Origin of the sequence: Clostridium hydrogenum, from assembly GCF_021432385.1 — a bacterium.
GTDB lineage: Bacteria > Bacillota > Clostridia > Clostridiales > Clostridiaceae > Clostridium_S > Clostridium_S hydrogenum.
The window spans coordinates 57,672-115,342 of sequence record NZ_JAEACT010000002.1 but is presented as its reverse complement, the minus strand read 5'-3'; the positions used below and the strand labels follow the sequence as shown (position 1 = coordinate 115,342).

Annotated in this window: 50 protein-coding genes and 1 pseudogene (1 of these 51 only partly in view); 36 read left to right on the top strand and 15 right to left on the bottom strand. The window is 30.9% G+C overall.

Annotated features, from left to right (window positions below; all coding sequences use genetic code 11):
- The 4 genes in view from CUEA01_RS00605 to CUEA01_RS00590 are tightly spaced (at most 30 nt apart) and all read left to right on the top strand, a layout consistent with a single transcriptional unit that may run on beyond the window.
- A protein-coding gene (locus CUEA01_RS00605; RefSeq protein WP_234117201.1) for an HlyD family secretion protein crosses the window boundary here: on the top strand, window positions 1-53 show its 3' end. It extends 700 nt beyond the left edge of the window; the window shows 53 of its 753 coding nt (coding positions 701-753); its start codon lies off the left edge, out of view; its stop codon occupies window positions 51-53.
- A 15-nt stretch (window positions 54-68) separates the two neighbouring features.
- Window positions 69-851, top strand: a complete 783-nt coding sequence (locus CUEA01_RS00600) for an ABC transporter ATP-binding protein (RefSeq protein ID WP_234117200.1) — start codon at window positions 69-71, stop codon at window positions 849-851.
- Window positions 852-853: 2 nt separating this feature from the next.
- Window positions 854-1,990 (top strand): ABC transporter permease, encoded by a 1,137-nt coding sequence (locus CUEA01_RS00595; protein ID WP_234117199.1) that lies wholly within the window; start codon window positions 854-856, stop codon window positions 1,988-1,990.
- Between the two features lie 30 nt (window positions 1,991-2,020).
- Complete coding sequence (locus tag CUEA01_RS00590) at window positions 2,021-2,248, top strand: DUF2164 domain-containing protein (RefSeq protein WP_329603920.1); 228 nt, start codon at window positions 2,021-2,023, stop codon at window positions 2,246-2,248.
- Between the two features lie 347 nt (window positions 2,249-2,595).
- Here CUEA01_RS00590 and CUEA01_RS00585 read toward each other — a convergent pair whose 3' ends face one another.
- Together CUEA01_RS00585 and CUEA01_RS00580 are read right to left on the bottom strand one after the other, a co-directional pair.
- Window positions 2,596-3,870 carry a M56 family metallopeptidase gene (locus CUEA01_RS00585; RefSeq protein WP_234117198.1) on the bottom strand — a complete coding sequence of 425 codons (1,275 nt, stop codon included), beginning with the start codon at window positions 3,868-3,870 and terminating at the stop codon, window positions 2,596-2,598.
- A 19-nt stretch (window positions 3,871-3,889) separates the two neighbouring features.
- Entirely contained in the window at window positions 3,890-4,258 is a 369-nt protein-coding gene (locus CUEA01_RS00580) for a BlaI/MecI/CopY family transcriptional regulator (RefSeq protein WP_234122092.1), read from the bottom strand.
- Between the two features lie 194 nt (window positions 4,259-4,452).
- Between CUEA01_RS00580 and CUEA01_RS00575 the strand changes: the two genes are divergently transcribed.
- Window positions 4,453-4,794: a GerW family sporulation protein gene (locus tag CUEA01_RS00575; protein WP_234117197.1), complete on the top strand. Its 342-nt coding sequence runs from the start codon at window positions 4,453-4,455 to the stop codon at window positions 4,792-4,794.
- A 132-nt stretch (window positions 4,795-4,926) separates the two neighbouring features.
- Here CUEA01_RS00575 and CUEA01_RS00570 read toward each other — a convergent pair whose 3' ends face one another.
- The gene (locus CUEA01_RS00570) at window positions 4,927-5,967 is read right to left on the bottom strand and encodes an aminopeptidase (RefSeq protein ID WP_234117196.1); all 1,041 of its coding nucleotides are present in this window, start codon (window positions 5,965-5,967) and stop codon (window positions 4,927-4,929) included.
- 160 nt (window positions 5,968-6,127) lie between these two features.
- Between CUEA01_RS00570 and CUEA01_RS00565 the strand changes: the two genes are divergently transcribed.
- Both CUEA01_RS00565 and CUEA01_RS25075 read left to right on the top strand, forming a co-directional pair.
- On the top strand, window positions 6,128-6,529 hold the full coding sequence (locus CUEA01_RS00565; protein WP_234117195.1) for a hypothetical protein: 402 nt from the start codon (window positions 6,128-6,130) through the stop codon (window positions 6,527-6,529).
- 16 nt (window positions 6,530-6,545) lie between these two features.
- On the top strand, window positions 6,546-7,094 hold the full coding sequence (locus tag CUEA01_RS25075; RefSeq protein ID WP_234117194.1) for a metalloregulator ArsR/SmtB family transcription factor: 549 nt from the start codon (window positions 6,546-6,548) through the stop codon (window positions 7,092-7,094).
- A 72-nt stretch (window positions 7,095-7,166) separates the two neighbouring features.
- Here the strand turns inward: CUEA01_RS25075 and CUEA01_RS00555 are convergent, their stop codons facing one another.
- Window positions 7,167-8,438, bottom strand: coding sequence for an ATP-binding protein (locus CUEA01_RS00555; protein ID WP_234117193.1), 1,272 nt, complete (start codon window positions 8,436-8,438; stop codon window positions 7,167-7,169).
- 156 nt (window positions 8,439-8,594) lie between these two features.
- Here CUEA01_RS00555 and CUEA01_RS00550 point away from each other — a divergent pair, with 156 nt between their 5' ends.
- Window positions 8,595-9,173: a serine/threonine-protein kinase gene (locus tag CUEA01_RS00550; protein ID WP_234117192.1), complete on the top strand. Its 579-nt coding sequence runs from the start codon at window positions 8,595-8,597 to the stop codon at window positions 9,171-9,173.
- Window positions 9,174-9,806: 633 nt separating this feature from the next.
- On the opposite strand, the gene CUEA01_RS00545 is transcribed toward CUEA01_RS00550, so the two are convergent.
- Entirely contained in the window at window positions 9,807-11,930 is a 2,124-nt protein-coding gene (locus CUEA01_RS00545; protein ID WP_234117191.1) for a sodium-translocating pyrophosphatase, read from the bottom strand.
- 404 nt (window positions 11,931-12,334) lie between these two features.
- Here CUEA01_RS00545 and asnS point away from each other — a divergent pair, with 404 nt between their 5' ends.
- From asnS to CUEA01_RS00530, 3 genes are all read left to right on the top strand, one after another.
- On the top strand, window positions 12,335-13,726 hold the full coding sequence (gene asnS / locus CUEA01_RS00540) for an asparagine--tRNA ligase (RefSeq protein WP_234117190.1): 1,392 nt from the start codon (window positions 12,335-12,337) through the stop codon (window positions 13,724-13,726).
- A gap of 280 nt (window positions 13,727-14,006) precedes the next feature.
- The gene (locus CUEA01_RS00535) at window positions 14,007-14,699 is read left to right on the top strand and encodes a lysoplasmalogenase (protein ID WP_234117188.1); all 693 of its coding nucleotides are present in this window, start codon (window positions 14,007-14,009) and stop codon (window positions 14,697-14,699) included.
- A gap of 68 nt (window positions 14,700-14,767) precedes the next feature.
- A complete protein-coding gene (locus CUEA01_RS00530; protein WP_234117186.1) occupies window positions 14,768-15,532 on the top strand; it encodes a nucleoside phosphorylase in 765 nt (254 codons plus the stop codon).
- 506 nt (window positions 15,533-16,038) lie between these two features.
- Here CUEA01_RS00530 and CUEA01_RS00525 read toward each other — a convergent pair.
- The 4 genes from CUEA01_RS00525 to proB all read right to left on the bottom strand — a co-directional run bounded on the left by CUEA01_RS00525 (window position 16,039) and on the right by proB (window position 19,132).
- The gene (locus tag CUEA01_RS00525) at window positions 16,039-16,629 is read right to left on the bottom strand and encodes a Uma2 family endonuclease (protein WP_234117184.1); all 591 of its coding nucleotides are present in this window, start codon (window positions 16,627-16,629) and stop codon (window positions 16,039-16,041) included.
- Window positions 16,630-16,777: 148 nt separating this feature from the next.
- On the bottom strand, window positions 16,778-17,029 hold the full coding sequence (locus CUEA01_RS00520) for a hypothetical protein (protein ID WP_234117183.1): 252 nt from the start codon (window positions 17,027-17,029) through the stop codon (window positions 16,778-16,780).
- A gap of 29 nt (window positions 17,030-17,058) precedes the next feature.
- Window positions 17,059-18,321 carry a glutamate-5-semialdehyde dehydrogenase gene (locus tag CUEA01_RS00515; RefSeq protein WP_234117181.1) on the bottom strand — a complete coding sequence of 421 codons (1,263 nt, stop codon included), beginning with the start codon at window positions 18,319-18,321 and terminating at the stop codon, window positions 17,059-17,061.
- Window position 18,322: 1 nt separating this feature from the next.
- On the bottom strand, window positions 18,323-19,132 hold the full coding sequence (gene proB / locus CUEA01_RS00510; RefSeq protein ID WP_234117178.1) for a glutamate 5-kinase: 810 nt from the start codon (window positions 19,130-19,132) through the stop codon (window positions 18,323-18,325).
- Between the two features lie 260 nt (window positions 19,133-19,392).
- Here proB and proC point away from each other — a divergent pair, with 260 nt between their 5' ends.
- Complete coding sequence (proC, locus tag CUEA01_RS00505) at window positions 19,393-20,205, top strand: pyrroline-5-carboxylate reductase (RefSeq protein WP_234117176.1); 813 nt, start codon at window positions 19,393-19,395, stop codon at window positions 20,203-20,205.
- Window positions 20,206-20,246: 41 nt separating this feature from the next.
- Here proC and CUEA01_RS00500 read toward each other — a convergent pair whose 3' ends face one another.
- Entirely contained in the window at window positions 20,247-21,749 is a 1,503-nt protein-coding gene (locus CUEA01_RS00500; RefSeq protein WP_234117173.1) for a DUF3369 domain-containing protein, read from the bottom strand.
- Window positions 21,750-21,974: 225 nt separating this feature from the next.
- Between CUEA01_RS00500 and murI the strand changes: the two genes are divergently transcribed.
- The 7 genes from murI (at window position 21,975) to CUEA01_RS00455 (ending at window position 33,867) form a co-directional block, all read left to right on the top strand.
- The gene (gene murI, locus CUEA01_RS00495; RefSeq protein WP_234117171.1) at window positions 21,975-22,751 is read left to right on the top strand and encodes a glutamate racemase; all 777 of its coding nucleotides are present in this window, start codon (window positions 21,975-21,977) and stop codon (window positions 22,749-22,751) included.
- Window positions 22,752-24,139: 1,388 nt separating this feature from the next.
- Window positions 24,140-24,580, top strand: a complete 441-nt coding sequence (locus CUEA01_RS00490; RefSeq protein ID WP_234117170.1) for a hypothetical protein — start codon at window positions 24,140-24,142, stop codon at window positions 24,578-24,580.
- Between the two features lie 74 nt (window positions 24,581-24,654).
- Window positions 24,655-25,032: a DUF3783 domain-containing protein gene (locus tag CUEA01_RS00485; protein WP_234117168.1), complete on the top strand. Its 378-nt coding sequence runs from the start codon at window positions 24,655-24,657 to the stop codon at window positions 25,030-25,032.
- Window positions 25,033-25,043: 11 nt separating this feature from the next.
- Window positions 25,044-25,709, top strand: coding sequence for a helix-turn-helix domain-containing protein (locus CUEA01_RS00480; RefSeq protein ID WP_234117167.1), 666 nt, complete (start codon window positions 25,044-25,046; stop codon window positions 25,707-25,709).
- 377 nt (window positions 25,710-26,086) lie between these two features.
- Window positions 26,087-29,557: a S8 family peptidase gene (locus tag CUEA01_RS25070; protein ID WP_329603919.1), complete on the top strand. Its 3,471-nt coding sequence runs from the start codon at window positions 26,087-26,089 to the stop codon at window positions 29,555-29,557.
- Between the two features lie 106 nt (window positions 29,558-29,663).
- Window positions 29,664-30,989: a peptidoglycan-binding domain-containing protein gene (locus CUEA01_RS00460; RefSeq protein ID WP_234117165.1), complete on the top strand. Its 1,326-nt coding sequence runs from the start codon at window positions 29,664-29,666 to the stop codon at window positions 30,987-30,989.
- Window positions 30,990-32,067: 1,078 nt separating this feature from the next.
- Window positions 32,068-33,867 carry a heme NO-binding domain-containing protein gene (locus CUEA01_RS00455; RefSeq protein ID WP_234117164.1) on the top strand — a complete coding sequence of 600 codons (1,800 nt, stop codon included), beginning with the start codon at window positions 32,068-32,070 and terminating at the stop codon, window positions 33,865-33,867.
- Between the two features lie 179 nt (window positions 33,868-34,046).
- On the opposite strand, the gene CUEA01_RS00450 is transcribed toward CUEA01_RS00455, so the two are convergent.
- Both CUEA01_RS00450 and CUEA01_RS00445 read right to left on the bottom strand, forming a co-directional pair.
- Window positions 34,047-34,994 (bottom strand): radical SAM protein, encoded by a 948-nt coding sequence (locus tag CUEA01_RS00450; RefSeq protein WP_234117162.1) that lies wholly within the window; start codon window positions 34,992-34,994, stop codon window positions 34,047-34,049.
- 15 nt (window positions 34,995-35,009) lie between these two features.
- The gene (locus tag CUEA01_RS00445; protein ID WP_234117158.1) at window positions 35,010-36,074 is read right to left on the bottom strand and encodes a YkvI family membrane protein; all 1,065 of its coding nucleotides are present in this window, start codon (window positions 36,072-36,074) and stop codon (window positions 35,010-35,012) included.
- Window positions 36,075-36,220: 146 nt separating this feature from the next.
- Between CUEA01_RS00445 and CUEA01_RS00440 the strand changes: the two genes are divergently transcribed.
- The 4 genes from CUEA01_RS00440 to CUEA01_RS00425 all read left to right on the top strand — a co-directional run bounded on the left by CUEA01_RS00440 (window position 36,221) and on the right by CUEA01_RS00425 (window position 41,231).
- The gene (locus tag CUEA01_RS00440; RefSeq protein WP_234117156.1) at window positions 36,221-37,312 is read left to right on the top strand and encodes a hypothetical protein; all 1,092 of its coding nucleotides are present in this window, start codon (window positions 36,221-36,223) and stop codon (window positions 37,310-37,312) included.
- A gap of 654 nt (window positions 37,313-37,966) precedes the next feature.
- The gene (locus tag CUEA01_RS00435) at window positions 37,967-38,899 is read left to right on the top strand and encodes a TIGR01212 family radical SAM protein (RefSeq protein ID WP_234122090.1); all 933 of its coding nucleotides are present in this window, start codon (window positions 37,967-37,969) and stop codon (window positions 38,897-38,899) included.
- Between the two features lie 84 nt (window positions 38,900-38,983).
- Window positions 38,984-40,093: an ABC transporter ATP-binding protein gene (locus CUEA01_RS00430; protein ID WP_234117153.1), complete on the top strand. Its 1,110-nt coding sequence runs from the start codon at window positions 38,984-38,986 to the stop codon at window positions 40,091-40,093.
- Between the two features lie 199 nt (window positions 40,094-40,292).
- Complete coding sequence (locus CUEA01_RS00425; protein ID WP_234117151.1) at window positions 40,293-41,231, top strand: PucR family transcriptional regulator; 939 nt, start codon at window positions 40,293-40,295, stop codon at window positions 41,229-41,231.
- Between the two features lie 226 nt (window positions 41,232-41,457).
- Here CUEA01_RS00425 and CUEA01_RS25330 read toward each other — a convergent pair.
- A pseudogene (locus tag CUEA01_RS25330) lies at window positions 41,458-42,665 on the bottom strand (IS110 family RNA-guided transposase).
- A gap of 556 nt (window positions 42,666-43,221) precedes the next feature.
- On the opposite strand from CUEA01_RS25330, the gene CUEA01_RS00415 reads away from it, so the two are divergent.
- A complete protein-coding gene (locus CUEA01_RS00415; RefSeq protein WP_234117149.1) occupies window positions 43,222-43,932 on the top strand; it encodes a 2-phosphosulfolactate phosphatase family protein in 711 nt (236 codons plus the stop codon).
- 701 nt (window positions 43,933-44,633) lie between these two features.
- On the opposite strand, the gene CUEA01_RS00410 is transcribed toward CUEA01_RS00415, so the two are convergent.
- Window positions 44,634-45,809: a class I SAM-dependent rRNA methyltransferase gene (locus CUEA01_RS00410; protein ID WP_234117148.1), complete on the bottom strand. Its 1,176-nt coding sequence runs from the start codon at window positions 45,807-45,809 to the stop codon at window positions 44,634-44,636.
- A 651-nt stretch (window positions 45,810-46,460) separates the two neighbouring features.
- Here CUEA01_RS00410 and CUEA01_RS00405 point away from each other — a divergent pair.
- From CUEA01_RS00405 to CUEA01_RS00375, 7 genes are all read left to right on the top strand, one after another.
- Window positions 46,461-48,017, top strand: a complete 1,557-nt coding sequence (locus CUEA01_RS00405) for an ABC-F family ATP-binding cassette domain-containing protein (RefSeq protein WP_234117146.1) — start codon at window positions 46,461-46,463, stop codon at window positions 48,015-48,017.
- Between the two features lie 199 nt (window positions 48,018-48,216).
- On the top strand, window positions 48,217-48,627 hold the full coding sequence (locus tag CUEA01_RS00400) for a MerR family transcriptional regulator (RefSeq protein WP_234117145.1): 411 nt from the start codon (window positions 48,217-48,219) through the stop codon (window positions 48,625-48,627).
- Window positions 48,628-48,689: 62 nt separating this feature from the next.
- On the top strand, window positions 48,690-49,079 hold the full coding sequence (locus tag CUEA01_RS00395) for a hypothetical protein (protein ID WP_234117144.1): 390 nt from the start codon (window positions 48,690-48,692) through the stop codon (window positions 49,077-49,079).
- Window positions 49,080-49,162: 83 nt separating this feature from the next.
- Window positions 49,163-49,567 (top strand): VOC family protein, encoded by a 405-nt coding sequence (locus tag CUEA01_RS00390; protein WP_234117141.1) that lies wholly within the window; start codon window positions 49,163-49,165, stop codon window positions 49,565-49,567.
- A gap of 336 nt (window positions 49,568-49,903) precedes the next feature.
- Window positions 49,904-50,155, top strand: coding sequence for a hypothetical protein (locus CUEA01_RS00385; protein ID WP_234117140.1), 252 nt, complete (start codon window positions 49,904-49,906; stop codon window positions 50,153-50,155).
- A gap of 107 nt (window positions 50,156-50,262) precedes the next feature.
- On the top strand, window positions 50,263-50,532 hold the full coding sequence (locus CUEA01_RS00380) for a pepsin/retropepsin-like aspartic protease family protein (protein ID WP_329603980.1): 270 nt from the start codon (window positions 50,263-50,265) through the stop codon (window positions 50,530-50,532).
- Between the two features lie 151 nt (window positions 50,533-50,683).
- Entirely contained in the window at window positions 50,684-50,944 is a 261-nt protein-coding gene (locus tag CUEA01_RS00375; RefSeq protein ID WP_234117136.1) for a hypothetical protein, read from the top strand.
- 170 nt (window positions 50,945-51,114) lie between these two features.
- On the opposite strand, the gene CUEA01_RS00370 is transcribed toward CUEA01_RS00375, so the two are convergent.
- Window positions 51,115-52,059: an AraC family transcriptional regulator gene (locus CUEA01_RS00370; protein ID WP_234117135.1), complete on the bottom strand. Its 945-nt coding sequence runs from the start codon at window positions 52,057-52,059 to the stop codon at window positions 51,115-51,117.
- A 231-nt stretch (window positions 52,060-52,290) separates the two neighbouring features.
- On the opposite strand from CUEA01_RS00370, the gene CUEA01_RS00365 reads away from it, so the two are divergent.
- The 5 genes from CUEA01_RS00365 to helD all read left to right on the top strand — a co-directional run bounded on the left by CUEA01_RS00365 (window position 52,291) and on the right by helD (window position 57,519).
- Window positions 52,291-52,863 carry a flavin reductase family protein gene (locus tag CUEA01_RS00365; RefSeq protein WP_234117134.1) on the top strand — a complete coding sequence of 191 codons (573 nt, stop codon included), beginning with the start codon at window positions 52,291-52,293 and terminating at the stop codon, window positions 52,861-52,863.
- Between the two features lie 16 nt (window positions 52,864-52,879).
- Window positions 52,880-53,452, top strand: coding sequence for a flavin reductase family protein (locus tag CUEA01_RS00360; protein ID WP_234117132.1), 573 nt, complete (start codon window positions 52,880-52,882; stop codon window positions 53,450-53,452).
- Window positions 53,453-53,550: 98 nt separating this feature from the next.
- Window positions 53,551-53,703 (top strand): hypothetical protein, encoded by a 153-nt coding sequence (locus CUEA01_RS00355; RefSeq protein WP_234117131.1) that lies wholly within the window; start codon window positions 53,551-53,553, stop codon window positions 53,701-53,703.
- Window positions 53,704-53,767: 64 nt separating this feature from the next.
- On the top strand, window positions 53,768-54,583 hold the full coding sequence (locus tag CUEA01_RS00350) for a hypothetical protein (protein WP_234117130.1): 816 nt from the start codon (window positions 53,768-53,770) through the stop codon (window positions 54,581-54,583).
- A gap of 686 nt (window positions 54,584-55,269) precedes the next feature.
- Window positions 55,270-57,519, top strand: coding sequence for an RNA polymerase recycling motor HelD (helD, locus tag CUEA01_RS00345; protein ID WP_234117128.1), 2,250 nt, complete (start codon window positions 55,270-55,272; stop codon window positions 57,517-57,519).
- Window positions 57,520-57,671 lie beyond the last annotated feature (152 nt).

Below are 57,671 nucleotides of genomic sequence, written 5' to 3'. Positions count from 1 at the left end.
CAAACAATTTAGCATATACTCCAGGAACACTTATGGATGTTGAAATCAAATAGACAGGGGGGATATAGATGGATGCCATACAAATAAAAGGGTTAACTAAAAAGTTTGGAAATTTCACTGCTGTAGATAATATAAGCTTCAATGTCCCTAAAGGTAAGGTATATGGGTTTATCGGACCCAATGGCTCTGGAAAATCTACAGTTATAAAAATGTTATGCGGGGTTATGACACCTACTGATGGAACTGCATATGTGCTTGGACACGATGTTAGAAAAGCTAAAGCTGAAGTAAAGGCGAAAATAGGCTACATGTCTCAGAAGTTTAGCTTGTATGAAGATTTGACAGTAGATGAAAATTTAAATTTTTATGCTGGAATCTATGGTCTTAACAAAAAGGAAAGGGATGAAAGAAAAAAATATATTGTCAGTATGGCGGGGTTAAATGGAAGGGAACACAATATTACAGGCAATTTATCAGGAGGATGGAAACAGAGGCTTGCTCTTGGATGTGCACTTATTCACAGACCAGAGATATTAATTCTAGATGAGCCAACTTCGGCAGTTGATCCAGTATCTAGAAGGATATTTTGGGAAATGATATTTACCCTTGCAAAGGAAGGCATAACAGTTCTTGTCACAACTCATTATATGGATGAAGCAGCCAGTTGTGATATGCTTGCCTTTATATTTAATAGTAAGCTTATGGCTACAGGTACTCCACAGGAGCTAATAGAAAAAGAAGGCGTTAAAAATGTTGAGGATGTATTTATAAGGTATGTAGAGAGAACTACTAATGAAAAAGTAGAGAACTCCTTTGAAGAACTTAAAAAGATGATAGGAAAGGGGGAATAAAAATGAATATGCAAAGGTTTCTTTCAATAGTAAAAAAAGAAATAATTCAACTTAAACGTGATAAAGCAAGCTTTGGAATTGCTATTATGATGCCAATAGTAATGATACTTTTATTTGGATACGCAGTTAATACGGAGCTTAGTAATATTTCAATGACAGTAATTGATCAAAGCAATACAACGGAAAGTAGAGAACTTATACAAAGCTTTCAAAACACAGGATATTTTAATATAGTGTCAAGGGAACACAGCATTGATAAGGTTACTAAAAGCATTGATGAAGGTAAGATTCATTCAGCATTAATCATTCCTGCTGATTTTAGTACAAAACTTTTAAATAAAGAAAAGGCAGAAGTTCAGCTTTTAGTTGATGGTTCAGATCCAACCACGGCTAGAACAGTTTTTAGCAGTGGTGTTTTATCTGGTCAGCAGTATGGAGCAGCAAAACTTCAACAATTAAATGAAAAAGTAAATGTTAAAGTATCAAATGCAGGTGTTAATGTTAATACAAAGGTACTGTACAATCCTGATTTAAAAAATCAAAATTTCACTATTCCAGGTTTAATTGGTCTTATAATGCAAAATATAACTATACTTTTAACGGCTTTTGCTTTGGTAAGAGAACGTGAAAGAGGCACAATAGAGCAGCTTACAGTATCACCGCTTAAATCACCAGAGATAATCTTTGGTAAACTAATTCCATATATTTTTATAGGTTTTCTTGATTTCTTATTTTCGCTTGTATTGGGGCTTGTTTGGTTTAAGGTGCCGATAAATGGAAGTTTACCGCTGTTACTGATTTTAGGTGTTGGCTTTGTAATATGTGCTCTTGCTATAGGAATTTTAATATCCACAATTTCAAAAACGCAGCTTCAAGCCATGCAGCTCACAATATTAGTGTTGCTTCCAAGTGTTCTTCTTTCTGGTTTTGTTTTCCCAATAGAAGCTATGCCTAAATTTGTTCAAATTATAAGCAGCATACTTCCTTTAACCTACTTCATCGATATATTGAGAGGAATTATAACAAAGGGAGTGGGATTAGAGTATCTTATTAAAGATGTAGTTTGCCTATTTTCTATAGGAGGAATATTGCTTATAATAAGTATAGTTAGATTTGCAGTTAAACCGTACAATAGTTAAAGTAATTCAAATTAAGGAGGATCATAAAGAGTGTACGATAAATTTGAACTCAACAAAGAAAAAAGAAATAGTATGATTAACTCAATAAGAGAGTATTTTCAAAATGAAAGAGACGAGGAAATGGGTGAACTTGCGGCAGGGCTAATATTAGATTTTTTCATGGAAGAGCTTGCGTCGGAATTTTACAATCAAGGGGTGCAGGATGCTTATAAATATATGAGTGATAGACTTGAAGATGTTTTTGAAATAGAAAAATAGCGAAATAACAATGCTTCGTCACATTAAAAAAAATCCTATAAATCTAAGACTAAAAAATTGTAAAATCCTAAGATATTTCAATAACTCGCTGGGAAAAATGCTCAGACAATTGAAATATCTAAGGATTTTACGATTTTTTAGTCAAGATTTATTAGGATTTTTTTAAATCGTTCCTTCAGCATTGTTATTTCGCTATCGCGGTATTATAAGGAAAAAATTCCTCCGTGCCTACGGAATTTTATGTTTGAAATTTTTGTAGAACATTATCTGCAAATAAAATATTTATAGCAAATTTGGTTATTTTGTAATGTTTATAAAATTAATAAATAAATAATTCTTTAAATTATTTAATTATCAACTTCTATACGAATGATGTCAGATGGATCAGGGGTTTTATTTGTTTTTTTGCAATCAAATTCATACATTTCTTTTATAGCTTTTGGAGCAGTAGAGTAGGTGTAGCTTGTAAAAGGTCCTTTAGGCGGTGTTAAATTTATTGCTGAAGTAGCAGCTACATAATGAAATTTCATGTTGCTTGATTCTTTTAATTCATTGTAAGCAACTTTTGAAAAACAATAAGTGTATACATGCGATTTTGTATTTGGCAAATTTGTTTTAGCAGTAAGTGTTTTTTGTGTAGCTATGCTGGTATCAGCAGCAAAGGATTTAAAGCCCATAAAAGAACTTCCAACTATTAAAGCGGCTAAAGTTCCTATTAATATTCCCTTCTTTTTTATCTTTAAATTAAACATATTTTCTATTCTCCTTTTTAATATATTTTTATTGCTATTGAAGCCTGTCATGATGTTATTTTCTATAGTGAAATTTTTGCTTAACTTTATTGAATTAACTAATGTATTTGCGTAAAGCTTTCTATTTTCTAAATTTGAATTTTTAAGCATAGCTTCATCACAAGCAAGTTCACAATCAGAATTTATAATTTTGCACATCACATAAACTAAGGGATTAAACCAATGAATAATTGATGTTATTGTTAACAAAAATTTATATACCAAATCATGCTTTTTAAAATGCATAAGTTCATGCTTTAAAATCCAAGTTAATTGATCATCGGTATAATTTATTTTAGGAAGTAGTATTTTAGGATTAAATAATCCCATGCCAAAGGGAGTGCTAATATTGGGACAATATTTTAAAGAAATTTTATTTTTTATTTTTAATTCACAGACTAATTTTGAATATATGTTTTTTACATTATTATCAGTAACTACATATGAAAACTTACTTATTTTTTTAGTGAATTTAAAATAAGAATAAATATAATAAAGTGTAAAAATCATTATGCCAGTTAACCATAAACAAGCAGCTATTTTACTTACATTGTAGGTAGAAACTGTAGAAGCATTAGTTTTATAAGTAATGGGCATGTTGTATGAGATATTAGTAGTTTTAATTTTAAAGGAGGAATTACCCATTGGTGAATAAAGTTTTTTAGGTAAATCTAATGTGATTTTAAAAGGAATAATTAGTTTTATAACTATAGGCAGCCAGATATAGTAGGCAAAATTTTGTGTGTACCTTTTTAATATGAGTTTTCTCAGAATTACAATTAATATAATTCCGATACTGCCTATTAGTGATGCCTGTAAAATCTTATTCATTAAAATACATATCATAGTATCACCTGTTTTTAATCCAGTTTTCTAATTCATCTAAATCTTCATCTGTAATGTCATTAGTATCATGCAAGGTTGTGATGAAACTTTTAAGTGAGCTGCCGTGAATTTTTTCGAAGAAAGTACTTGTTTCCATTTCAAGGTAACTTTTTTCACTAACAATAGCTGTGTAATAGGTAACTCTTTTAATTTTTTCAGCAGTTATAAAGTTTTTTTCTGTAAGTCTTTTTAATAGTGTTAAAGTTGTTGTATTTTTCCAAGCTTTTTTGTCTTCCATAATTTCAATAATTTCTTTAGATGATATTTTTGATTTACTGTTCCAAATAATTTTCATAACCTCTAGTTCTGATTCCGGAATCTTTTTTAACATAATGTATAACCTCCTTTAATATTATTCTACTATTGTAGAATAATAAAGTCAAGGTTCATTTTACAATTGTAGAATAATATTATAAGGTTAGATTTAGATAAATAAATTATGATATTAGGTTAAATATATATTTTATGGATATAATTAATAGATAAAAAGGTTAGGGGATATAGACGGAATTCATGGAGGAATTTGAGATGAGAGCAAAGAGAGATTTAGATGATTTATTTACAGGACTTGAAGAATCCTTAAAAACTGAAATAATTGTGGGAAAACCCATAGTTATAGGGGAAGTTATATTAGTTCCAATAAGTAAAGTTATTTTAGGCTGTAGCATGCCAAATGGCGGAAGCAGGATTATTCACAATAATAAAGTGAATAGTGAATTTAGTGCTGGTGCTATGATTAGTCCAAATGCCATTGTAGTAATAAGAAACAATGGGGTAAATACTCTACCTGTAAATGATAAAATCAATTTAGATAAAGTTCTTAAAATGGTTCCTGAGATAGTATCTAAGGTAAAAGCTAACAAAAAATAGATGTTAGCTTTTACTTTTTTGATCTAGTTTCACTAAAGATAAACCACTGTGAAACTTGAAATTTATTTGTACCAAAATGCCGTCTTCTGGGCATTTTGGTACACATGAATTTTAATAGTTGAACTGGTTTATCTATATTACTAAAATTCCGTTTTCGATAACAACAATCTCGTCAATTTTCAATTCATCAGGTTTAAATACAAAATCAGCATGAAAAGGACAATTATTTTTTCCACCAAACATAATATTCATGCCTAAAGCTATATGAGCAGTACCAATACATTTTTCATCGGTTAAATCAAGCCCAATTAATTTTTTAACATGTTTATTAAGACCTATGCCAAGTTCACCTATAGTGTCTGCATTTTCAGGAACATTTTTAAAAAATTCCAATACAGCCTTCTCAGAAGAAGCTGAAACTTTCCCATTTTTAAATCCTAATGTTACATTTTCATAAGAATTATCTTCTAATTCTATTCTTGGTAATAGAATTTTTCCGTTAGCACTTTCTTCTATAGGTGCTATATAAATTTCACCACAAGGCATATCACCAGTGCCATCATCCTTGAACCATTGTCTATTGCCAAGATCAAAGCTTAGTGTATTAATTTCATCCGTTGTAATGGTTACAACTTTTTTATTATTTAGTTTGTTTAATAGATTGCTAGAAGTTAGCTTTAATTCTGAGTAATTTATATTATAAGCAGCCAATAAAGTTTCATTATAAACTGCAACTTCAAGGCCAGCTTCAACTGCGTTTTGTTCAGTAGGCACCCGTAATTGAATTAATTTTTTTTCAGATGAGCTAACAGTACTAAATAAGTTTCTCATGTGATTTTTATAAGCTGCAGTTTTGTCTTTAGGAAAATCTTTATGAGCTATTACAGGCGTATACATGCAAATATCAATTATTGTGTCAGCTAATCCAAAAACTTTAAAATAATTTTCGGGAAACTCTAAATTTTCGTTTGTTACTTGTGAAAAATAATCTTTTAGATATTCTCTTGAAAATTGATGCTTAATTGGTATTCCGCCTATTTTTGCAATTTCTATAGCAAATTTATCAAGAAAATCAATATCCTTATTATCTCCCCAAAATTGAAGCAGAACAATAGAACCTTTTTTTATTTCAAAAGCACTAACTAGGTTAGGCAAAATATTTAGAAACTCCATTAAAAAAACTCCTTTATAATTTTATTTCGATAATTATCAAGTTAAATTATAGATATGGAATTTCAAAAAGTCAATATGATTTGATATATATAGAATTAAATTGACATTAAATGTTTTTATGAATATAATGATAGCTATAGGATTGATTTGGAGTGATATTATGAAAAAACATGAAATGCTAAAAAAAGAGTATTTAGAAATACTAGATGATAAAATGAAATCAACAAATAAAAAGGAACTGGAACTTAGGCAGGAAAATTTTATTGATGAAGGTAATATGAAGAAAATAAAATATAATATTATTGATATTTTTGTAAAGATGTTTAATGTAAGTTATAATAAGGTTTATGGTAAAAATGTAATAGATGAAATTAATAGTTATAATGAATTTTACTTAACGTACATGAATTTTTTTGAGAAGATACCAGCTTCGTGGAAAGTTAAGGCCGAAAAGGACAAAAAATTCGATATGACTAAGGAATATATAATAGAAAAAATTAAACTTGACACGATGGAGGAAGTAAAATCCATTTTTCAGGTATGCTATGACAAGCGTTTATAGAATGGAAGTGTAATTCGTGGAAAAATCAATTTTAATATTTAAATGCCTTGCGGACCAATCAAGAATTAATATAATAAATAATTTAATTGAAACACCAATGTATGTTGAGCTTTTGGCAGAAAGACTTAAGTTGTCTCCTTCTACTGTATCATTTCACTTAAAAAAGCTTGAAGAAGCAGGAATGGTATATTCAAATAAAGAGCAGTATTATGTTATGTACTATATAAATAAAGAAATATTTAATTTGAGCTTGCTTGACCTTGTTAAAACCAATGCAAGTGATGAAAGTATTCAAGAAGAAAGAGAAGAAGAGTATAGAAAAAAAGTTGTAGATTCTTTTTTTCAATATGGAAAGCTTAAATCACTGCCAGTTCAGCAGAAGAAAAGAAGAATTGTACTTGAAGAAATTGTTAAAAACTTTGAGCATGACAAATTATATATGGAAAAAGAAGTGAATATAATAATTGCAGATATTAATGATGATTTTTGTACTATAAGAAGGGCACTTATTTCAGAAAAGCTCATGGAAAGAGAAAATGGTGTTTACAAACGCACTAATACTTAAATCAAAGTTAGCTAACATAAACGTTAGCTAACTATTTTGTTAGATAGTTTTTGAATTACAATTGGTTTATCTTTATTCAGCTAAGGAATTTACAAATTGCTTAGCTGTTCTTCCAGAACGTCCATTTTGGGATGCAGCCCATTTTACAGCTTCACTTCTTAAGTTTTCAACTGAAATATTTAAATTTTGCTTTTTAGCTAATTCTTCTACTATCTTAAAATATTCATTTTGACTAGGAGTTATATAAGTTAGTTTTATTCCAAATCTATCTGAAAGCGATAGCTTTTCATTTACTGTATCGGAACTGTGAATTTCTTCACTATCTTGGTTTCTATCTCCCCAGGTTTCTTTAATTAAATGGCGTCTATTTGAGGTTGCATAAACAAGAACATTTGAAGGAAGTTTTTCTATTCCGCCATCTAGGAAAGATTTCATTTGTTTATATTCAATTTCACCTTCTTCAAAAGAAAGATCATCTATAAATATAATAAAATATTTTCCGCGGCTTTTAAGCTCCTTAAGTATGTCAGGAAAGCATAAAAGTTGACTTTTAGTTATTTCAACAAGTCTTAAGCCACTTGAATAAAATTCTGTTACAAGGGCTTTTACAGAAGAAGATTTTCCAGTACCTCTTGAGCCTATTAGAAGTACATTGTTGGCAGTATGACCATTTACAAATGCATTTGTGTTTTTTATTAAGGTTTCTTTTTGATAATCATAGCCTATAATATCCGAGAAGGTTAAATAGTCATAATCTTTAACTGGAGTAAGACCATTTTCCCATCTAAAGGCTATAGCATTTGACATTTCACCAGAACCTACTTCAAAGTAATATTTTATAATTTTTTTAAGCATATATTCTGGTGATGAAGAGTTAATTATAGAATTTAGTTTTTCGTTAAAGAGTCCTATAGATGGTTTATTTAAAGTAGGAATATAATTTTCAAACAATGTGTAATCTTGATCAAATGCAGTCCCTATATTAAGATTTAATAAGGAGTATAGTATTTTTATATCATTTAACGCAGTGAGGTAAAGACACTTTTCTATGGACATTTCGTATTTTTCACAAGCTTTAGTAAAGTAGTTTTTGTAGTTTACTATGCAATTGCCTATGTATGATTTTAATAAGTTACCGCTAAGCCCATAATTCTCAGCAGCGGAAATTAATTTTGAACTCAATTCATAGTACAAGCTATTTATTTTCTCTCTATCATGTTTTTCACTGAAGCTTTCATCAAGAAAGTTTTTTAATAATGATATAACAGGATCTTTTAAAATATCCCTATAAATAATTAGTTTGTTTAAATATTCACCACAGTCATCGAAAGGTAGAATTTCCATTTGAGCACCTCCATTTTTATATTATTATAAAGTAATATTTTTAAGTAGTATATGAATATATTAAATTTTACGAAAAATTATGTAATTTTAAGTTGAATATATTAAAGTGAAAACATATTATGATTAATAATAGTAATTAAATATGGAGTGGATTACATGAAGCAAAAGCATGTAAGGGTGAATAATAATTATAATTTTAGTTATTGCAGGTTATTGGGTAAAGGGCACAATGGAGAGGTGTACAAATTGCCAAGTGGCGAAGCTATTAAGGTTAGTTATAATGATTATGCATTTGTTGGGGAGTGTAACATATTAGAAAGAGTAAATGGTAATAGGTATTTTCCGGAAGTGTATCAAGTTGGAAAGGATTACATTATAAGAGAGTGCGCTGATGGAGAGGTTTTATCAAAGTACATTAGAAAAAATGGAATGAGTGAAGAACTAGCATGCAGAATTATAGATCTTCTTAAAGAATTTTATAAGCTTAAATTTAAAAAAATTGATATACGATGCAGGGATATAATTGTTCAACCAGATGGACAACTTAAAGTAATAGATCCTAAAAAATGTTATTCCAGAGAAAGGGATTTTCCAAGACATTTATCTAAAGGATTATATAAATTAGGAGTATTAGATTTTTTTATTGAAGTATTAAAAGGATATGATGAAAAATTATATAAAATGTGGAGCGGAAAAATAAATAGGTACATTGAGAGCAAGAAAAAAGTCATGTAAAATTATTGCGAAGTAAGTGCAGTCCAGGATATTAAATAAAATTAATAAAACTAAGAGCAAAATATTTAAAAGCCTAAGATGTTTCAATAACTCGCTGGGCGCTCAGACAATTGAAACATCTAAGCCTTTTAAATATTTCACTCTAAGTTTTTTTAAAATTTTATTTAAACCATCCTGAACTACACTTACTTCGCATTTACAGGGGTTTAAGGTGAAAATTCCTCCGTGCCTATGGAATTTTGGTGTAGTGCAAGGAAATGGTTTTTAAATTGTTATGATTATTGTTTTGAGTTACAAAATAATTATATATTGTGAAACAAAGATGTAGTGGGTTAATCAAAGAACATTTGGTAGGAGTAGGAAAAAAATGATGTTAGGGAATAGTGGCGAAAAAATTTCTAAAATAAAATTCTATAAAACTTAGTGGAAAATTTTTTAAAGATTTAGAGCTTTAGATTGTCTGAGCGTATTTTTGCGAGTTATCGAAAGCTCTTAAGCTTTAAAAAATTTGCCGCTTAGTTTTATTAATTTCATTTAGGATTTTGAGCCGCTATTCACTAACATCATTTTTCTACGCCTACCAAATGTTCTTTGATTTTGCACTACACTTTGTTTATCAATATTTAAAAAGTTTTATCTAAACAATGATATAAATACCAAGGTTAATGTGCTTACGAGTTTTATCAAAACGTGAAGTGAAGGACCTGCAGTATCTTTAAATGGATCACCAACAGTATCGCCAACAACAGCGGCCTTGTGTGCTTCTGAATTCTTACCGCCATGTTCACCTAGTTCAATAAGTTTTTTAGCGTTATCCCAAGCACCACCACCGTTGTTTAGGAATAATGCCATTATAACACCTGCAATTGTAGTTACGAGTAAGAATCCACCAGCAGCTTCTTTACCGAGAAGAACTCCTACTAGTATAGGGGTTAATATAACAATAACTCCTGGCAAAACCATTTCTTTTAAAGCACCTTTAGTTACGATATCAACGCACTTTGCATAATCTGGTTTTGCCTTACCTGACATTATTCCAGGTATTTCTTTAAATTGTCTTCTTACTTCAAGAATAACATATTGAGCAGCATTTCCAACGGCTCTAATGGCAGTCGAACTAAATAAGAATACTATCATGGCACCAATGAAGCCACCAATAAATACTTCTGGTTTTCCGAGATCAATAGCAAACCATGAGTTTAGTGGTTTACCAAGTATCTTTTTAACTTCATCTAGATAAGCGGAGAATAACAAGAAGGTTGCAAGAGCAGCAGAACCAACAGCATATCCTTTTGTTAAGGCTTTAGTTGTGTTTCCACAAGCATCAAGCCTGTCAGTTATAACTCTAACCTTTTCAGGCGCACCAGACATTTCAGTTATACCACCAGCATTATCAGTTATAGGTCCAAAGGTATCCATAGCAAGGATATAAGCACAGCTAGAAAGCATTCCCATTGTTGCTATAGCAGTTCCATAAAGTCCTGCATTAGCAGTTCCAGGAAGAGCAGCTTCACCAAGCTTGTAGGCTATAAATATTGCAAGTGATATAAAGATTACAGGAAGAGCGGTTGATTCCATTCCAACAGATACACCTTTTATAATGTTAGTTCCAGCACCTGTTTCACAGGCATTTGAAATTTCTTTTACAGGTCTCTTATTTATCGAAGTGTAGTAATTAGTTGTCCAAACAAATATGAAGCTTAATACTATTCCTGTAACAACGCATCCATAAAGAATCCAGAAGTTAACATTATCATTTTTACCATTTAACATGAATTTTGTTACAAAGGCTAATAGTATTAAATTTAATACAGAAGTTATGACAAATCCGATTTCAAGTGATTTCATAGGGTCATCATTATCATTTTTTACTTTGACTAAAAATACACCAATTATAGATGAAAGAATACCTAGTGCACGAGCGACTAAGGGGAATAGGATACCTTTTATACCAAAGATAGGATATAAGGCGACTCCTAATATCATAGCACCTATGTTTTCAGCAGCAGTTGATTCAAAAAGATCAGCACCTCTTCCAGCACAATCGCCTACGTTATCACCAACAAGATCGGCAACTACGGCAGGGTTTCTAGGATCATCCTCAGGTATTCCAGCTTCTACTTTACCAACAAGATCAGCACCTACATCAGCAGCTTTTGTGTATATTCCACCACCGAGCTGTGCAAATAATGCAACAAAAGAAGCACCAAATCCAAAACCTACAATTAAAGATGGAGCCTCTTTGATTAAATTGGCATCACTTGAAGCACCACCATATAGTAAGAATAGAGTGGCTACACCAAATAATGATAAAGTTGTAACTGCAAGGCCTGTTACAGCTCCGCCTTTTAGTGCTATTTGAAGAGCTTTGTTAAGACCTTTTTTAGCACTAGCGGCAGCTCGTATGTTTGAATTTACAGCCATATACATTCCTATATAGCCTGATATTGCAGAGCATAAAGCACCTATGATGAAGGCAAAACCAGTATGAATTGCTATACGCAAAGCCTCGCTTGAACCCTTTGACGAATTTCCGAAATAGTTTGCTAAAACGATTACGATAAGAGCAAAAATAGATAAAAGTGCTATTGTTTTATACTGCCTTTTTAAAAAGGCCATTGCACCTTCTTTGATAGCATTTGAAATTTGCTGCATATTCTCTGTACCCTTGTCCTGCTTAAATATAAAGTTAGCAAGGTATAGAATAGCTAAGATAGAAATACATATAACACCATAAATTATACAATATGAAACCATGACATACACCCCTTTATTAAATTATTTAATATTAGTGCACACAAAATTTCTGTAACAGTATTCACCTCCCTTTAAATTAATTGTATAATTGGTACATACTAATTATACACCCTGTATAAATCATATGCACTACAAATTGTAAATATTATGTAATTTAGTAAATTTGCAATATTAGGTAATTTTAAATGTACTTTTTATAATTAAGTTGACATACGGCGGTGTTGTGATATTATAATTCGTGTAATAAATAATTTTAATTATAAAGAATGATTTTCTGCTGAAGCAGAAAATCTTAAAATAATAAATTACAAGATTTTTCGTAGTGTTAACGGAGGAAAATCAACATTCACTGTACTCTATCATCTGTACTTTGAATCAAATTTTTAATTATTGGAGGAAATAAGATGGAAAACACAGTTATTAAGCAGATTTATGCCTCACCTGAGAATTATTCAGGAAAGCAAATTAAAATTTGTGGTTGGGTTAGAACAATAAGATCATCAAAAGTATTCGGATTTATGGAATTAAATGATGGAAGTTTCTTTAAAAGCATTCAAGTAGTTTTTGAAGATAAACTTGAAAACTTTGATGAAATTTCAAAGTTTATTATAAACTCAACAGTTGGAGTAGAAGGAGAACTTGTATTAACTCCAGATGCAAAACAGCCTTTTGAAATTCATGCATCAAAGGTTACTTTAGAAGGAAAATCAAATACAGATTATCCACTTCAAAAAAAGAGACACACACTTGAATATTTAAGAACTATTGCGCATTTAAGACCTAGAAGTAATACATTTTCAGCAGTATTTAGAGTACGTTCTTTAGCAGCATATGCAATACATAAGTTCTTTCAGGACAGAGATTTCGTATATGCAAATACACCTATTATAACTGCCAGTGATGCTGAAGGTGCTGGAGAAATGTTTCAGATAACAACTTTAGATTTAAATAATCCGCCTAGAAATGACAAGGGTGAAATTGATTATACAAAGGATTTCTTTGGTAAGAAGACAAATCTTACAGTAAGTGGTCAGCTTTCTGCTGAAACTTTTGCACTTGCGTTTAGAGATGTATACACTTTTGGACCTACTTTTAGAGCAGAAAATTCAAATACTGCAAGGCATGCGGCTGAGTTCTGGATGGTAGAGCCTGAAATGGCTTTTGCAGAATTAAAAGATTACATGGATGTTGCAGAAGAAATGGTTAAGTACATAATAAACTACGTTATGGAAAAGGCACCAGAAGAGATGGAATTCTTTAACAAGTTCATAGATAAAGGTCTTTTTGAAAGATTACATAATGTAGTAAACAATGAATTTGGAAGAGTACCTTATACAGAAGCAGTTGATATACTTCAGAAATCAGGGGCAGAATTCCAATATCCAGTTGAATGGGGAATAGATCTTCAAACTGAGCATGAAAGATATTTAACAGAGCAAGTATTTAAAAAGCCTATATTTGTAACAGATTATCCTAAGGATATAAAAGCCTTCTATATGAGAATGAATGATGATAACAAAACTGTTGCAGCAGCAGACCTTCTAGTTCCAGGAATAGGAGAAATTATAGGAGGAAGCCAAAGAGAAGAAAGACTTGATGTTTTAGAAAAGAGAATGGATGAATTAAAGCTTAACAAAGAGGATTACTGGTGGTACTTAGAGCTTAGAAAATACGGAGAAACAAAGCACGCTGGTTACGGACTTGGCTTTGAAAGAATGATAATGTACTTAACAGGAATATCTAACATAAGGGACGTAATACCATTCCCTAGAACCACTGGAAGTGCTGAATTCTAGCATTGAAAAATTTCATAAGTAATATTAAATAAGACAATAAAAACGGGTTGATATGAGAACCCTGCAGTTATACAATTCAGTTGTTAATAGATAACTGGTAACACTGTTATATGCTTTAAAATAGTAGCAACCAATTTGGATTGGTTGCTACTATTTTTTTGAAATTTTATTTACAACAATACATTCATATCAATATAATTTCATCGTAATAAGGGTAAGAAGATAAATATAGTATTAAAAGCATATATTAAGTATAAGTAATTTGTGAGAGGGGAATAGTATGTTTTTAGGATTAAAGTTTTGCAAAACTAAGTTGATATTTATTTTTCAATTAATAATTCTTATGGTGGGAATAATATTAGGCAAGGGCAGAGAAGTGAATCAATATGCGGCTATGCTAGTAAGTTGTATATTTTTTATAACCTCATGCTATTTATGGCTGAAAAATAGAAGTGTATATAGTAAGTATGTATCAAGAGGAATGTTTTTTTGCTTTCTAGGAGATTTGATATTAGCAAAGTTTATTCCTGGAGGTATTGCATTTGGTGGCAGCGCGTTTGCAATTGCTCATATACTTTTTATAATAGCATACGTTAAAACTATAAAGGAAAAGAATGGTTCTGTATTTAATAGTGGATTTTATATAAGCGCGGCAATATACTATATAGTCCTAATAAGCTTGTGGAGTTTAAAATTTAAAGACATGCCAAGTGCAGGAATACTTAAGTTTGGAAGTTTAGTATATGGAATATGTATAACAACTATGGCTGCCATGGCAGTATCACTATACAAAAATCAAAAACAATATTTAAAAGTTGCAATTGGAGCAGTATTTTTTATGTTTTCTGATAGCTTTGTAATTATAAGTGAAACTACAACAATTGCTTATTCCAGCATTATAATATGGACAACTTATATAATTGCTTTATATGGTATAATTTATCATAATAACATTAAAACCTTTGATAAATAATATTATAAAAGTATTTTGGGGTAAGTGATATCAATAGCTATAATGAATTTAGAAAGAAGGCGAGCATATTGGAAAATATTCTAAATGATTTTGATTACGATAAATCCGCAATTCTTGAACCAAGCATGATGGTAAAAAAGTCTGATAATTTTCCTAAAGTTGCAGTAGGTACTTTTTCAGGAAAGTTATTTGAAAGCTTAAAGGAATGGGACAATGTTGAGCAATTAGGCGAGATTACTTCTGCGAATGGGGCAGAGCCAATTTATAAAATTGTATATAAAGGTGAAGCAGTTGCAATATTTAAAGCATTTGTTGGTGCACCATCCTGTGCGGCGGCTTTTGAAGAAATTATAGCAATGGGTGTAGAAAAAATTGTTTTATTTGGTTCGTGTGGAGTATTAAATCATGAAATAGCCGATGGACACATTATTGTTCCTACTTCTGCTGTACGTGATGAAGGTACAAGCTATCATTATCTTCCAGTTTCAGAAGAAGTAGAATTAGAAAATAAATCTGTTGATACTGTAGTAAATGTTTTAGATAATTTAGGATATCCATATGTTTTAGGAAAAACGTGGACTACGGATGGAGTATACAGAGAAACAAAAGCGAAGCTAGAAAATAGAAAAAAGAGAGGCTGTATTTGTGTTGAAATGGAATGTTCAGCACTGGCAGCTGTAACTAAATTTAGAAATGTAAGATTTGCACAATTTTTATATGCAGCAGATAATCTAGATTCACCTAATTGGGACATACGAGGACTTGGAAAACACTTATTATCTCAAAAAGAAAAATTACTTGTAGTTGCATTGGAGTGTGCAATAAAACTTTAGAAACAGAGTACAATGTTGGGGATGTTGCACAAAATTATTTTATACACAATAATTAAAGATTGCGAACAAAGGTGTAGTGCAAAACCAAATAACAAGGGACAGGTACATTAAAAATAATGTGGTCTACGGGTATCTCGAAATCTTAAATAAAATTAATAAACCTAAGTGGCAAATTTTTCGAAAACTTAAGAACTTTCAATAACTCGCTGAGATGCTGCTCAAACAATTGAAAGTTCTAAAGTTTTCAAAAAATTCCCAACTAAGGTTTATACAATTTTATTTAAAATATTTTTTCGACACTCGTATACCGCATCATTTTTTAATGCACCTGTCCCTTGTTATTTTGATATTTATACAACACCTTTATTTCCAATGTTTAAATAAGTTTGTATTATAAAATTTGGGCGCAGGAACTTTTGATAGATATTAAAAGCTTGCACTACACCTTTGTTCGCAATAATTTTAAATTATATATTAAATAATCTTAGTGCGTCAGTCCAAATCTTTTATTTTCTTTGATCTAAATCTAATTTATTAAAATCAATTTCTAAATTATCATATATTGAAACATTTATTTTATCCTTAAAAGTATAGCTTTCAGGAGCTGCATATTGATTATTTTCATCAAGCTTATATACTAGTATAGTTTTCTTCATAGGATTAACTATCCAATATTCACGTATTTTATAGTGGTCGTATAGATTTAATTTTCTTATATAATCACTATTAGGATTAAATGGTGATACCACCTCAATAATCATGTCCGGTGAGCCTGTGCAGCCTCTATCTGTAAGTTTATTTTTGTCGCATATAACTGAAATATCTGGTTGAACTACATTTTTATTATTAGAAGCTTCTTCATCTTCATTCTTCAATATTACATCAAAAGGTGCAGGATATACCTTACAATTTCCATTGTTATGTTTAATATAATTTCGTATTTCAGCAGAAAGTTCCATTATAATTTCTTGATGTATTCTTGTTGGAGCGGTAGCCATATTATATATATAACCATCTATAATTTCAATACGTTTGCCTTCAGGAAAAGTTATATAGTCAGAATAGGTATATAATTTATCTTCAGCAGTAGTACTCATTTTTTAATCGCTCCTTTACAATCGAATTAAAGATAAACCACTTGAAACTTGAAAATTAATTTGTATCAAAATGCCGTCTTCTTGGCATTATGATGCAAATTGATTTTGGTAGTTGAAATGGTTTATCTATAAATGTTAAGAGATAGCATTATTGTCCCATTCCCCGTAAAATCTGCTTTGCTATAGCATCTGCATCTAAATTGTCATCTACTTCAAGTTTAACATATTGACATTTGTCTCTTGCTTCGCCAGTTAAATAAACTATTTCACCAGTTGTTTCATCAATTTTCTTTAAAACTCTAGCAGTATCTCCCTTCTTAACAAGAGCTTTTCCGCCTTTTTCAAGAGCAATATAATGATCCTTTTGAAATTTGATAATTTGACCTATTTTAACCTTCATTAATTTACCCCTTCTTTCTATAAATAAGTTTATTCTCTAATTTGCCCATTTCCGTATATTATATATTTAAGTGTTGTAAGTTCATTTAATCCCATAGGGCCTCTTGCATGAAGCTTTTGTGTACTTATTCCTATTTCACCGCCAAAGCCAAATTGTCCTCCGTCAGTAAATCTAGTTGAAGCATTTATATATACAGCAGCAGCATCGACTTCTGCTAAGAATTTTTGAGAAGTGAAATAGTTATTTGTTATTATTGCTTCTGAATGTTTAGTACCATATTTAAATATATGGTCTATGGCAGCATCCACAGAATCAACAACCTTCACAGCTATAATTAAGTCAAGAAATTCTACTTTAAAGTCTTCTTCTGTTGCAGGAATAATTTCAACATTAGTTACTATTTTTTGGGTTACCTCGCAGCCACGTATTTGAACTTTATGAGCTTTCAAGGTTTCACACATATGAGGTAAAAAATCCTTTGCTATGTCCTTATGAACGAGTAAAGTTTCCATGGCATTGCAGACAGATGGACGCTGTACCTTTGCATTGATTACAATATTTTCAGCCATGGAGAAGTCAGCATCTTTATCAACGTAAATGTGGCAGTTGCCAACACCGGTTTGTATTACAGGAACAGTTGAATTTTCAACTACATTCTTAATTAAACCAGCTCCACCCCTAGGAATGATTACATCTATATACTCGTTTAGTTTCATCATTATATTAACAGCTTCTCTGTCAATAACATTAATAAGCTGTATGCTATTTTCAGGAAGACCTGCCGCACAAGCTGCTTTTGTTATGACCTTTGTAATTGCGATATTTGAATTTATGGCCTCTTTTCCGCCTCTTAATATAACGGCATTGCCGGATTTTATACATAAAGCAGCAGCATCAACGGTTACATTTGGTCTTGCCTCAAATATTATTCCTATAACTCCCAAAGGGACTCTTACTTGACCAATCTGAAGGTCATTTGGTCTTTTCCACATCTTTACTACTTCACCAATAGGATCAGGCAAGGCAGCAGTAGCTTTTAAACCTTCTGACATTTCAATCAATCTTTTTTCTGTAAGCGTAAGCCTATCTATAAAGGCTTCTGAAATTCCAGCTTCTTTGGCATTGGCAATGTCTTTTGCATTTTCGGATATTATATAAGCTTTGTTTTCTAAGATAGCATCACTCATCATTAAAAGAGCACTATTTTTAATATTTGTGTTTTCATAGGACAACTTTTTAGCTGCAATTTTTGATGCTTTGGCAAGATTTATTACATATTCCCTTAAATCCATATTAATTCCTCCAATTTTTGGATAAAAATAATGTTCCTTCATTATTAAAATTAAGTAAACTGATAATTACATTTTGTTTTTCTCCGTTGGCAATTATCATTGAAATACCAGCTTCTGTTGCGATTTTTGCTGCCTTAACTTTAGTAAACATTCCACCAGTACCGAGGCTAGAACCAGCGCCGCCAGCAGAATTTTCTACTTCTTCTGTTATTTCTGGCACTTCATTTATGAGAAATGCATCTGGATTAGTTCTTGGATTACAGTTGTACAAGCCATCAATGTCAGATAGCAGAATTAAAAGGTCAGCACCAATTAGAGAAGCAACATGAGCTGATAGTGTATCGTTATCACCAAATTTGATTTCTTCTACTATTATGGCATCATTTTCATTTACTATTGGTATAACTCCACTTTTTAATAATTCAGAGAATGTATTTTGAGCATTTGAGAATCTCTCTTCATTTGTTAAATCTTCTCTTGTTATTAAAATTTGTGCCACTGTTTGACCGTATTCAGAGAAAAACTTTTCGTAGGTATGCATGAGTATGCCTTGACCTACAGCTGCTGATGCTTGTTTTTCTGGAATGTTTTTAGGCTTTTCTTTAAAGCCAAGTTTTCTAAAACCTGCACCTATGGCTCCTGAAGTTACAAGAACAACTTCCAATCCACGATTGTTTAAATCTGCAATTTGACGTGCTAGATGTTCTATTCTATATAAATTTAAAAGTCCATTTGGATGAGTTAAAGTTGAACTTCCAACCTTTATTACAACTTTTTTTATATCCTTAAGATATTTTTGCCTATTATTCATAATTTTATAGTTAAGCAAGAGTCTTGCATAAATATTAGCTGAGATAATAATATTATTAATATTTGCAAATACTACTTAAATAACTCAAAGCCTCCTTATATTATTTGAAATTTGATTTATAGTTTATTTTCTTTTTATATAATTGGGTTTAACTTGGTATATGTTTCTATTTTTTTAGTGTATAATGAAAATAGTATATATATTCATTTGTTTTTAAAATTATAGCACAAAAAATTGTGAATTTTCAAGGAGTGGTAATTTTGAATAGAAGAATAGGCTTCATCGGATGTGGAAACATGGCACAGGCAATGATAATGGGAATAGTAGGTTCAAACATTATAGCTGCAGATAATATTATGGTAAGTAATCCATCGGAGGAAAAATTAAATTTTATAAAAGATAAGTGCAAAGTACATATAACTACTGATAATAAGGAAGTTGCTGTAAATTCAGATATATTAGTGTTAGCCGTAAAACCTAATAAGTATAGTGAGGTAATAGATGAGATCAAAGATGAGATAACTTCAAAGACTATTATAGTAACAATTGCAGCTGGTATATCCTTAGACAAAATTAAATTGATGTTTAAAAAAGAGGTTAAAGTTGTAAGGACAATGCCTAACACTCCTGCACTAGTTGGGGAGGCAATGACAGCTTTATGCTATTCTGAAGAGTCAGTTTCAGAGGATGAAGTTAAGGTAGTAAGAAAAATTTTAGAGAGTTTTGGTAAAACAGAAGTTATAGATGAAAAACTTATGGATGCAATAACAGGGCTTAGTGGTTCATCACCAGCATATGTATACATGTTTATTGAAGCTATGGCAGATGGTGCTGTTCTTCAAGGGATGCCAAGAGAAAAAGCCTACAAAATAGCAGCACAATCGGTTCTTGGAGCAGCAAAAATGGTTTTGGAAACAGGAAAACATCCGGGAAAACTTAAGGATGAGGTATGTTCACCAGGTGGTACAACAATTGAAGCAGTGTATACACTTGAAAAGAATAATTTTAGAGCTGCAGTTATGGAAGCAGTAGACAAATGTACGGAGAAATCTAAAGAAATGTCAAGAAAATAGAATCCGAAAACTTAATCAGAGTACAGTGTCTGTACTCTGATTTAAATGTCCGAGAATTTATTTCTTATAAAAAGGATTTCATCAAAGTTAGCAAAAAAAATATTTACGAGCTCAGGGTCAAAGTGTTTGCCACTTTCATCCTTTAATAGTTTTAAAATTTCTTCCATTTTCCACGCACTTTTGTATACCCTTTTACTATCTAGAGCATCAAATACGTCGGCAATTGCTGTTATCCTACCGTATAAGTGAATATCCTGTCCAACAAGGCCATAAGGATAACCAGTGCCATTGTATTTTTCATGGTGTTCTAGTGCAATTATAGCTGCCGCTTTCATAAGTCTTTTGTTTGATTTTTTTAGCATATCGTAGCCAATTCTAGAATGTGTTTTCATGATATTAAATTCTTCATTAGTTAATTTGGAAGGTTTGTTTAATATTGAATCTGGTATAGCTAATTTTCCAACATCATGCATAGGAGAAGCCATACGTATTATTTCAGCATCTTTTTCAGACAAACCGCATCTGAGTGCTAATAGTTTAGAGTATTCAGCAACTCGTTTTACATGATGTCCAGTTTCTTTAGAACGGGCTTCAGATATTTCACCTAGCGTAAATATTATTTCTCTTTCTGTTGTTTCAAGTTCGTTATTTAAATACAGGGTATTAAGAGCGGCGGAGATGTTTGTACATAAAACTTCTATTAAATCGATAGTAATTGAAGAAAGCATATGTGGAATTTCATAGTATATAATATACTCTAAATTATTTTCAGTATTAAAGTAAATGATAAAATGATCATCAAGGTACTTATTTTTTTTTGCTTTCAGAGTTTCATTTAGTTCTTTCGTGATTTTGGGGCTTATGCTATTTTTGGAGGATAGTGAAGAATATTTACCAATACCAGTTATAAAACGAAAATTAGAATGAATTTTTTTAGCCATAAAACATGAAGAAGTTTCAGTAAACATATTATTATTTAAATGAACTATAGAGGATAGCTGTACTAAAACTTTAAAGGCTAATTTTTTTATGGATTGGAGCTCAAAAAATACAGATGAGGATTTTATTATTTGTTCAAGTCCCTTTTTACTTTCATTTATATCACTTAAATCTTGAAAACATCTGAGGCACGTTAAAACTGAAGTTATAATTGTGTCATCATTTAGGTTAATGTTATTAATAAAGCAATTTATATCATATTCCATAGCAAGTGTGCTAGAAGGATTAGTTGCCGTAAAGTCACTTTTTAGTATGATGCGCACAGTTTTATTTTGCAGTACATTTCTAATATAGTGTATAAAGTTTAATTTATAGTTTTTTGTATCAGTAGAAATGCACTCTAATCCTAAGATAATTAAAGCAGTATCTGGGTTATTTATGATAAAAAGCTTACATTCTTCTACAGAATATGTGCTAACAATATTAAGGGGAATATTATTGAACTTTACCGTAGCTAATATTTCTTTTAAATGTTTGTGATTAGAAAAACTTTTATCTACAATCAATATTTTTAAAGGTGAACTATTGTTAAGTTTTTTACACAAATAAATCTCTCCTATCTAAAGATAAATTATATAGGGTTAGCTTTATGGTTAAAGTTTTGCAGAATATTATGGCAAAATTTGATTTATAAGATAATATTAATACAATTATTTGGGGTTTTCAATATAGGAGCATGTGAAAAATATAGAAAGTGGTGAAGTAGTTAAAATTAATAATTTGATGTATAATTATAGAATGTAGTTTATTTAAGTTCTGAGGTGATATTGTTGAATATTAAGAGTAGACCAATAGGAGTTTTTGACTCAGGTGTTGGTGGAATAAGTGTTTTAAAAGAGGCAGTAAAGGGACTTCCAAATGAAGATTTTATATATTATGGAGATTCTAAAAATGCGCCATATGGTGAAAAGAGTGTAGATGAAGTAAGAAAGTTGACTTTTAATGTTATAGAAAAGCTTCTAGATAAGAAGGTTAAAGCTATTGTGGTTGCTTGCAATACGGCAACAAGTGCTGCCATAAATGAAATTAGAGAAAAATACGGCGAAGTTATGCCTATCATAGGAATTGAGCCTGCACTTAAACCAGCAATAGAATTAAATAGAGAAGGCAAAGTTATAATTATGGCAACACCACTTACTTTGCAGGAAGATAAATTTAGAAGTTTGATGGAAAAATATGAAGAAGTAGCGGATATAGTTCCACTTCCATGCGCTGGACTTGCTGAAATAGTAGAAGAGGGTGAATTGAGGGGTAAGGTGGTTTGTGATTATCTTCAGGATAAGCTTAATAAGTACAAGCAAGAAAAAATTGCAGCTATTGTGCTAGGATGTACACATTATCCCTTTGTAGCTCATGAAATTTTAAACATAGTACCCAAGGAAACACCTATTATTGATGGAAGCGATGGAACTGTAAGACAACTAAAAAGAAAGCTCCAAAGTAGAAACATTCTTAATGATAAAGAGGAAAAAGGAAAAGTAGAAATAATAAATTCCCTTAATGATGATATGGTAGACTTAAGCTTTAAATTACTTAATTATAAATAAGAAAAATTTAAATGTTGTGAAATGAAGTGTAGTGCAAAATCAAAGAACCTTTGGCAGGTGTAGAAAAATGATGTTAGTGAACAGCGGCTCAAAATCCTAAATAAAATTAATAAAACTAAGCGGCAAATTTTTTAAAGCTTAAGAGCTTTCGATAACTCGCAAAGATTAGCTCAGACAATCTAAAGCTCTAAAGCTTTAAAAAATTTCCCACTAAGTTTTATACAATTTTATTTTAGAAATTTTTTCGCCACTATTCCCTAACACCATTTTTTCCCTACACCTACCAAAGGTTCTTTGATTAATCCACTACAGCTTTGTTTCACAATATATAATTATTTTCTAACAACTTAATACAGTAATTTTAATGATTTCAGTAATAAGTATTGTTTTTGTACTAAACCAAAATTCCGTAGGCACGCTAATATTTTTGATTAATTTATGTCTTTGAAATGGATCACTAGAAATTAATAGTATAGATTCAAGAATCTTAATGGGCTTACGCCCAAGCATCTGGTATGTGTTCTTTCCGTAAACAACTGTAAATGCGAAGTAAGAGTGGTTCAGGATGGTTTAAATAAAATTTTAATAAAACTTAGGTAAAAAGTTTTAAAAGCCTTAGATTTATTAATTTTGTTGGCTATGGTTTAAATAAGTGTTGATTTTCACACTTATTTAAACCATAGCTTCCTTTAGTATTTGGGGCTATTTTTAAAAGAATGCTGATGTGATGTGCTCACTTTTATGGACTCTTAGGATTGCTCGTTTATAATTTGAGTAATTTTGACTAGGACGGTCAAAGCCATTTAGGCATCCGGACGATGCATCTAAATGGGTAGCAAATTATAAACGAGCAATTCTTAGAGTCCATTAATGTCCATAATCTCATATCAGCGTTGTTTTAAAATATAGCCATTTTATTTAATATCCTGAAATACACTTGCTTCGCAATAATTATTTTTTTTCATAGTTTTTCACATAAAATTTTTTGCAGAATAAATTGGTAATGTAGCACTATAGATACATGAGCAGAGAGGATGGAGTATAAATTGTAATTCATCTTGCTAAATTACAATTTAACATAGAGTACGGAGTACAGAGTACAGAGTACAACGAAGGATGATTTTTCTCCGTTAGCACTGCGAAAAATCTGAAAACTTATTTTTTTATTGCTGCGCAATTGCGCCATATATGGTGCTCAGCGAAGCTGACAACATTAAGTTTAAGATTTACCTGAGAGAAGCGAAAGGCAAATCATCATTCACTGTACTCTGTCATCTGTACTCTGCTCGATAAATTGTAATTTGTCAGGATAAACTTTATATTTGCAATTTCAATGTTTCACCCAGTTTATCTATAGTGATAAACTATGGAAATAAGGTGATTAAATAATGAAAGTTTTTACTTTAGGCAAGTTAGATAATACCGATTTACGCTTTAATAACAATGTGAAAATGCAGAAAGAAATTACAATTACTTCTGATAAGGAATTTAATTCTGTAAAAATAATAAATCCTAAAGGTACAAATGCAATATATATTATTGAAAATATCGGAATTAAGGTTTATGATGATAATAAATTAAAACTTTGCATTGGAGAAGAAAAATGCGATGAAGATGGCGATAAATTAAAAATAGACTACAAGGTTTTAAATGAGCTTAATGATTATATTGAGATTAAAAATTCGTATATGGTAAAAACTAAAGTAAATGAAATACTTAATGAACAGATAATATTCATTTTACCAAACGGATGTTTAATCTTAAAATTAGATAAACCTATAAATAAGATGAAAATAAAAATAAGATGTAAAGAAGAAAAAATTTTTTAAATGTAATTTACAATTCACAGTTTACAATTATTGTGCATTGTGAACTGTGAATTGATTTTAAGGAGGGTACTAAAATGGAAAACAAGAGTCAAGTATTAATATACGGTTTTACAAATGATGAAATTTCTCAAATAAAAGAAACATTCAATGAAAGTAAAATACCTTCTATTTTAACATTAAGTGAAAGCATGGCTAAAATGAAAATTAATGATATAATGGAAGGGAAAGAAAACCTAACGGATGATACTAAATTACCTGATGAAAAGTTGGTATTATTTAATAATGTATCAGATAAAAAAATAGAAAAAGTTATACCAGCGGTTATAAAAATATCTAATAAGAAGCCAATATTTGCAGTAGTAACACCTGTTTCGATAAATTGGTCATTAAAATATTTAATTGAACACATGATAGATGAAAGAAGCTGGTACTTGAAAAATAACAAAAAGTAGGGGATGACAAAATGAGTAGGGTAGGAGAAAAAATTAGAACTATAAGAGAAGAAGCTAATTTAAGTCAAAAACAGTTTGGTAAAAAGCTAGGCGTAAATGAAGGCTTTGTAAAGGAAATAGAAGAAGGAAGAAAAGTTATAAATGATAGTCTTATATCAAGAATAAAAAAGGTTTTTGGCAAAGATATAAATGATATAAATATGATTGCAGATAATGAAGATAAGGATGAAAAGCCAAGAGTATTGTCATATGAACCTAAAAAGAAAGATACAAATGAAACTTGGATGAATGCTTTAAGTTCAATACTTAAGGATGTTGTAATATATGATTATTATTTTAATAAAACTTTTGGTTCAAAGCAGCTACCTGTAGTTGGTGGTAAGGTTGAAGGCTATAATCAAGATAAAGTTTTTTTTATAAAAATTCAAGATAATGATATGCTTGGTTTTAGAATGATGGAGAATGACATAGCTTTTGGACATATAATACATGAAGTTGAAAACAACGCAATTTGTTTAGTTGAATATGGCGGAGAAAGATATGTAAGACAAGTTAAAAGATTAGATAGTAGCAAGCTACTTCTTATAAGCAACAATGGAAATGTTCATACGCAAACAGCGAACACAAAAGAAGTAAAGGTAATAGGCAAGCTCGAGAAAGTTGAATTTAAACTATAAACATATAAAAACGACTCAGATTTTGAGTCGTTTTTTTTATTGTACATTCATATATTGTAATAAAGGTAGATAATTTAAATTTCATACATCTAAAACATTAAGAACCTTTATTCAGAGTACAGAGTACAGTGAAGGATGATTTTCTGTAGCAAAGCTACAGAAAATCTTAAAACTTATTTTTGATTGCTTATGCAATCGTATCATAATATGTTGTTCAGCGAAGCTGACAACATTTAAGTTTAAGATTTACCTGACGAAAGGAAGGTAAATCATCCTTAACTGTACTCTGTCATCTGTACTCTGTACTCTGGTTTAATTGGTTCGTAATAATTTTAGATTGTGAAATTTAGTTGAGTAATAAAATAAGGAGCAGATTAGTGAAAAATAATGATCCTTTCATAGACCTATTTATGAATGTCCCCAATCCAATAAAACTTCAACTTCTTTCACTAAAAAACCAAAATAAATCACAAAATGTTGAGTTAATAATAAAATATGTGGATAACCCATTAAAAGTAAAAACAGCTGTGGATAATATAGGAGGTGTTTTTGAAGATTTAGGTTATAGTTTTGGAATTATAACGATACCTATTGATAAATTACAAAGTGTAAATACCATACCTCAAATTGAATATGCAGAGCTTCCTAAAAATTTATATACAGATTTTTCAGAGGGGAATAGAGCTAGCTGCATAACTGAAGCCTGGGAGGTTTATAAACTATCTGGTGCAGGAGTGATGGTTGGCTTTATAGATTCTGGCATTGATTATTTGCATCCAGCTTTTAGGGACAAAAATGGAAAGAGTAGAATAGATTATATTTATGATTTAAGCTCAGGAGGGAAGGTTTGGAACAATGAAGATATAAATAAGGCAATTAATTCTAATGATCCTTTTGCTGTAGTGCCTGAAAGAGATGACGTTGGTCACGGAACACACGTAACGGGTATAGCCTGCGGTGATGGAAATATTGATGAAAGATACTATGGTCCTGCATATGAAAGTAGAATTGCTATGGTTAAGATGACAGGGGAAGGAAAGGTTAATTACGGAAAAAGCACTCAACTTATGAGGGGCGTTAAATTTTTAGTGGATAGAGCCAATGAAAGAAATATGCCGCTTGTGATAAATTTAAGTTTTAGCACTAATGATGGGGCACATGATGGCACAAGTCTTCTTGAACAATATGTAGAGACAATTTGTAATCTAGAGAGAATATCCTTTGTAATTGCGGCTGGAAATGAGGGAGACAGGGCACATCATGTAGGAGGAGTTTTAAGAGATAATCAAACAATATCAATGAGTGTAGCAGCTGCAGAAAAAGTTATTTTAGTACAATTATATAAAAATTTTATTGATGATATAAGTATTGAAATAAAAAATCCTGCTGGTAATAGTACTGGTGTTTTTCAAGTTAAAGAAGGTTACAAGGATGGCAAACTTCAAAGTGATAGCTATTTTATATATGACAGTGGTCCCAAACCCTTTAGTATGAATGGTGAAGTTCTTATAAGCTTAGTTGCTGGAGGCGACGCTCTTCTTTCTGGAACTTGGAGTATTACAATTTATGCTGCAACAGGGCTTGGAGATATTTATGATATGTGGATGCCTGTATCAGAGGGGCTTAGCGCACAAACTAAATTTTTAAAACCAGATGTTTATAATACCTTAGGTATACCGGGGACTGTAGAGAACGCTTTGACGGTTGGAAGTTACGATTATTTAACTGGAAATATATCAAGCTTTTCTGGTAGAGGTAAGCTTGCAAAGGCTTGCTTTACAAAACCTGATTTAGTTGCACCAGGAGAAAACATAGAATCATCAATACCAGGTGGAGAATACGACAAATTATCTGGAACTTCAATGGCAACCCCAGAAGTATCTGGCGCAGCAGCACTTTTGATGCAGTGGGGAATTGTGCTTAAAAATGATCCTTTTATGTATGGTGATAGATTAAAATATTATATTTTAAAAGGAGCAACAAGGACTAGAACCGATGTTAAATATCCCAATCCAGTTTGGGGTTATGGTCAATTATGTTTAAGGAGAGGATTAAATTTGGCTTCAGGTGCTAGAAAAAGAAGAAATATGAATAGGGCAGTCAATTGTAGTGAGGTTTATGCCTTAGATAATTATGAAAATTATATAGTTGAATATGAAGGGGATATAGCAGCAGCTTTTTCTAAAATAGATTATGCATGTGAGTTTCCACTTGGTGATAGATATGCTATCGTTTCAGTTAGGCAAGATAAGGTTGATGAACTTTTTAGTACAGTTAAAGAAATAGTTTATCCAGAAAGAGCATCTTTATATACGATGTGTGCTGTTTCACCCTTAGAAACTGCCAACATTAATCAATTTCATAATAATCCATATTTAAATCTTACAGGCAGAGGTGTAATAGTAGCTTTAATAGATACTGGAATTGATTACTTAAATGATGAATTTATAAATGAGGATGGTACAACTAGAATTTTAAGTATTTGGGATCAAGGAGATGCAAGTGGAAAGAATCCTACTGGTTTTTATATGGGAACAGAATATAGTGAGGCAGATATAAATGCGGCAATTCAGCTAAGTAAAAACAAGGGCAATCCATATAGCAAGGTTCCAATGAAGGATGAAGTAGGGCATGGAACAAATACAGCAAGCATTATAGGTGGAAGAGGAAAATATATAGGGGCAGCACCAGATTGTCAGTTTATAGTAGTTAAACTTAGAACTACTAAGAAAAGTACTTTGTATAGCAATGGTGTTAATGAAGCCACATGCCCTGTATTTAGCAGTACAAGTTTAATTCAAGGAATAAAATATGCATATGATAGAGCGTCAAAAATAAACAAGCCAACAGTAATTTATATACCACTCGGAACAAATATAGGTGGGCATGATGGAAATTCACTTATTGAAAGATATATAGACGAACTATCCAAAATTAAAGGTTTAGTTGTTGTTACTGGTACAGGAAATGAAGGAGACAGTGATACACACACATCAGGAGTAATGGCTAAAACCAATGAAGAAAAGACAATTGAACTTAAAGTTGATAATAATCAAGAAAGGGTATATATGCAAGTTTGGTCACATAAGCCTGATAAAATTTCTATAGGTATAGTATCGCCATCTGGGGAGATTATAGAAAAAATTCCAGCTAAATCGAAGGGGAAACAGATAACTAAATTAGTTTATGAAGAGAGCATAGTTAGTGTACAATATTATTTTCCAGAAGAGCTTACAGGCGATGAATTAATTGAGGTATTAATAGAAAATGCAAAGCCCGGAATATGGAATTTTAAGCTTACAGGAGATAATATAACAGATGGGAGATATGATGCGTGGATTTTACAAAGAGCTCTTATTAAAGAAGGAACTAGATTTTTAAATCCTTCACAGTATATAACCCTTACATTACCATCTACAAGTAATCAAATAATATGTTGTAGTTATTATAATCAAGCTAATAATACTTTGATGCCTAGTTCTGGAAGAGGATATACAAGAGATGGGAGGGTAAAACCAGATGTTTCAGCAGGAGGCTACGAGGTACCATGTGTAGGAAACGGCGGACAAATGCAAACCTTGACAGGGAGTAGTGCGGCATCAGCTGTGCTTGCTGGAGCTGTAGCGCTTATTTTACAGTGGGGTCTAGTAGATGGAAATGATAAAAATATGCATGCGACAAAAGTAAAAACTTATCTTATACGAGGTGCATATAGAAGACCAGGAGAAACATACCCTAACGAGCAGCTTGGATATGGTTTTTTAGATTTAAATGGAGTTTTTCAGAGTCAAAGAGGCGATAGAAAAGAAAGCGGAGTATTTATTAGATTACCTAAAAAATATATTTAGTATAATAAATGTTAGTATATGGTTAATGCACATGTGCATATGTTATATATGATGGATAAATTTTTATGGGTTTATCTTTAGTAAGAATAATTAGGAGAATAGAAAAATGGCTAATGGACAGCTGCAGATACAAGTTTTTAGAGGTAATAATTATATACCACAAGAAAAAGCAAAAGTAACTATAACAGGAAGGGATAGTACAGGGAAAACGCAAGAACAAGTTGCATATACAGATAGTTCTGGACTTACAACCCCTGTAGAACTTACAACTCCTCCTTTAGCATATTCCCAGAATCCTACAAACCAAGTGCCATATAGTTTTGTAGATATAAGGGTAGAGGCTCTAAATTTCAAACCTTTATTTGTAAGAGGATGTCAAATTATGCCCGATAGTGTGGCAATACAAAATTGTAATTTAACACAGAATTTAACAAGGCAGGAGGAAGTTATAGATGTAAAGCCAAATACATTAGTTGGTAATTATCCACCTAAAATTCCTGAGGCACCTGAAAAACCTTTGCCTAAGCCACCAAGTGGTCTTGTTGTATTGCCTCAACCTGTAGTTCCACAGTATATCGTAGTTCATGCAGGAGGACCAGATGAAGCTGCTCCCAATTATACCCTTAGGTTTATGGATTATATAAAGAATGTAGCTTCTTGTGAGATATTTTCCACATGGCCTGAAAGTACCATAAGGGCAAATGTTCTTTGCATAATATCTTTTGTATTGAATAGAGTTTACACTGAATGGTATAGGGGGAAAGGTAAGAACTTCACCATAACAAATTCCACAGCTTTTGATCAGGCTTTTAATTACGGAAGAAATATATATAAAAGTATTAGTAATGTCGTTGATGCTATTTTTTCAACTTATGTAAAACGTCCAGGAGCAAAACAACCACTTTTAACTCAGTTTTGTGACGGAAAAAATGTACAGTGCCCTGGATGGCTTACTCAGTGGGGAAGTAAGTACTTAGGTGATCAAGGGAAAAGAGCTCCAGAAATTTTAAGAAATTTTTATGGAGCGGATCTTCAATTTGATACGGCCCAAAAAGTAGCAGGGATTCCGGAATCATATCCCGGTTATGTTCTAAGAGTAGGTTCCACAGGTACACCGGTAAGAACAATACAAACTTATTTAAATAGAATTTCTGTAAATTATCCTGCAATCCCTAAACTTGCAGTTACTGCATATTACAATGACGCTACAAAGAAGTCAGTAACGGAGTTTCAAAAAATTTTTTCAATGCCAGCAATAGGTGTTGTAGATTATCCTACCTGGTATAAGATATCTGATGTTTATGTAGCAGTTACTAAGATAGGTGAACTTAGAGGGGAGGATAATTTAGAAGTAACTAAGAATGGACTTTTTGTTCCACCACATTTGTATAAGGATGGTCATGTACCAGTAATGGAGTATCCAGAAGAATAATAGTATTTTAAAATACTTAAATATTGAGAAGCAAAGTGTAGTGCAAAATCAAATAACATGGAACAGGTGCATTAAAAATAATGTGGTCTACGAGTATCTCAAAATCTTAAATAAAATTAATAAAACTAAGTGGCAAATTTTCCGAAAACTTAAGAACTTTCAATAACTCGCTGAGGGGAAGCTCAAACAATTGAAAGTTCTAAAGTTTTCAAAAAATCCCCCACTAAGTTTTATACAATTTTATTTAAAATATTTCTTCGACACTCGTATACCACATCATTTTTTTAATGCACCTGTTCCATGTTATTTTGATAATTTCACTACAGCTTTGTTTCACAATGATTAAAAAATGCGAACCAAAAATCAGAGTACGGAGTACAAAGTACAGTGAAGGATACACTTACTAGGGGGTTGGGCTTAGCACATGTATGTTCTTTAACTTAGTAGATGCACTGTCAATAGTAGTGCAATAAAACTTTGTATATTAATAATCCTTGCTACAAAAAATCTTATAACTTATTTTTTGATTGCTTACGCAATTATAGCATTTCTTGTTTTTATCTTAAAATTCCGTAGGCACACTAATATTTTTAATTAATTTATGTCTTTGAAATGGATCACTAGAAATTAATAATATAGGTTCAAGAATCTTAATGGGCTTAAGCCCAAGCCTCTGGTAAGTGTTCTTTCCTTTAAAACCATGTACATTGCGAAGTAAGTGTGTTGTAGGATGATTTAAATAAAATTTTATAAATCTTAGGTAAAAAACTTTAACAGGCTTAGATGTTTCAATTGTCTGAGCATGTTTTTAGCGAGTTATTGAAACTTCTTAGACTTTTAAAGTTTTTTGCCTTAGATTTATTAATTTTATTTAATATCCTGCAATACACTTACTTCGCAATAATTTTAAATTATTATTTTCGAGTATAAAGTTTAGTATTATTACCTCGACAATTTGAGTAAGAAAAAAATAGTTAACAATATTGTATTTGTGCTGTATAATTGATATATATTATTAATTGATAGTAATTTGTACAAAATATTTGTAAATAATGAAAGTAATGCATGAGGTGGTAATATGAAAGGTACGGTAGTTGGGACATGGGTAAAAACATGTAAAAAATTATATGGAAATGATATTGTAGAGGGTGCTTTAGATCAGGTTAAGCTTGGAAGAGGAAAAATATTTTCACCTGTTGAAGATGTAGAGGATAGTACTGTGTACAAGCTTATTGAAATTATATCTAATGGCGTTAATAAAAATAAAGATGAAGTGTGGGAAAGTATAGGAATAGACAATATAGCAGGCTTTTTCGATACCTTTCCTGCTTTTTTTGAACATGAAAACTTATATTCGTTTTTTAAATCATTATTTGACATTCATGTAGTTATGACTAAAAAGTTTCCAGGTGCAAAACCGCCTTTAGTATCAATAGAGCCAATATCTAAAAGAGAGGCTGTATTTACTTACAGATCCAAAAGGGGTATGTTTGCTTATCTCAAAGGATTAATAGAAGGGGCAGCTGAGTTTTTTAATGAGAAAATTGAAGTTGAGGAACTTGAAAGAACAGCGGATTCTGTAAAACTTAAATTTGTATTTGACAGAGATATTTATTATAAGAAGACTTATAAATTTAATAAATTACTTTCTTTTGGCTTTATAAGAAGTTTTGGCGCAAAGGTAGGAATATTTACATTTATAGTATCAATAATAACTTTTGTACCTATTTTAGGTGTACATAATTCTGTTAAAGCAATAATAGCAGCAGTAATCTCATCATTATCAGCATTTATTGCATCAGAAATTATGATATCGCCAAAGAGAATTATAAAAGAAGAGATTGCACGATTAAAAAATAATGATTTTAATGTACAGAGTAGCATAGTTACAAATGATTTCTTTGAGGATATACATTCTGAACTAAATAAATATTCTAAAGATATGTCAACTAATTTTGTTGGATTTAAGGGATTAACTGATGAAATGAATGCATTTGTAAATAATGTAGGAGAAATTTCTAAAGATATGAGTGATACTTCCAGCGAAATATCCGATGTCGTAGAACAAGTTGCTGATTCATTTGTAAGCCAAGCTGAGGATACTCAGGATAGTGTAACTATTTTAAATAAAAATATTGAATCTTTAAAGCAAGTAGTAGAGCATGAAAACAGCAATAAGACGCAATTAGAAAAAGCAATAGATAAAATTAATAATAGTTATAAAAGTGTTGAAACTACAAGTAAGACAATAGAAGAAAGCCTTGCTAAATTTGAGCAAGTAAGGAGCCAAGGTTCTGAGCTTTCAAATAAAGCTAAGGATATAACTGATATTGTACTTTTAGTATCAGATATATCAGAACAAACAAATCTTCTTGCACTTAATGCTTCAATTGAAGCTGCAAGAGCTGGAGAGATGGGAAAAGGTTTTTCAGTTGTTGCAGGCGAAGTAAAGAAACTTTCTGAGCAAACTAAGGAAGCTGTTGAAAAAATTAATTCTAATCTTGAAATGTTTGTTTCAGACATAGGGAGCCTTGTTTCTAAAATAGGAGAACAATACGATGTTCTTGAAAATGAAACTTCAAATCTTAAGAATGTTAGAAGATTAAGTCAAGATGCTAATTTTTCAGCAAAATCCGTTGCTGATGCCATGATTAAAACTGTAGAAAAGTTAAATGCAGAAGCGGAGTCCATATCAACAATTTACGAAAAAATGGAGAACCTTGCATCTGTATCAGAAGAAAATTCAGCTGCTTCAGAAGAAGTAAGTGCAAGTGTTACAAACTATATGAGTCAAATTAGCAAGCTTACAGAAAACATAGGAGAATTTAAGAAAATTGCTGAGAACTTTAAGGGAGACTTGAAGAAATACAAAATCTAGACAGAGGACTTGGTCAGAGTACAAAGTACAGAGTACAGAGAAGGAGGATTTATCTTCCTTGCGTCAGATAAATCTTTGAACTTATAGAACAAAAGCATTCAGCGCAGCTGAATGCTTTTACTTTTATAGGTTTGGGCGATAGCCAATTAAGTTTTAAGATTTTCTGCGTTAGCGGAAAATTAACCATCACTGTACTCTGTACTCTGTACTTTGTACTCTGCCCCTGCCTCGACTCCTCTAAGATCAAATTCTGGTACAAAACTTTCAGAGTTTGTTCCAGGTTCTTGTATAAATCCATTCTTAACGCCAATTGATAGACTGTAATCAATAAGAGCATCATAATGCTTGGGATTAAGTGGTTTGTTAATTTCGGGGTATTTTTCTGCATTAAACATAGGTGTATATTGATTCATTAAGCTTAAGTAAACTTTGTTACCAAAAGTTCTATAAATATAATCAATAACTTTTTTTGAATCAAAAAGAAGTCCAGGAAGCATTAAATGACGAATAATAACACCTTTTTTTATTAAGTTATTTTCATCAAATTGGGCTTCACCTACTTGATTAACCATTTCATTTATAGCTTTGGCAGCTATTTCAAAATAATTTGGAGCATGTGAATATTTTATGGCATACTTATCAGCAAAATATTTAAAATCTGGTAAATAAACATCTATGTAGCCTTTTAGCAATTTTATAGTTTCAACGCTTTCATAGCCATTAGAATTATAAAGTATAGGAATATTAAGTCCTTTAGCTTTGGAAAGTTTAATTGCTTCAATTATTTGAGCAGCATAATGTGTTGGAGTAACGAGGTTTATATTGTGAGCACCTCTTTCTTGTTGTTCTATAAAAATTTCACTTAATCTTTCTACAGAAACTTCTTTTCCAAAACCTTCTTGACTTATAGAGTGATTTTGGCAAAAAACGCATCTTAAATTACAATTAGCAAAAAACACGGTTCCAGAACCCTTTGTACCAGAAATGCAAGGCTCTTCCCAATTGTGAAGAGATACTCTTGATATTTTAATATTTTCGTTTGAATTACAGAAACCTAGCTTATTATTTAATCTATCAACTTTACAATTTCTAGGGCATAAGGTACAATGCGAAAGTAAATTGGTCAATTAAAAACACTCCCTTCATTTGTGTCTAACATAGAAGTAAATACATTGTACCATAAATATTAAACTTATGAGCCCAAATGCCGGATATAAAAATGAAATTAAGTTTGTAAAGCCCAGCCAAGAAATAGGTAATGCAATAATAATAATAACTATTATGGATTGGGTATAGTTCATTTTTAAGGAGCTATGCTGTATAGTTTTTGCTATGCTGTATATATCAGAAATTTCTGTTGAAAACATTTCGCACCATATTATACACAAAAGTATTAGTTCTATTATTTTTCCAAATCGACTTGAAATATAAAGAAGGGGAATTTCATACTTAAATATATAAGGTATATTTAGCATAAGCATAAAGTTTATCATTGAGGAAATAATAATAAGAAATATAGCGCCTAAGGCTGTGCCTAGTATTAGGTTTTTGGCTGTGGTGTTTTTATTTTCTACGCTTAAAGGTACAAGGACTCCACTGCAGCATAAAATGTTAAAACCAGAGTATAAAAAGCTTGAAAATAGCCAGTTACTTTTTTGAATTTTAACTGAATTTAATGTGTTTATATAAGAAACATCTTTTGAAAAAATAATGTATAAAACAAAAATCATTGTGATTACCGTAATTAAGCAAGGAACAATAATGGAATTTACTTCGATTAATCCTTCAGTATTCCTTAAAAGTACGATTAATGTGAAGATTATCATTAAAATGGAACCTATTAGTTTTGGAATTCTAAAGTATTGATTTAAAAGGGCACCACTTCCAGCAAGTATAATAGCTGCGCTGCTTATCATAAAAAAACTTGTAATAATATTTATAGTAGTGCCTAAAGCACCTGGGCTTACAAGGCTAATTAGCTCTTTATATGAGTGTAAATTATGTTTTATGCTTAATTTTATAATTATGGTGCCTAAAACTATGTATATTACTAAACATAAAGCAAGTCCAAAAAAACTTTTCATTCCATAAACCGTAAAAAATTGAGTTATTTCTTGACCAGATGCAAGTCCAGCACCAACTATTGTTCCTATGAATACAGCTGCTGTTTGAGTGATTATTTTTATATCATTTTTTAATGTTTGCATTTCAAAAATTACCCCCGTTAGATAATACTTCTATATATGTATATAGATTTAGGACAAAATAATGATTACGATTATAAATTTTGTGGAAAACTAGATATAAAATTTACTGTATCTACATTATTGGTAAAATAGGTGGAGGCATAGATATGAAAAAAAAGATATTTTATTTGATTTTAGTCTTATTTTTAGTTTTAAATTGTTGCGCGTGTACTAATAAGAAAAACCAACTTACCAATGTAAATGAATTTGAACTTACAAAAGCAACAAAGGTTGTTGAAGGTTATTTAAATAGCTATATGGCAAATGATTATACATCAATGAATTATATGTATAGCAAGGGATTTAAGAAAAAGGTCGAAAATCAAAATAAGCCATATCTTAAAATTGTAGGTTATAAAATTACTGATTCTACTGAGATGGGATTAAAAGCTAATATAAAAGTAAATGTGGTGAGTACAGATACAAATTCACCTTATACAAGTACAGATGCATATACTTTTAAAATAAAAAAAGAAAAAGGTAATTATACCATAGATGATATAAGTTCTAGCAATGAAAAAGAAGTTTTCTTGTATAAGAGAAGTTTGCTTGTAAAAATTAAAGATGAACCTATGAGCAATGTACTTGTAAATTTAAGAGGAATTCCAGAGTACTATTTTGAAAAAACTGATGTGGCTAATGTTAATAAAGTAAGGGTGGCAAAGGATAGTTTTAATAATTTAAGCTTATCCTATAGTGCGGATAATGTAGCAGTATCTACAGCAGGTGCTAATCCTTTTGTTGGGGTTTGTGGAATAACTGATTTGCAGCAATCAACAGGAGATGGAGGTCAAGGACAGAATCAAGGCCAAGGCAATAATGTAAGTGAAAATGATATAGATCCATCTAAGGTTGCGGCAAAGTCAATTACTGCAATTGATGTATATGCAGGTTCGAAAGTAGAAGCAATGGTTTTTTCAAGGGATGAAAAATTACTTGCTGTTCAAATAGCTAAGGCTGGAAATAGCACTATAAATGTATATAATATAGAAACTGGAAAGGTATTGTCAAAGGAAATAGAAAAAACTTTTCCTAAAGATGAGGTAGATTTAAAGATAGTTAGAGCTGATGAAGAGGATTTCTTAATAGAAAGCACGCCTAAAGCAAAATATAAAAATGATAATTCTGTAAAGAAGATAGTTGGTAGATGGGAGTGGAATATAAAAGATTACAAAATTAAAAAAGAAAAGGCAAAGTAATAGTTTTTTGAGACATTAAATATAATCCATAAATCTAAGAGGCTAAATCTTAAAAGCCTAAGAAGTTTCAATAACTCGCGAGAAGAAGCTCAGACAATTGAAACATCTAAGGCTTTTAAGATTTAGCCTCTAAGATTTATTGGATTATATTTAAATCGTCTCTTCAAAACTATTACTTTGCCTAACATGGCTTAAGGAACATTTTCCTCCGTGCCTCCGGAAAATGGGAATTTAAGAGTAGGTTCGTAGCCAAACGAAAATCTTAAAAGCCTAAGAAGTTTCAATAACTCGCCAGAGGATGATCAGACAATTGAAACATCTAAGGCTTTTAAGATTTAGCCTCTAAGATTTATTGGATTATATTTAAATTGTCTCTTCAAAACTATTACTTTGCCTAACATGGCTTAAGGAACATTTGAAAGTAGAATCGCATAAATTTGAATACATTATATGAATTGTATATAATTAATATTGTACTAAGATAAGGTATAGCCTATTAAAAAAAGAGGCGAATTATTAAGAATTTGGGCCATAGCACATTAAGTTTTAAAATTTTCTGAGACAACAGAAAATTAACATTAACTGTACTTTGTACTCTGTACTCAGTACTCTTAAATTAGGGGTGGTTATTTGAATAAAGCAGATAATATAAAAATGTGGGGAGACAAACCCTACAAGAGTTTAAACTATTTTTTAAGAGAGAAATTTGGAGAAAAAGTATTTAAGATATCCTTAGATGCTGGATTTTCTTGTCCTAATAGAGATGGAACTATAAGCAAAGGTGGATGTATTTTTTGCAGTGAGAGAGGTTCTGGAGACTTTGCAGGTAATAGAAATTACTCAATAGCAAAACAGTTTAAAGATATCAAAGAAATGATGAATAAAAAGTGGAAGGAAGGAAAGTATATAGCTTATTTTCAGGCTTATACTAATACATATGCTCCAGTGGAGGTGCTTAGGGAAAAGTACAATGAAGCACTTAATGAGGAGGGAGTAGTAGGTATAGCTATTGCAACTAGACCAGACTGTCTTTCAAAAGAGGTTTTGGATTTGATAGAAGAGTTTAGTAAGAAGACTTATGTATGGGTAGAACTTGGACTTCAAACAGTTAGTGATAAGACAGCAAAGGTAATAAATAGGGGATATGACCTAAGTGTTTTTGAAAATGCGGTAAGGAATTTGAGAAAAAGAAATATAGATGTTGTAGTACATGTTATATTTGGATTGCCCGGTGAAAATATTGAGGATATGCTTAATACAATTAGGTATATATCTAAAATAGATATTCAAGGAGTTAAATTGCATTTGCTTCACCTAATGGAGAATACACCTCTTGTTAACTTGTACAAGGATGGAAAATTACACTTTATGGAAAAAGATCAATATGTTGATTTGGTATGTGAAGCTATAGCAATGTTACCTGAAAGCATTGTTATACATAGGCTAACTGGTGATGCACCAAGGGATTTACTTATAGGACCCTTGTGGAGTTTAAAAAAGTGGGAAGTACTAAATTCTATACACAAGAAAATGTTTACATGCAATTTACATCAAGGTTTGTACTTTTATACAAATAACACAAAATAGATTTGTATCATTTATGTATAGATAAAAGGTTTTCAATAAGCTAATATATAGATAACAAGAAAAAACTTAGGGGGGTAATTGATAATGTCAAATTTATCATTAAAACATATTTATAAAGTTTACGAAGGAAATGTTACAGCTGTTAAAGACTTTAACCTTGAAATAGAAGATAAACAATTCGTAGTATTCGTAGGACCTTCTGGATGTGGTAAGTCAACAACACTTAGAATGATTGCTGGACTTGAAGAAATATCTCAAGGTGAACTATACATAGGAGATAAGCTAGTTAACGATGTTTCGCCAAAAGATAGAGATATAGCAATGGTTTTCCAGAACTATGCATTATATCCACACATGACTGTTTATGATAACATGGCTTTTGGACTTAAACTTAGAAAAGTTCCAAAAGATGAAATTGAGAAAAAAGTTAAAGAAGCAGCAAAAATACTTGATATAGATCATTTACTTGATAGAAAACCAAAGGCTCTTTCAGGTGGTCAAAGACAAAGAGTTGCGATGGGAAGAGCTATAGTAAGAAATCCTAAAGTATTCTTACTTGATGAACCATTATCAAACCTTGATGCTAAATTAAGAGTTCAAATGAGAACTGAAATAGCAAAACTTCACAAGAAATTACAAACTACATTCATATATGTTACACATGACCAGACAGAGGCTATGACTTTAGGAACAAAACTTGTTGTTATGAAAGATGGTATAATTCAACAAGTTGATACTCCACAAAATATTTATGAACATCCAATAAATATATTCGTAGCAGGATTTATTGGAAGTCCACAAATGAACTTTATAGAAGCAAAAGTATCTGAACAAGATGGAAAAGTAGTATTAAACGTAGAAGGCGATGTAATACCTCTTCCAGAAGATAGAGCAGCAATAGTTAAAAAGGGTGGATATGTTGGAAAAGATGTTATTATGGGTATAAGACCAGAAAACATAGATGATGATCCTGAATTCCTTGAAAAGCATAATGATGCTATAGTTGAAGCAAAAGTAGAAGTAACAGAGCTTATGGGATCAGAAACTTATATATATTTAGTAAAAGGAAAATCAAATATTACAGCTAGAGTTGCAGGTACTTCAAAGGCTAAAACTGGAGATACTATCAAAATAGGAATGGATACAAGCAAAATCCATGTATTTGATAAAGAAAGCGAACAAACAATAGTATAATAGATTTAAGTTTAATTAATATGTAACACATTTTACCATTATAATATAAATCATCTAAAATGCACAATGTACGGTTTATCTATAATTATCGTATGTTGTGCATTTAAAAATATTTGTATATAATATATTAAAACATAATTTTATACAAATGAAATTTTAATTTTCATAAAACATATATCCATAATGGGAGGGAATAAATATGTATAATTTCAAGGATTTTCTGCAGGAATTAGGTTCAACTTCGGGAATAATATTTAAGCTTACAGGTGAGGATGGAGATACATTATATGCTAGTGATTCTTATGTAGAGGATTCGGAAAAAATTTATTTCCCAATATACTTAGGTAACAATAAAAATATTGTATCAATATCCCAAAAGGATGAAGCGTGTATAAAATTATTAAAATACACCATAGAAAATAAATACAGGGAGATATATTCGGTTAAAGAACAATCAATAGTTAATTTGTTGGAGTCAAAGGAAATAGATGGAGATAGCGAGTTATCTTTCTTGTGCAATGGGTCAAAATTATTACTTTTAAATATAACTGGTAGTAAGTATGATGGTATAAACGTGATACAGCAAATGTATAGTGATGAAAATATTGTAAGTGTAGTTTATAAAGATAATATAGTAGTTATAGGTTATTTTGATGATGTGAATGAACATGCCGTAAGTATAAGAGAAGCTATAATGTCTAATTTGTTTTGTGAATGCAGAATAAGTTACAGCAAGGATATAAAGGACCAATACGAGTTAAAAGAAGCATATGAAGATGCCAGGGAATGTCTAATGCTCGGTAAGAAATTTGGATTAAAAGATGGAATTTTTGACTGTACTAAGCTGCTGTTTGAAAAGATTGTTTATAATATTGAACCCAAATTAAAACAAGAATTGTTAAACAAATTTAAAGATAAGTTTAACCAATTTGATGGGGAAGTTATAAATACAATCGATGAATTCATGAAAAATGGTTTAAATATAAGTGATGCAGCAAGAAAACTTTATATACATAGAAATACTTTAATATATAGGCTAGATAAAATAAAAAAAGAGACAGGTTTCGATATAAGAAACTTTAAAGAAGCAACAGTCTTTACAACCGCATTTTTAGTATGGAAAGAAATGAAAAACTAGTGCGAAGTAAGTGTAGCCCAGGATATTAAATAAAATTAATAAATCTAAGTTGAAAAATTTTAAAAGCCTAAGAAGTTTCAATAACTCGCAAAAAAACGCTCAAACCTGCTAAGTAAAGTCAAGTGTTTTTCTTAAAAAAATTTTAAAAATTTTTTTAAGAAAATAGGGTAACTTTAATAAAACCTTCTTATAGAAGATTTTTTAAAGTGCCCTATTTTTATATTTTTTAGTTTTTTAAAACTTCTGAAACCCTAGCATAATATATCCTCAAAAATTTATTTAGTCCTGCTATTTTAGCTTGTTTCTTTGCTTTACCTTCTGATTCTTTTTTTATTATATAGTCATATACTGCTGTGTCTTTAGTAGGAACTCTGCATTTTATGCTTTTCATTATCTCATAACCTGTTTTTCTCAGATATCGAGATCCTCGCTTGGATATTTTTCGATCGTTACCGTTAAAATTTCCAGATTGATAAGGAGGAGCATCTATTCCTGAATAAGCCACAAGAGCTTTTGAACTGTAATACTTTCTTACGTCACCTACTTCTGCAATAATTCTTGGTGCTAATTTTTCTCCTACACCATTCATGTTCAAAACAACATCGTATTCTGGCAATAACTTGGCAAGTTCCTTCATTCGTGATAATATTAGATTCAAGGATATTCCAATGGAATGGATTCCTTTGATAGTCTCTGAGGTGATCATTTTTGTGCTTGACATCTTAGAAGGCATAGTTGGGATACTATTTTTAGCGAGAATATATATATCATGAGCTTTATTCTCACTAAATTGGTATCCTTCTTTTTTTGACCATTTTTTATAGCTTTCAGTAAACTTATTTTCACTTAACTTAACTTAACAATATTGTCATAATGCCAATACTTTTGTACAAAGTCTGATAACTTATCTTTTGCAAAACTAGTTGAGTTTGAAGCTAAGAGTCCTGCAATACCTGGCATAGTTTTGTCTAAAAGATTTGAAAGCATTACTTTAAGTTTTATCCTTAAGGACATAAATTGAAAATATTGTCTTGAAAGAGTTTTGAGTTCATAATATATATCTTCTTCTACTTTATAATTGGTTAGTTCATACCAATTATCCAATCCAAACTTTGATATTTTTTTAGAGTCTAATTTATCTGTTTTACCTTTTCTAAGAGATATACTTGCATATTTTTTCATAAGCATAGGGTTAACAACGCAAACAAAAATACCCCTTTCTTGTAGATACGACAATACTGGAATATGATAGTGTCCTGTTGCTTCTAAAACTACCTTACTTTCTTCATCAAAACTTATAATTTTGTCAGCTAATTTTCCTAGATCTTCTAAAGTGTGTTTAACTTCAAAAGGTTTCTCCACAATTTCACCGTGTAATTTACGAATACAAACTGTACTTTTGCCTTTTGAAATATCTATCCCAATGCTAATCATAATATCAACTCCTTTGTTAAAAATTTTGTCCATCCACTTATTACTACTCATTTTTGTTCGTTACGCGGAAGCTAATTATAGTTCCAACCTGCTTAATCGAATATCCATAATAAGCAATGGGTGATAGTTTGAGCTACGGAAGTAAAATTCCAACAAATTGAATCATCAGCCCATTTCTTATTATAATAAAAATAAGTGCAGATTACTTAATCAAATGAGATTAAGTATCTACACTTATAGTACAAGACAATTGAAACATCTAAGGCTTTTAAAGTTTTTTACCTAAGATTTATAAAATTTTATTTAAATCATCCTGCAATATATTTACTTCGCCTTATACCATGGTATAAGGAAAGAACCCATACCAGAGGTTTGGATGTAGGTCCATTAAGATTCTTGAGCATTTATAACTAATTTCTAATGTTCCACTTCAAAAAAATGAATTAATTAAAAATAGCATTGTGCCTACGGAATTTTGGGGTGGTGCGGAAGCAATATTTTTTAGGGAGACAGATAGTTTTATTATTATGGTAAAATGTTATTAGAGGTGAGGAAAATGAAAATTGATTTAATAATTTCTGCTGATGATATTAAAAAAGATAAAATGATTGGAAAGTCAGCTGTAGTAATTGATATGCTTCGTGCTACTTCTGTAATAACTACTGCAATTAATAATGGATGTACAAGGGTTATTCCTGTCCTTACTATAGAAGAAGCTCTGGAAACGGCTAAAAAGGTTAAAGAAGATGTAATACTTGGTGGGGAGAGAAAAGGGCTTAAAATTAATGGCTTTGATTTTTCAAATTCACCACTTGAATACAAAACAGAAATAGTTCAAGGTAAAACCTTAGTTATGACAACTACGAATGGCACAAAAGCGATTAGAGGCAGTCTTACAGCCAAGCATATATTAATAGGTTCAGTATTAAATGCTAGAGCAGTGGCAGAAAGGCTTATTGAATTAAAGAAGGATGTAGTCATAGTAAATGCAGGAACATATGGCGAGTTTTCTATTGATGATTTTATTTGCAGTGGATATATAATAAATTGCTTAAAGGAAAAGACAGATGCAGAACTATCTGATGTTGCAATTACAGCTAATTATGTATATGAAAACAATAAGGATATTAAAGAGTTTACAAAATTAGCAAAGCACTATAAGAGAATTGTTGAATTAGGTTTGGAAGATGACTTTGAGTATTGCTGTCAAAAAGACACTATAAAGGTTGTACCAGAATTTCTGGATGGAGAAATAGTAGCTAAATAATATGTAATCTAAATTAATGTGAAGTAAGAGCATTCACAGTGGTTTTAGGTAAAAATTTTAGTGCTTATGGAATTTTGGTGTAGTGCAAAACCGAATAACAAGGGACAAGCACATTAAAATAATGTGGTATACGAGTATCTCGAAATCTTAAATAAAATTAATAAACCTAAGTGGCAAATTTTATTTAAAATATTTCTTCGACACTCGTATACCGCATCATTTTTTTTAATGCACCTGTCCCTTGTTATTTTGATACTTGTACCACACCTTTATTTCCAATGTTTAAATAAGTTCGTATTACAAAATTTAGCGTTATTAACTTTTGATAGTTTAGCTAGTTTAAATAGATAGTAAAAACTTACCAAAACAAGGGTGTAGTACAAAAACTTAAATAATAAGTGAGAGCTCTGCAATAAAAAAATGATGTGAGTAATGGCGTTGAAGAAACATTTAAATAAAATTTTATAAATCTTAGGGACTAAATCGCAAAAGTCTTAGAAATTTCAATTGTTTGAGCTGCCTCTTGCGAGTTATTGAAATTTCTTAGAATTTTGCGATTTAGTCTCTTAGATTTATTAATTTTATTTAAGGTTTCAAGATGCTATTAATCACATCATTTTTATGCAGAGCTCCCACTTATTATTTTGTTTTGCACTACACCTTTGTTCGTATTAATTTTAGGTTATGAACTAATTAAGTAGTTAAATAACTTGGAATATATAAAATTTCAAGTAGTAGGATTCATCATCCGTCCAAAGTATTGGATGATCTGGTGCCTGGGTTCTAAATTCAACCTGTCTTAAAGTTCTTCCAGCATCAAAAGCAGCTGAAGCTATTGCATCTTTAAATAATTCAGGATTCATAAAATGTGAACATGAGCAGGTAACTAAAAATCCGCCTGGTTTAACAAGTTTCATTCCTCTAAGGTTGATTTCCTTGTAGCCTTTAGCAGCACTTTTTATAGTAGTTCTTGACTTTGTAAAGGCAGGGGGATCTAGTATTACAACATCAAAAGTTTTACCTTCGTCAGACCATTCTCTTAAAACGTCAAAGGCATTATGACATTCAAATTTTACTATATCTGATAAATTGTTAAGTTCTGCATTTTTTCTGCAAAAATCAACTGCATGCTGTGATATATCCACACCAAGAACGCTTTTTGCACCAGCAATTCCAGCATTAAGTGCAAAAGAACCTGTATGTGTAAAGCAATCTAGAACAGTGCTGTCTTTGCAGATTTTATGTATTGATTTTCTATTTTCCTTTTGGTCAAGGAAGAAACCTGTTTTTTGACCTTCTGCAATATCAACGTAATATTTAACGCCATTTTCAGTTATTTGTACCATTGTATCAAAAGGTTCACTTAAGAAGCCTTTTGTTTGCTCTAAGCCTTCTTTTTCCCTTACAGCGGCGTCGCTTCTTTCGTAAATTCCCTTTGCACCGTATTCATCTTTTAAAATTTTAACGATGATGTCTTTGTATTTGTCAATGCCAAGAGCAAGAGATTGAATTACATAATAGTCTTCAAATTTATCAATTATAAGACCAGGTAAAAAGTCTGCTTCACCAAATACAAATCTACAGCTTGAAGTATCTATAACTTTTTTCCTGTATTCCCATGCAGCTCTTAATTTTTTTCTAAAGAATTCTTCATTTATTTCTTCATCGATATTTCTTGTGAGAAGTCTAATTGTTATTTTAGAGACATCATTTATGTATCCCTTACCTAAAAATTTATTGTTATGTGTATAAACTTCAACAATGTCTCCGTTTTCATAGGTTCCATAGTAACCTTCTATGTCAGATGAAAATACCCAAGGATGACCAAACTCTGCTAGAAGATTTTTTCGTTTAATTAAATAAAATTTGCATGCCATTTTTATGACCTCCAACTTGTTTAGAGTAGAGAGTAAAGAGTAGAGAGTAGAGTGAAGGTTAATTTTCTGTTGTAGCAGAAAATTTTAAAACTTAATGGGTTACCACCCAAACCCTTAATAATCATTTTATACATAAAACTTAAAAATTGCGAACCATTATTCAGAGTACAACTGACAGAGTACAGAGTACAGTGAAGGATGCTTTTTCTCCGCTATAGCTACGAAAAATCTAAGAACTTATTTTTGATTGCTTACGCAATCGTATCATCATATGTTGCTCAGCGAAGCTGACAACATTTAAGTTTAAGATTTACCTGACGTAAGGAAAGGTAAATCATCCTTAACTGTACTCTGTCATCTGTACTCTGTACTCTGAATAAAGGTTCGTAATAATTTTAAATTGTGATTAAATATTTTTTAGTGTGACAGTCCCATCCTTCACTCTACTCTGTACTCTCTACTCTTAATTTTTATAATTTACTTGTAAAATTATGCTATATTAAGTTTAAAAATTTCAAGTTATATACTAATATTACTATAGCATTATACCATACAGTAAAATTATGTGTTATAAAGAAATAAAAATACTTTGACTTTCGTGGCTTCTTAATTTAATATTTTATTATATATTTAAAATTACGGAGGTTAGCGATGAGCATTTTAACAGTTAAAGATGTAAATCATGGTTTTGGAGATAGAGCAATTTTTGAAGATGTATCCTTTAGACTTTTAAAGGGGGAACATATAGGTCTTATTGGAGCTAATGGTGAAGGTAAGTCCACATTTATGAATATAATTACAGGTAATTTAATGCCGGATGAAGGTACTGTTACTTGGTCAAATAAAGTTAGAGTTGGCTATATGGATCAGCACGCAAAATTGACAAAGGGGATAAGCATAAGAGAGGCTTTAAAAGGTGCTTTCAAGTATCTTTTCGATATGGAAGCTGATATGATGCAGATTACAGAAAAAATGGCGGAAGCATCACCAGAGGAATTAGAGAAGCTCATGGAGGATATGGGAACTATACAAGATACTTTAGATAACAATGGTTTTTATACTATAGATATAAAGATTGAAAGTGTTGCTAAGGGACTCGGACTCACGGATATAGGTCTTGATAAAGATGTTGTCGATTTAAGTGGTGGTCAAAGAACAAAGGTACTTCTTGCAAAGCTTCTTCTTGAAAATCCAGATATATTATTATTGGATGAGCCTACAAATTATCTTGATGAAGAACATATTGAATGGTTAAAAAGATACTTAAAGGATTACGAAAATGCATTTATTTTAATATCACATGATATACCTTTCTTGAATGAAGTTATAAATATTATATACCACATTGATAATAGAAAACTTACAAGATATGTTGGAGATTACGACAATTTTCAAAGGGTTTATGAAGCAAATAAAAAGCAAATTGAAGCAGCTTATGAAAGACAGCAGCAGGAAATTGCAAAGCTTGAGGACTTTGTTGCTAGAAATAAAGCTAGAGTTGCCACAACAGGTATGGCAAGGTCAAGACAAAAGCAGCTTGATAAAATGGAAAGAATAGAACTAGACAAGGAAAAACCAAAGCCAGAGTTCAATTTTAAAGAAGCCAGAGCATCTGGAAAGCTTATATTTGAAACAAGGAAACTTGTTATAGGCTATGATGAACCCCTTACCAAACCATTAAATCTTATGATGGAAAGAGGACAAAAAATAGCTTTAGTTGGTGCAAATGGTCTTGGAAAAACTACACTTTTAAAAAGTCTTCTTGGAAAAATTCCTGCCTTATCTGGTGAAGTTGAACTTGGAGATTATCAGTATTTAGGTTACTTTGAACAGGAAATAAAAGAAGCAAACTACAATACTTGTATAGATGAGCTTTGGAAGGAGTTTCCTTCTTACAATCAATATGAAATAAGAGCAGCCTTGGCAAAGTGCGGACTTATGACTAAGCATATTGAAAGTAAGATAGCGGTATTAAGTGGAGGTGAGCAGGCTAAGGTAAGACTTTGTAAGCTTATAAATAAAGAAACAAATATATTAATACTAGACGAGCCTACTAACCACTTAGATGTAGATGCTAAGGATGAACTAAAAAGAGCATTACAAGAATATAAGGGAAGCATACTTCTTGTTTGCCATGAACCAGAATTTTATAGGGATGTTGTTACGGATATTTGGAATTGTGAAGATTGGACAACTAAAATTGTTTAGTAATTTTATAATAGCAAAGTAAGTTTAAGCAATAAAAATTTTGGTTTAGTGCAACAAAAAACAATTAAAAATCACAGGTGAAATTATAATATTGAAACCTGTGATTTTTAATTGTTTTAATTATAGTATTAAGCAAATATGTTATAAGTAATCTATAAAGAGCAAGTACTGTAATAGCAGTCAGTTATATGGAGGATAAATGGAGCAATATACAATTAGCCAAATTGCTAGATTAGTAGGTGTTAATAAGGAAACAATTCGGTATTATGAAAAACTTGGATTATTGCCTTTAGCTGAAAGGAAGAGCAATGGTTATAAGATATATACTAAAAGGCATGTTGAATTAATGGAAATAATTTTAATAGTAAAAGGTTCTGGTTTTACTTTAAATGAAATAAAGGATTTAATTTCTATTGAAGAAGAGTCTGCAAATTCTAAAAATGATTTATATAAAGAAATAATACTAAAAAAGATAGCATTTCTCGAAAAGAAAATACAGGATTTCAAAAGTTTAAAAAAGGGACTGGAGAAGGTTGTATTTGATATTGAAAATTATAACATAAGAAAATGCATTGAGATAAATAAAAAGAATAAAAATAGTATTGACTAGGTAGTATACTACAGGGATTATTATATTAACAGAACGCAATATAAAAAAGAGGTGATGTTAGTATGATAGAATATATTTGTTCATTTACATGTGCAATCATAACTTTGGGGATGGCTTTATTACAGTTATCAATTACATTTGGTGCTCCATTTGGCGAATATGTACTTGGGGGACAAAATAAAGTGTTACCTAAAAAAATGCGGTTAGTAAGTTGCATGTTCTTTTTGATATTTATTTTTGTTGGCATGGCTTATTTGCAATGGGGAAAGATAATATATATAGGATTTAACTCGGTATTTTTGAAAATAATCATAATAGTGAATACATTATTTCTTGCATATGCAATTATAGGTAATGGAATGATTACAAAAAGTAAAAAAGAAAAGTATGTAATGACTCCATTTTCGGTTATACAATTTATATGTAGTGTAGTTGCTTTTTTCATACATTAATATTGAAATATATTGCTGTTATTTCTATTTTTATAGCTATATATTGAGATTAATGACTGTTTGTTTATTTTAGGAGAAATATTATGAGTATAAAAATGATGCATCATGTTTGTATTCAAACTGAATGCTATAATGAATCACTTGAGTTTTATACAAAAATTCTAGGTTTTGAGTTGGTTTCGGAAACACCAAATTTTCATAGTCGTAATTTTAATACCTGGTTAAGGGTAGGGCAATTTATGATTGAATTGCAGACTGCTAAAAAGGGTGAAAAATTAAAAAGCTGGAGTTCATTAAATGAAGGAATAGTACATATGTGCTTTTTAGTAGATAATGTAGAGGAAGAATTTAAAAGAATAACGAAGCTTGGTTATAGCAATTTCAAGATTAAAAATGGAGAAATAATTTATAAGGTTGAAGACGGCTATTTATTTAAAATTAAAGCACCAGAAGGCACAGAAATTGAAATTAGGGATTTGTTAATATAGTTAAAAAATTAATAAGTATTATGAGTATATAAAGCAGAAAAAAAGAGAAAGGGTTAAAGAGGAAATAGTTACAAATAGAAGAGGTAGTTAAATTATATGAAGAATATAAAAATAATAAAGAAGAAGGCATCGCTTTACAAAATGTAATAAAGAAGCTAAATTTGGGTGCAAAATAGTTTAAACAATAGTGTTTAGGCTATTTTTGCTTTTTTTATAGTTATTTTCTTTAATGTGCCTAAGAAAAGTTATAAAATTTATTACTGTAAATAAAGGTGTACTTTGAATTTCTTTATGATAATATATATTATATAATTTGTCTTAAGGAAGTGATGTTCTATGAATTGGAAAGAAGTTAGAACTTTGTATCCAGAACAATGGGTTAAATTGCATATAGTTAAATCACATAAAGAAAATGACTATTTATACATTGACGAAATGGATGTTGTTCAAGTAATCTCAGATGACAAAGATGCTACTCATGAGCTTGCTAATTGTAAGGGTAATGATATTGTGTTTCATACAAGCCATGATAGTATAAGAACTAAAATAATAAATAATATGGGGCTATTTAGGAGGATTCCGAATTGAAGCTTGAATATAAAGACGGATTATTGTACACATCAATCAAACTTAAATATAATAATAAAATAGTTGAAATAAACAATATTGTTGTTGATACATGAGCTTCATTTTGTATTATTGAACCTTCAGCAATTGAGATACTTGGAATGACGATAAATAAAAATGATGAAATTGAAACTTTTTATGGTGTAAATGGTGCTTATAGTTATGTGAAAAGAATGGCTGAGAGTATTATCATAGATAAAGTAACCTTAAATAATGTAGAATTTTATTTAGGTACAATTGATGAAAATATTAATGGATTATTAGGACTTGATGTTTTAATTAAATCTAAGTCTATCATTAATCTCGATAAAATGGTAATTGAGTTTAAAGATAACTAAATTGAAATCAAAAGTATCGCTGCTGAATCGGTTTGAACCTAGGAACTTTTACAACTTATAATTATGTAGGCTTTTATATTTAATATTTAAATTATTTTTTTATAGGATATACTAAATATATATATTCAAAAGTTGAAAAGGAAGTGATTTTATGAGTCCACTTGCAAAGGAAATAATTGATAAATTGAACAATGAAAAAAATAGCGAGGTTTTGGCAGAGGTTTTAGACTTTTATGAGTATATAAAGCAGAAAAAAGAAAAAGAGTTAAAGAGGAAATGGTCTCAAATAGAAGAGGATGAACCATCGGAAGATGAAGTTAAATTATATGAAGAATATAGAAATAATAAAGAAGAAGGTATCGCTTTAGAAAATGTAATAAAGGAGCTAAATTTGGATGCAAAATATAGATAAACCAGTTCAGCTATTAAAATTCATGTGCACCATAATGCTCAGAAGGCGGCATTTTGGTACAAATAAATTTTAAGTTTCAAGGTGGTTTATCTTTAGTTATAATATAAAATTAACTAAAAAAGCAGAGAAAAATCTAAAACTTTATGCAAAAGGAATGTCTACAAGCGATATTAAAGCTGACGAGGAGAAGTACCATAATACTGTTTAAAGGCCTTATAGAAATTGCTGCTATTGCTGTATCCGAGCATATCAGCAATTTTTTCAATGGAAAGATCCGTATGATCTAATAATAGTTTGGCTCTTCGCATACGTGATTCAGCTAGCAGAGCAGAAAAGGTCTTCCCTGTTTTTTCTGGCAAAAGACGCGAAATATAGACGGGGTGATATCCAAAATAGGATGCAATGTCATTCAATGTTACAGAATCAGAGTGTGATTCGATATATTCCATAATCCGGTCAATTAATGTCGTGCCAGTAGGTAGATGCTGATGCTTGTACTCATAGGAAAGATACATTGCAAGGGACATGACCATAGGCTTTAAAATTTTCTGTGAGTCCTCTGTTTTATGAGCATATTCAAGAATCATGACATTCAGCAGCTGCCAGATTGGCGAAGAAGCTGGAATTTCCAGATGAACGAACTCTTCTGCATATTTGTTTTTCTGTGGTTCCAGAAAAAAATTAAGCATGGAACTATCTGCTGAGAGCGCACTCAGGTATTCCCGGAAAAAGGTTTCTTTACGAATCAGTACTCCGAGAATAATACATTCGTGATCAGAATCTCGTTTCACAGCATAGCCACTGTAGGGCTGACCGATATAGCAATCTCCTTCTTTTACCGTGATTCGATTGTTATAGTTGGCGCTTAATGCATCATAATCTCCGTGGTAAGCAAAATGAATGAAAAAAAAGTCCTGACGGTGGAAACTCTCCTCAATTTTTTTCCCTTTAAATGCACACACCATAACTTCCTCGAATTTCTCTCCTAACCAATGCGAAATCAGTTCGTTATTTCCTGAGGACGGATCCGGGCTAAAGTCCCAATTGAGGTGCGGAAAGTCCTGACTGAGTTTTTCTAATGCGTGATCGATTTCGGTATCGCAATTCCAAGACATAACAACGTTCCTTTCTTCAGATTTCTGAGCAAATTCTTTTAAGCATTGCAATATTTTTAGTAAGTCATAAATGCTTATATCTAACTATAGGTTAAAATATGCCATAATTCAAGTTAATATTTAGCGCTGATTTGGAAGGTGAAAATCTATATGATGGATTAGCAACCATATCGTTAAGAGCATAATGCATAGGATAACTGTGATTTATTACATAATTTAAGGAGGAGAAATATGTCTAGAAAAAATATTGGAGCAAAGCCATACATCACACCAATGCCGGTTTTGATGATTTCATCTTATGATGAGGCTGAAAAGCCGACCGCCATGTTAGCAGTATGGGGCGGAATAACGAATGAGACAGAAATTACTATTACCGTAGCATCCCAGAGAAATACGTTAAAGGGAATTCTTGCCAGAGGTTCCTTTGTTGTAAGTATGGGGGATGTGGAAAATCAAGTTGCCTGTGATTACCTTGGTATAACAACAGGAAATAAAGTGGAAGATAAGTTTGAGAAGTCCGGATTCCATACAACAAAATCCGAATTCGTAGATGCACCGATTATCGATGAGCTTCCTTTTGCCGTTGAGTGCAGAGTGAAGAGCTATGATGAGGGAACCTGGAGACTGGTAGGCGAAATCGTCAATGTAAGTCTGGATGAACGGATTCTTGGAGAAGATGGCAAGGTATCATTTGAAAAATTCCATCCGATCACTTTCGATTGGATGAATAAGTCATATCTGTCCGTTGGTAAGAAGGTTGGTGATGCTTACCACGACGGACTTCAGCTAAGAGAGAAGAACTAAGAGGAGGTTGTTTATTATGATGAAAAATTTAGGCCCAAACGCTTTTGGGTATGGTTATCCAGCGCCGGTTTTAATGGTTGGTACTTATAATGATGATGGAACAGTCAACGTGATGAATTTGCATGAGTGTACAAGGACGAATGTCGGTGATCTCGCATTATGTATTGGCTCACGTAGTAAGACGCATGAGAACATTGAAAAGAGAGGCTCGTTTACTGTTGCACTGGTTAATCAGAATTTGATAAAGGAAGTGGATTACTTTGGAACTGTAACCGGCCATAGAGTCCCTGATAAATTTGCAAAAACAGGCTTGAAGGCTGTAAAGAGTGCACGCATCAATGCCCCTATCATCGAAGGAAGTCCACTAGTCATCGAATGCGAACTCATAGAGTTTGTAAGAGCAAATTATTTCACTACTGTACTTGCCAGGATTGTCAATGTAGCGGCAGATGAGTCAGTGTTAGATAAAACTGGCATGATTGATACCAAGAAAACAGGAATGTTATTTTTTGATTCGTTTAGCAACAGCTATTTTTCATTAGGTGAGAAAGCTGGAAATGCATGGGGCGAAGGGAAAAAATATCTGTAAACTAATAAAAGGAAATGAAGATATATGGAAAGTTGAATTATTAGAAAACATACTTTATACTATCAATAACAACCTTTCTACAACTGAGGTTGCACAAAATGAGAATAGCTTTAGAAGAATCTAAAAATATATCAGAGAGAACCAAGTTTTACAATATGACTTCCCGTATTAAAGATAAACCACTGCGAAACTTAAAATTTATTTGTACCAAAATGCCGTATTCTGGGCATTATGGTGCACATGAATTTTAATAGTTGAGCTGGTATATCTATAATTGCTTAAAATAAATTATTAAAATATGTTGGGGGAGATATTATGTTATCTTATTTAGAAAACTATAGAAAAGCTAGATTAAAGAATTGGATAATCATTCCTCCTATACTCTTTAGTTTAATGTTTTTATTTTTTGTAATGGGTATGCTTTTTACGGCTCCAGCAGCAAATATATATAATTGTTATAATGTAGGTTTTGGAGCATTGTGTGGTTGCATGTCACTATTTATTGCAGTGAAATTTGTATATCACGCTGCAACCACTAGAAATCTTTATGAATTTTTAGAAGAGGGAGATACAAAAGAAACAAAATTATATTTTGTTTTAGTTTTGATATTTTTAATTATTGTGATTGTATGTTTTTTGAACGTACCTTTAGATCAAATTTTAGAGATGAAAGACTTTATGATTGAAATTGTAATGCTGATAGGTATTGTTTTGCTTTTTAGTATAATTAATTTCTTGTCACTAAAGGGAGAAATTATCAAGTTTAAAAATATAATTAATTCTTTATCTGAAACAGAAGCTGAAAAATTAAAAGAAGAAGTTATAACTTTAAAGGATTATTATGGTTCCAAGTTTACAAAAAGATTTTTAGTTAAATTTACACCTTTTACATGTACAGCTACTGATTATAATGATATTACAAAGGCTTCAGTTAAATTTGAGCAAGGTCGTTATGGTACTGGTGGATATTATATCAAAATATATGATAAAAATTCTAAATTGGTAGGTAGAGCTACTATTATGTATGATAATAATGCTAAAAATGAACTCAACGCCTTTTTAGCAAATTTAAAATTGAAATGCAGTAATATTTCATTTAAATTTAATCATAATCTTTTTTGGCCTAAATAGGTGAGGATTTACTTATTTAAATTTTGCTATTAATTTCATTGCATTATAATTTAGATTTTGGACAAAATAGCAGTGTCATACTATGATTAAATTTTTATTTTAGGAACGTAATAGTTTGAATGACTATTATGTATACTATAGGAATATAAGGAGGTAGCAGTGCTATGGGTGAAAAACATGAGTGCTCTTGTGCAAGTCAACAAGAAAAGGAAAAGAAGGAAAATAATAAAAAGAGTAAGCATACTAAAAAGACAAATAAAAAAGATTAATCAAGTAGTATATTCCTAAGGTAAGCTTAGTTATGGAAAGTGTAATGCAGGTTGGACAAGAAAAATCGTATAATATATAATGAATCCACAAACTAATATAGATAATAACATAGGAGCAGCAATAATATCAAAGAATATTATTGCTGCTTTTTACTTTTATTAATGAGGATAATATTAAAAGAAAAAAATGGAACAAAATAATCATGCGATAGCCAAGATATGCGGTAACAAAAAAGACACTTGCCCATCGACAAATGCCACTATATTGACATAACGAAATAAAAATGATACACTAAACAAGTATCACTTATAATAATACATTATACAAGTTTACAGTTAAATTATACACTATTATTATGACGATGTCAATAGTACTGCGAAAAAATATTTCATTATTTATCAAAATGGGGGGATATTATGAACAGAAGCGATGTTGAATGGAAGCTTGAAAATGGATGGCTGCAGGAGGTACTTAAAGAGGTTCAAAAACAGTATAATGAAAAACGTGATTTTAAAGAAAAGTTTAAAAAAGATGCTATTGAAACACAGAGAGAACTTTGGCAGGAGGTAGGGCCTGTTTCTGTGAGCAATGGACTTCAGGAAATTGTAGATTTTATGCAATATATCAATACAATGAAAATAGAGAAGAGAAACCATGAATTTACTAGAGGACTTGAGGAAAAGTATCAGAGAATGATGTTATCACCTTACTTTGGAAGAATTGATTTTTGGGAAAACGGTGATGAAAAAGTAGAGAAGTGCTATATTGGAATGTCAAACCTTATTAACGATGATTACGATATTCTCATATATGATTGGCGTTCACCAATTTCCAGCATGTTTTATGATTGCGAAATCGGTGAGACAAGCTATGAGTGTCCAGAAGGAATTGTAGATGGAAAGCTTATTCTTAAAAGACAGTATAAAATTAGCAATGGTACGCTTTGGTATATGTTCGACAGTAATCTTAAGATAGATGATGAAGTGCTTCAAGATATTTTGAGTAAAAGCACAGATAGTAAGATGAAGACAATAGTAACAACTATTCAAAAGGAGCAGAATAAAGTGATTCGTAATGAGCGGTACAAAAATTTGATTGTACAAGGTCCTGCTGGAAGTGGAAAGACCTCTATTGCTCTTCATAGAATTGCATATCTTTTATATAAACATAGAGATAAGATAAAGGCTCAAAATATAGTAATATTCTCTCCAAATAATATTTTTAATGATTATGTTTCTAATGTGCTTCCGCAGCTTGGAGAAGATAATATGCACCAGACAACATTTAAGGAATATATGGATGTTGCTTTAGGCAGTAAGTTTATAAAGGAAAACTATTGTGAAATGATGGAATATATTCTTGGCGCTAAGAAAAAAGCTCTTTATCAAATAAGGATGAGCAATATAAAATTTAAAGCTTCTGCGGAATTTGTAGATATACTAAAACAATATGTAGCTTATTTAGAAAAGTCGGATAGAAAATTTACTGATATAATTTTCAGGGGTAATTTAATAATTTCCTCAAAAGGCATAGAAGAATTATTTTTTAAAGACTATAAACAGCTTCCAATAAAAAGAAGACTTCAAAAAATTAGAGAAAGAATTTTATTTCTTTTAGAACCTTATGAAAAACAACTGAGAGAAGAAGTGAGAAGTGAACTTAAAGAGTCGGATGCTTATATAGATGAAGTAGAAATCATGAAACGAAGTACGATTATTGTAAAAGAGCAAATGAAAGATGTTTATTATGAAATTAATAGTATAACAGAATTGGATTTGCTAGACATCTATAAAAAATTTTTTGAGAAACTTGAATTTTTCTATACCAATAATAAATACAATGAGACAGAAATTGATCAAATTAAAAGCTATACTTTGGAAAATTTAAAAGTTCGAAGGCTTAATTATGAAGATCAGCCACCACTTTTATATTTAAAGATTGCTCTTGGAGATATTTCAAAAATATCAGAAATTAAATATGTTATTATTGATGAAGCACAGGATTATACACCTTTACAATATGAAATCTTTTATAAGCTTTTTCCTTCTGCTAGCTTTACTATACTGGGTGATTTGCAGCAATCTATTAATCCATTTATGAACGTAGGAGATTATGGTAATATATCCAATATATTTTCAAAAGATGATACCTGCATAATAAATTTAACCAAAAGCTATAGATCAACAATGGAGATTACTAAGTTTTCAAGAAAGCTACTTAATAAGGAAATTTATGATGAATGTGTGGAAAGAAGTGGTGAGGAACCTTTAATTCGTGGTTTTATAAATAATGAGGCTATAAAAGAAAGAATTCTTAAAGATATAAAAGAATATAATGAGAAAGGTTACAAATCAATTGGTATTATAACGAGAACCGTAAAAGAAGCAGAGGAGGTATACAATTTTTTACAGGGGAAGGTTGATGTAAAGGTAATTATGAGGGATGATGATGAATATGTAAATGGTACACTAGTAATTCCGTCATATCTTTCTAAAGGCTTGGAGTTTGATGCGGTGCTTGTATATAATGTAGGAGATGAAAATTATAGTTGTGAGGAAGAAAAACTGCTGCTTTACACGGTTTGCACAAGAGCACTTCATGTTTTATGCATATATTATTCTGGCAAGCTCACACAATTAATTAAGAAAATTTATTACTGTAAATAAAGGGGTACTTTTAATTTCTTCATGATTTTTAATATGCCTTAAGCAGTAGTAATATTAATGAGTATTATTGCTGTTTTTTTTATAAATTTTTACTTGGAATAAAATTGATATATAATATAAGTAAATGGATGTGAATGGAGGTGGGCTATGGA

Coding starts and splice junctions, on each gene's coding strand:
- CUEA01_RS00360 (WP_234117132.1), top strand. CDS start 52,880: ATGATGAAAAATTTAGGCCCAAACGCTTTTGGGTATGGTTATCCAGCG.
- CUEA01_RS00350 (WP_234117130.1), top strand. CDS start 53,768: ATGTTATCTTATTTAGAAAACTATAGAAAAGCTAGATTAAAGAATTGG.
- CUEA01_RS00385 (WP_234117140.1), top strand. CDS start 49,904: ATGAATTGGAAAGAAGTTAGAACTTTGTATCCAGAACAATGGGTTAAA.
- CUEA01_RS00370 (WP_234117135.1), bottom strand. CDS start 52,059: ATGTCTTGGAATTGCGATACCGAAATCGATCACGCATTAGAAAAACTC.
- CUEA01_RS00445 (WP_234117158.1), bottom strand. CDS start 36,074: ATGCAAACATTAAAAAATGATATAAAAATAATCACTCAAACAGCAGCT.
- CUEA01_RS00455 (WP_234117164.1), top strand. CDS start 32,068: ATGAAAGGTACGGTAGTTGGGACATGGGTAAAAACATGTAAAAAATTA.
- CUEA01_RS00375 (WP_234117136.1), top strand. CDS start 50,684: ATGAGTCCACTTGCAAAGGAAATAATTGATAAATTGAACAATGAAAAA.
- CUEA01_RS00405 (WP_234117146.1), top strand. CDS start 46,461: ATGAGCATTTTAACAGTTAAAGATGTAAATCATGGTTTTGGAGATAGA.
- CUEA01_RS00515 (WP_234117181.1), bottom strand. CDS start 18,321: ATGGATTTAAGGGAATATGTAATAAATCTTGCCAAAGCATCAAAAATT.
- CUEA01_RS00595 (WP_234117199.1), top strand. CDS start 854: ATGAATATGCAAAGGTTTCTTTCAATAGTAAAAAAAGAAATAATTCAA.
- CUEA01_RS00460 (WP_234117165.1), top strand. CDS start 29,664: ATGGCTAATGGACAGCTGCAGATACAAGTTTTTAGAGGTAATAATTAT.
- helD (WP_234117128.1), top strand. CDS start 55,270: ATGAACAGAAGCGATGTTGAATGGAAGCTTGAAAATGGATGGCTGCAG.
- CUEA01_RS00545 (WP_234117191.1), bottom strand. CDS start 11,930: ATGGTTTCATATTGTATAATTTATGGTGTTATATGTATTTCTATCTTA.
- CUEA01_RS00390 (WP_234117141.1), top strand. CDS start 49,163: ATGAGTATAAAAATGATGCATCATGTTTGTATTCAAACTGAATGCTAT.
- proB (WP_234117178.1), bottom strand. CDS start 19,132: ATGAATAATAGGCAAAAATATCTTAAGGATATAAAAAAAGTTGTAATA.
- CUEA01_RS00410 (WP_234117148.1), bottom strand. CDS start 45,809: ATGGCATGCAAATTTTATTTAATTAAACGAAAAAATCTTCTAGCAGAG.
- CUEA01_RS00440 (WP_234117156.1), top strand. CDS start 36,221: ATGAAAAAAAAGATATTTTATTTGATTTTAGTCTTATTTTTAGTTTTA.
- CUEA01_RS00395 (WP_234117144.1), top strand. CDS start 48,690: ATGATAGAATATATTTGTTCATTTACATGTGCAATCATAACTTTGGGG.
- CUEA01_RS00485 (WP_234117168.1), top strand. CDS start 24,655: ATGGAAAACAAGAGTCAAGTATTAATATACGGTTTTACAAATGATGAA.
- CUEA01_RS00535 (WP_234117188.1), top strand. CDS start 14,007: ATGTTTTTAGGATTAAAGTTTTGCAAAACTAAGTTGATATTTATTTTT.
- asnS (WP_234117190.1), top strand. CDS start 12,335: ATGGAAAACACAGTTATTAAGCAGATTTATGCCTCACCTGAGAATTAT.
- CUEA01_RS00430 (WP_234117153.1), top strand. CDS start 38,984: ATGTCAAATTTATCATTAAAACATATTTATAAAGTTTACGAAGGAAAT.
- CUEA01_RS00585 (WP_234117198.1), bottom strand. CDS start 3,870: ATGAATAAGATTTTACAGGCATCACTAATAGGCAGTATCGGAATTATA.
- CUEA01_RS00490 (WP_234117170.1), top strand. CDS start 24,140: ATGAAAGTTTTTACTTTAGGCAAGTTAGATAATACCGATTTACGCTTT.
- CUEA01_RS00550 (WP_234117192.1), top strand. CDS start 8,595: ATGAAGCAAAAGCATGTAAGGGTGAATAATAATTATAATTTTAGTTAT.
- CUEA01_RS00525 (WP_234117184.1), bottom strand. CDS start 16,629: ATGAGTACTACTGCTGAAGATAAATTATATACCTATTCTGACTATATA.
- CUEA01_RS00435 (WP_234122090.1), top strand. CDS start 37,967: ATGTGGGGAGACAAACCCTACAAGAGTTTAAACTATTTTTTAAGAGAG.
- CUEA01_RS00565 (WP_234117195.1), top strand. CDS start 6,128: ATGAAAAAACATGAAATGCTAAAAAAAGAGTATTTAGAAATACTAGAT.
- CUEA01_RS00400 (WP_234117145.1), top strand. CDS start 48,217: ATGGAGCAATATACAATTAGCCAAATTGCTAGATTAGTAGGTGTTAAT.
- CUEA01_RS00520 (WP_234117183.1), bottom strand. CDS start 17,029: ATGAAGGTTAAAATAGGTCAAATTATCAAATTTCAAAAGGATCATTAT.
- CUEA01_RS00555 (WP_234117193.1), bottom strand. CDS start 8,438: ATGGAAATTCTACCTTTCGATGACTGTGGTGAATATTTAAACAAACTA.
- CUEA01_RS00480 (WP_234117167.1), top strand. CDS start 25,044: ATGAGTAGGGTAGGAGAAAAAATTAGAACTATAAGAGAAGAAGCTAAT.
- CUEA01_RS00575 (WP_234117197.1), top strand. CDS start 4,453: ATGAGAGCAAAGAGAGATTTAGATGATTTATTTACAGGACTTGAAGAA.
- CUEA01_RS00570 (WP_234117196.1), bottom strand. CDS start 5,967: ATGGAGTTTCTAAATATTTTGCCTAACCTAGTTAGTGCTTTTGAAATA.
- CUEA01_RS00600 (WP_234117200.1), top strand. CDS start 69: ATGGATGCCATACAAATAAAAGGGTTAACTAAAAAGTTTGGAAATTTC.
- CUEA01_RS00365 (WP_234117134.1), top strand. CDS start 52,291: ATGTCTAGAAAAAATATTGGAGCAAAGCCATACATCACACCAATGCCG.
- CUEA01_RS00415 (WP_234117149.1), top strand. CDS start 43,222: ATGAAAATTGATTTAATAATTTCTGCTGATGATATTAAAAAAGATAAA.
- CUEA01_RS00355 (WP_234117131.1), top strand. CDS start 53,551: ATGAGAATAGCTTTAGAAGAATCTAAAAATATATCAGAGAGAACCAAG.
- CUEA01_RS00425 (WP_234117151.1), top strand. CDS start 40,293: ATGTATAATTTCAAGGATTTTCTGCAGGAATTAGGTTCAACTTCGGGA.